This window comes from Streptosporangium sp. NPDC002607 (genome assembly GCF_053592655.1).
In genome coordinates this window covers 57672-115342 of record NZ_JBSFWD010000023.1, presented here as the reverse complement: position 1 = coordinate 115342, position 57671 = coordinate 57672, and the positions used below count along the sequence as shown (strand labels likewise).

The 57671-nt window shown below is 72.9% G+C and carries 39 protein-coding genes (2 of these 39 cut by a window edge); 26 read left to right on the top strand and 13 right to left on the bottom strand.

Annotated features, from left to right (window positions below; genetic code table 11):
• Both ACWD3H_RS25310 and ACWD3H_RS25305 read right to left on the bottom strand, forming a co-directional pair.
• Positions 1-300, bottom strand: the 5' end (the start) of a protein-coding gene (locus tag ACWD3H_RS25310) for a TetR/AcrR family transcriptional regulator (protein ID WP_451956730.1). Its footprint begins 309 nt before the window's first position; the window shows 300 of its 609 coding nt (coding positions 1-300); the start codon lies at positions 298-300; its stop codon lies beyond the left edge, outside the window.
• A gap of 110 nt (positions 301-410) precedes the next feature.
• On the bottom strand, positions 411-1226 hold the full coding sequence (locus ACWD3H_RS25305) for an SAM-dependent methyltransferase (RefSeq protein ID WP_451956729.1): 816 nt from the start codon (positions 1224-1226) through the stop codon (positions 411-413).
• 315 nt (positions 1227-1541) lie between these two features.
• Here ACWD3H_RS25305 and ACWD3H_RS25300 point away from each other — a divergent pair, with 315 nt between their 5' ends.
• Complete coding sequence (locus tag ACWD3H_RS25300) at positions 1542-2366, top strand: helix-turn-helix domain-containing protein (RefSeq protein ID WP_451956728.1); 825 nt, start codon at positions 1542-1544, stop codon at positions 2364-2366.
• Between the two features lie 20 nt (positions 2367-2386).
• On the opposite strand, the gene ACWD3H_RS25295 is transcribed toward ACWD3H_RS25300, so the two are convergent.
• Both ACWD3H_RS25295 and ACWD3H_RS25290 read right to left on the bottom strand, forming a co-directional pair.
• Positions 2387-3394, bottom strand: a complete 1008-nt coding sequence (locus ACWD3H_RS25295) for a zinc-dependent alcohol dehydrogenase family protein (RefSeq protein WP_355559449.1) — start codon at positions 3392-3394, stop codon at positions 2387-2389.
• Between the two features lie 11 nt (positions 3395-3405).
• Positions 3406-4080 carry a pyridoxamine 5'-phosphate oxidase family protein gene (locus ACWD3H_RS25290; protein WP_451956727.1) on the bottom strand — a complete coding sequence of 225 codons (675 nt, stop codon included), beginning with the start codon at positions 4078-4080 and terminating at the stop codon, positions 3406-3408.
• Positions 4081-4375: 295 nt separating this feature from the next.
• Between ACWD3H_RS25290 and ACWD3H_RS25285 the strand changes: the two genes are divergently transcribed.
• The 3 genes from ACWD3H_RS25285 to ACWD3H_RS25275 are packed head-to-tail and all read left to right on the top strand — an operon-like array spanning position 4376 to position 7578.
• Entirely contained in the window at positions 4376-5761 is a 1386-nt protein-coding gene (locus tag ACWD3H_RS25285; protein ID WP_350923791.1) for a cytochrome ubiquinol oxidase subunit I, read from the top strand.
• 21 nt (positions 5762-5782) lie between these two features.
• Positions 5783-6778: a cytochrome d ubiquinol oxidase subunit II gene (cydB, locus tag ACWD3H_RS25280; RefSeq protein WP_451956726.1), complete on the top strand. Its 996-nt coding sequence runs from the start codon at positions 5783-5785 to the stop codon at positions 6776-6778.
• 32 nt (positions 6779-6810) lie between these two features.
• Positions 6811-7578 carry a sugar phosphate isomerase/epimerase family protein gene (locus ACWD3H_RS25275; RefSeq protein WP_451956725.1) on the top strand — a complete coding sequence of 256 codons (768 nt, stop codon included), beginning with the start codon at positions 6811-6813 and terminating at the stop codon, positions 7576-7578.
• A gap of 2 nt (positions 7579-7580) precedes the next feature.
• Here ACWD3H_RS25275 and ACWD3H_RS25270 read toward each other — a convergent pair whose 3' ends face one another.
• The 3 genes from ACWD3H_RS25270 to ACWD3H_RS25260 all read right to left on the bottom strand — a co-directional run bounded on the left by ACWD3H_RS25270 (position 7581) and on the right by ACWD3H_RS25260 (position 9270).
• Positions 7581-8159: an HAD-IA family hydrolase gene (locus tag ACWD3H_RS25270; RefSeq protein ID WP_451956724.1), complete on the bottom strand. Its 579-nt coding sequence runs from the start codon at positions 8157-8159 to the stop codon at positions 7581-7583.
• 127 nt (positions 8160-8286) lie between these two features.
• Positions 8287-8841, bottom strand: coding sequence for a nucleoside/nucleotide kinase family protein (locus tag ACWD3H_RS25265; RefSeq protein ID WP_355559433.1), 555 nt, complete (start codon positions 8839-8841; stop codon positions 8287-8289).
• A 6-nt stretch (positions 8842-8847) separates the two neighbouring features.
• Positions 8848-9270 carry an alpha/beta fold hydrolase gene (locus tag ACWD3H_RS25260; RefSeq protein WP_451956758.1) on the bottom strand — a complete coding sequence of 141 codons (423 nt, stop codon included), beginning with the start codon at positions 9268-9270 and terminating at the stop codon, positions 8848-8850.
• A gap of 383 nt (positions 9271-9653) precedes the next feature.
• On the opposite strand from ACWD3H_RS25260, the gene ACWD3H_RS25255 reads away from it, so the two are divergent.
• The 10 genes from ACWD3H_RS25255 to ACWD3H_RS25210 all read left to right on the top strand — a co-directional run bounded on the left by ACWD3H_RS25255 (position 9654) and on the right by ACWD3H_RS25210 (position 27237).
• Positions 9654-10268 carry an RICIN domain-containing protein gene (locus ACWD3H_RS25255; protein WP_451956723.1) on the top strand — a complete coding sequence of 205 codons (615 nt, stop codon included), beginning with the start codon at positions 9654-9656 and terminating at the stop codon, positions 10266-10268.
• A 154-nt stretch (positions 10269-10422) separates the two neighbouring features.
• Positions 10423-11043 carry a helix-turn-helix domain-containing protein gene (locus ACWD3H_RS25250; RefSeq protein WP_350923805.1) on the top strand — a complete coding sequence of 207 codons (621 nt, stop codon included), beginning with the start codon at positions 10423-10425 and terminating at the stop codon, positions 11041-11043.
• 45 nt (positions 11044-11088) lie between these two features.
• Positions 11089-11799, top strand: a complete 711-nt coding sequence (locus ACWD3H_RS25245; protein ID WP_451956722.1) for an SRPBCC family protein — start codon at positions 11089-11091, stop codon at positions 11797-11799.
• A gap of 265 nt (positions 11800-12064) precedes the next feature.
• Positions 12065-12943, top strand: a complete 879-nt coding sequence (locus ACWD3H_RS25240; RefSeq protein ID WP_451956721.1) for a DUF4132 domain-containing protein — start codon at positions 12065-12067, stop codon at positions 12941-12943.
• Positions 12940-17931, top strand: coding sequence for a DNA-binding protein (locus tag ACWD3H_RS25235; RefSeq protein ID WP_451956720.1), 4992 nt, complete (start codon positions 12940-12942; stop codon positions 17929-17931). Before ACWD3H_RS25240 ends, ACWD3H_RS25235 begins: the two co-directional genes overlap by 4 nt.
• 140 nt (positions 17932-18071) lie before the next feature.
• Complete coding sequence (locus tag ACWD3H_RS25230) at positions 18072-19259, top strand: ATP-binding protein (RefSeq protein ID WP_451956719.1); 1188 nt, start codon at positions 18072-18074, stop codon at positions 19257-19259.
• Positions 19256-22936 carry a DUF5682 family protein gene (locus tag ACWD3H_RS25225; RefSeq protein WP_451956718.1) on the top strand — a complete coding sequence of 1227 codons (3681 nt, stop codon included), beginning with the start codon at positions 19256-19258 and terminating at the stop codon, positions 22934-22936. The genes ACWD3H_RS25230 and ACWD3H_RS25225 overlap by 4 nt, the downstream gene beginning before the upstream one ends.
• Positions 22933-24936 carry a hypothetical protein gene (locus ACWD3H_RS25220; protein WP_451956717.1) on the top strand — a complete coding sequence of 668 codons (2004 nt, stop codon included), beginning with the start codon at positions 22933-22935 and terminating at the stop codon, positions 24934-24936. The genes ACWD3H_RS25225 and ACWD3H_RS25220 overlap by 4 nt, the downstream gene beginning before the upstream one ends.
• A 122-nt stretch (positions 24937-25058) precedes the next feature.
• On the top strand, positions 25059-25487 hold the full coding sequence (locus ACWD3H_RS25215; RefSeq protein WP_350923819.1) for a nitroreductase family deazaflavin-dependent oxidoreductase: 429 nt from the start codon (positions 25059-25061) through the stop codon (positions 25485-25487).
• A gap of 358 nt (positions 25488-25845) precedes the next feature.
• A complete protein-coding gene (locus ACWD3H_RS25210) occupies positions 25846-27237 on the top strand; it encodes a helix-turn-helix domain-containing protein (protein WP_451956716.1) in 1392 nt (463 codons plus the stop codon).
• Positions 27238-27624: 387 nt separating this feature from the next.
• Here ACWD3H_RS25210 and ACWD3H_RS25205 read toward each other — a convergent pair whose 3' ends face one another.
• Together ACWD3H_RS25205 and ACWD3H_RS25200 are read right to left on the bottom strand one after the other, a co-directional pair.
• The gene (locus tag ACWD3H_RS25205; RefSeq protein WP_350923823.1) at positions 27625-28062 is read right to left on the bottom strand and encodes an SRPBCC family protein; all 438 of its coding nucleotides are present in this window, start codon (positions 28060-28062) and stop codon (positions 27625-27627) included.
• Positions 28059-28433 carry an ArsR/SmtB family transcription factor gene (locus tag ACWD3H_RS25200; protein WP_451956715.1) on the bottom strand — a complete coding sequence of 125 codons (375 nt, stop codon included), beginning with the start codon at positions 28431-28433 and terminating at the stop codon, positions 28059-28061. The genes ACWD3H_RS25205 and ACWD3H_RS25200 overlap by 4 nt, the downstream gene beginning before the upstream one ends.
• Before the next feature lie 62 nt (positions 28434-28495).
• Here ACWD3H_RS25200 and ACWD3H_RS25195 point away from each other — a divergent pair, with 62 nt between their 5' ends.
• The 4 genes from ACWD3H_RS25195 to ACWD3H_RS25180 all read left to right on the top strand — a co-directional run bounded on the left by ACWD3H_RS25195 (position 28496) and on the right by ACWD3H_RS25180 (position 34629).
• Positions 28496-28954: a DUF1579 family protein gene (locus ACWD3H_RS25195; protein WP_451956714.1), complete on the top strand. Its 459-nt coding sequence runs from the start codon at positions 28496-28498 to the stop codon at positions 28952-28954.
• A 142-nt stretch (positions 28955-29096) separates the two neighbouring features.
• Complete coding sequence (locus tag ACWD3H_RS25190) at positions 29097-30116, top strand: FecCD family ABC transporter permease (protein ID WP_451956713.1); 1020 nt, start codon at positions 29097-29099, stop codon at positions 30114-30116.
• Between the two features lie 2 nt (positions 30117-30118).
• Positions 30119-31141, top strand: coding sequence for a FecCD family ABC transporter permease (locus tag ACWD3H_RS25185; RefSeq protein WP_451956757.1), 1023 nt, complete (start codon positions 30119-30121; stop codon positions 31139-31141).
• Positions 31142-31227: 86 nt separating this feature from the next.
• Positions 31228-34629, top strand: a complete 3402-nt coding sequence (locus ACWD3H_RS25180) for a non-ribosomal peptide synthetase (RefSeq protein WP_451956712.1) — start codon at positions 31228-31230, stop codon at positions 34627-34629.
• Between the two features lie 26 nt (positions 34630-34655).
• Here ACWD3H_RS25180 and entS read toward each other — a convergent pair whose 3' ends face one another.
• Entirely contained in the window at positions 34656-35897 is a 1242-nt protein-coding gene (gene entS, locus ACWD3H_RS25175; protein ID WP_355559401.1) for an enterobactin transporter EntS, read from the bottom strand.
• Between the two features lie 78 nt (positions 35898-35975).
• Here entS and panD point away from each other — a divergent pair, with 78 nt between their 5' ends.
• Both panD and ACWD3H_RS25165 read left to right on the top strand, forming a co-directional pair.
• On the top strand, positions 35976-36383 hold the full coding sequence (gene panD / locus ACWD3H_RS25170) for an aspartate 1-decarboxylase (RefSeq protein WP_451956711.1): 408 nt from the start codon (positions 35976-35978) through the stop codon (positions 36381-36383).
• A 3-nt stretch (positions 36384-36386) separates the two neighbouring features.
• Entirely contained in the window at positions 36387-37961 is a 1575-nt protein-coding gene (locus ACWD3H_RS25165; protein ID WP_451956710.1) for a (2,3-dihydroxybenzoyl)adenylate synthase, read from the top strand.
• Between the two features lie 105 nt (positions 37962-38066).
• Here ACWD3H_RS25165 and ACWD3H_RS25160 read toward each other — a convergent pair whose 3' ends face one another.
• Positions 38067-39350 carry a salicylate synthase gene (locus ACWD3H_RS25160; RefSeq protein ID WP_451956709.1) on the bottom strand — a complete coding sequence of 428 codons (1284 nt, stop codon included), beginning with the start codon at positions 39348-39350 and terminating at the stop codon, positions 38067-38069.
• A gap of 166 nt (positions 39351-39516) precedes the next feature.
• Between ACWD3H_RS25160 and ACWD3H_RS25155 the strand changes: the two genes are divergently transcribed.
• The 4 genes from ACWD3H_RS25155 (at position 39517) to ACWD3H_RS25140 (ending at position 54534) form a co-directional block, all read left to right on the top strand.
• Positions 39517-51642, top strand: coding sequence for an amino acid adenylation domain-containing protein (locus ACWD3H_RS25155; RefSeq protein ID WP_451956708.1), 12126 nt, complete (start codon positions 39517-39519; stop codon positions 51640-51642).
• 92 nt (positions 51643-51734) lie between these two features.
• Positions 51735-52760, top strand: a complete 1026-nt coding sequence (locus ACWD3H_RS25150; protein WP_451956707.1) for an iron-siderophore ABC transporter substrate-binding protein — start codon at positions 51735-51737, stop codon at positions 52758-52760.
• Between the two features lie 75 nt (positions 52761-52835).
• A complete protein-coding gene (locus ACWD3H_RS25145) occupies positions 52836-54110 on the top strand; it encodes a lysine N(6)-hydroxylase/L-ornithine N(5)-oxygenase family protein (protein ID WP_355561535.1) in 1275 nt (424 codons plus the stop codon).
• Positions 54111-54228: 118 nt separating this feature from the next.
• A complete protein-coding gene (locus ACWD3H_RS25140) occupies positions 54229-54534 on the top strand; it encodes a hypothetical protein (protein ID WP_350923848.1) in 306 nt (101 codons plus the stop codon).
• Between the two features lie 273 nt (positions 54535-54807).
• Here the strand turns inward: ACWD3H_RS25140 and ACWD3H_RS25135 are convergent, their stop codons facing one another.
• Positions 54808-55218 (bottom strand): DUF2000 domain-containing protein, encoded by a 411-nt coding sequence (locus tag ACWD3H_RS25135; RefSeq protein ID WP_350959385.1) that lies wholly within the window; start codon positions 55216-55218, stop codon positions 54808-54810.
• Positions 55219-55284: 66 nt separating this feature from the next.
• On the opposite strand from ACWD3H_RS25135, the gene ACWD3H_RS25130 reads away from it, so the two are divergent.
• Positions 55285-56121 carry an AraC family transcriptional regulator gene (locus ACWD3H_RS25130; RefSeq protein ID WP_451956706.1) on the top strand — a complete coding sequence of 279 codons (837 nt, stop codon included), beginning with the start codon at positions 55285-55287 and terminating at the stop codon, positions 56119-56121.
• 113 nt (positions 56122-56234) lie between these two features.
• Here ACWD3H_RS25130 and ACWD3H_RS25125 read toward each other — a convergent pair whose 3' ends face one another.
• A complete protein-coding gene (locus tag ACWD3H_RS25125) occupies positions 56235-56990 on the bottom strand; it encodes an SDR family NAD(P)-dependent oxidoreductase (protein ID WP_451956705.1) in 756 nt (251 codons plus the stop codon).
• A gap of 373 nt (positions 56991-57363) precedes the next feature.
• Between ACWD3H_RS25125 and ACWD3H_RS25120 the strand changes: the two genes are divergently transcribed.
• Positions 57364-57671 carry the start of an alkaline phosphatase PhoX gene (locus ACWD3H_RS25120; RefSeq protein WP_355561523.1) on the top strand. 847 nt of this gene lie beyond the right edge of the window, so the window shows 308 of its 1155 coding nt (coding positions 1-308); it begins with the start codon at positions 57364-57366; its stop codon lies beyond the right edge, outside the window.

The window sequence follows — 57671 nt, the reverse complement described above, 5'->3', positions numbered from 1 at the left end:
GAAGGCCACGGGGTCGGAGACCGGCCCGGCCAGGTCCGTCAGGTTGTCCAGCAGCGTCTCAAGGATCCCGTTCCGGGGGCCCGCCGCGCGCAGCCGCCGGCGGACGTACTCGGTGTCGCCCTGGTGAAGGCCCAGCAGCAGCGCGCGCTTGGAACCGAAGCGCTGCACCAGGGTGGCGGGCGAGAGCCCCGCCTCCTTGGCGACGGCCGCCAGGGTGAGCCTGGCGGGACCGACCCGGCTGACGACCTCCGTGACCGCGGCGAAGATCGCCTCGTCGCTGACGGTTCGCGGGCGTGGCATGGATCGATGCTAGCAACGGGGGTGGGCCGGCGATCACCTCCGCCCGGAGCCGGACGCCGTTCCAGGCTCCGGGGGGAGCCGGGAGCGGCGCCTGGCCCACGGCATCCGGCCTACGGCTTGCGGCCGACGGCGCCGTACTGGGCGATCCGGGTGGGCTCGCCGCCGACGCCGGCCAGCTCGGGACGCCAGAGCGAGCACGAGACCAGGCCGGGTTCGAGCAGTTCCAGGCTGTCGAGGAAGGCGGCGATCTCCTGGCCGTTGCGGGCGACGATCGGGGGCTTGGCGTGCTCGTTCCAGAAACGCATCGCCTCGACGTTGCCCTCGCCGCCGAGTTCCAGGGTCGGGTGGGTGAGCACCAGATGGCTACCGGAGGGCACGGCGTCCATGAGCCGGCGCACCACCGACCGGGCCTCCGCGGTGTCGAGGACGAAGTTCAGGATGCCCAGGAGCATGACCGCCACCGGACGGCCGAAATCCAGTGTCTTCGCCGCGGCCCGCAGTATCGTCTCGGGGTCGCGGGCGTCGGCGTCGACGTAGTCGGTGGCGCCCTCCGGCGTGCCGGACAGCAGCGCGCGGGCGTGTACGAGTACGAGGGGGTCGTTGTCGACGTACACGACGCGCGCCCGCGGGTTCACCCGCTGCGCCACCTGGTGGGTGTTGTCCACGGTGGGCAGCCCGGTGCCGATGTCGAGGAACTGCCGGATCCCCACCTCGCCGGTCAGATGGCGGACCACCCGCCCCAGGAACGCCCGGTCGGCGCGGGCCACATGGACGATGTTCGGGAACATCGCGAAAACACGGTCACCGACCTCACGGTCGGCGGAATAGTGGTCCTTGCCGCCCAGCCAGTAGTTCCAGACCCTGGCGTTGTGGGCGACATGCGGGTTGAGCTCGTTGGATCCGGAGGGGGGTCGCTCGCCGTCCACGCGTTCTCCTTGGGGTCGGATCGGGGCCGGGCCGGTTTCCGGCAGCCGTAAGGACCCGGCGTGCGCTCCGGCCGGCTGACTCGCCGGATCGCCGAGGCTGCCACGATCTTGCCATTACGTGTGGAGATGGTACGAATTTCTCGCGGAGAGTCTTCGTCCCGCTGCGAAAAGCAACCTCGGCGTGAAAGTCTTGAAGAGTCACGGATCAAGCGGCTGCGATTCAGAGGAGCAGATTTGCGCATTGTTCGGGCGGTAAGTGCGCAAACCGATGGTCACAGCCCGGATCACCGGCAGGCCGGACCCACCGTGGTGCGCATGCTGGTGGGCGCGCAGCTGCGGCGGCTGCGCGAGGCCGGTCACATCACACGTGAGGAGGCCGGGGAGGCGATCCGCGGGTCGCACTCCAAGATCAGTCGCCTGGAGCTGGGGCGGACCGGTTTCAAGCAGCGCGACGTGGCCGATCTCCTCACCCTCTACGGGGTCGTCGACGACGACGAACGCGCCCCGCTGCTCGCCCTGGCCGCGGAGGCCAACAGGCCCGGCTGGTGGCAGGCCTACAGTGATGTGGTTCCCGCCTGGTTCGACGCCTATCTCGGGCTGGAGCAGGCCGCGTCCCTCATCCGTGCCTACGACGTCCAGTCCGTCCCGGAGCTGTTGCAGACCGAGGACTACGCCCGTGCTCTCATCCGGTCCGCCTGCGCCGATGCCTCCACGTCCGAGATCGAGCGCCGCGTCGCCCTGCGCATGGAACGCCGGCGACTCCTGTGGCGTCCAGAGCCCCCCACGCTCTGGGCGATCGTCGACGAGGCGGCGCTGCGCCGCCCCGTCGGAGGCCCCGAGGTGCTGCGCGCCCAGCTCAGGCACCTCATGGAGATCGTCGAGCTCGGCCATGTCACGTTCCAGGTCATGCCTTTCAGCGTCGGAGCCGCCGCCGCGGTGACCGGCCCCGCCACCATCCTGCGCTTCCCCGAGGGGCAACTGCCCGATGTGGTCTACCTCGAACAGCTCACCGGCGCCCTCTACCTGGACAAGGCCGCCGACGTCGAGCGTTACTGGCACATCTTGAACCGCCTGGGCATCGAGGCCGAGCAGCCGGCCGCGACGACGGCCATCCTGCACCGCGTCCTCAGGGAGGTCTGAGCTCCTTTGGCCGGAACCGGTCAGGGGGAGGAGATCGTCAGGACGGCGGCGCCCTCGACCCGGTCGGCGGCCAGGTCGGCCAGGGCCCGGTCGGCCTCGGCCAGGGGGTAGGGCACCGTGGTCACCTGGGGCGGGTGGGCCATGGCGAGTTCCAGGTAGGCCCGGCCGTCGGCCCGGGTGTTGGCGGTGACGCTGCGCAGGGTGCGCTCCTGGAACAGGTGGCGCTGGTAGGTCAGAGGCGGGATGTCGCTGAGATGGATGCCCGCCACCGCGAGGGTGCCGCCCCGGTCCAGCGCGGCCAGCGCGACCGGTACCAGCTCGCCCACCGGGGCGAACAGGATCGCCGAGTCCAGCGGCTCGGGCGGGGCGTCCGCGGCGTCGCCCGCCGAGGCCGCGCCCAGCGTCATGGCCAGTTCCCTGGCTCTGGCCGAGCGGGTCAGCACGTGCACCGTCGCGCCCTGGGCGATGGCGATCTGCGCGGTCAGATGCGCCGAGGCGCCGAAGCCGTAGATGCCCAGGCGCCCGCCGGGAGGAAGGTCACTGCGGAGCAGCGCGCGGTAGCCGATGATCCCGGCGCACAGCAGCGGTGCCAGCTTCTCCGCCGGCGCCTCCGGCGGCAGCGGGTAGGCGAAGTCCTCGGGAACGGTCAGGTATTCGGCGTAGCCGCCGTCGGCGTCCCAGCCGGTGTAGGTCGAGCGGGGACAGAGGTTCTCCGAGCCCCGCAGGCAGTAGCGGCAGTGACCGCAGGCCGAGCGGAGCCAGGCCGCGCCCACCCGGGTGCCCGGCGACAGCCGCCCGGCGCCGGGACCGGCGGCCACCACCCGGCCCACGGCCTCGTGGCCGGGTGTGGTCCTCGGACGGCGTGGCCGCAGGTCGCCCTCGGCGAGATGCAGGTCGGTCCGGCAGACCGCGCAGACCTCGACGCGGACCAGCACCTCACCGGGCCCGGGGGAGGGGACCGGGACGCGGACCCGACGCAGGGGACGCGAGAGGATCGGCCCCGGGTGGGTGACGACCCAGGCGTCCATCTCCGCGGGGATCACAGGCCGCGCCGGATGCGCCGGCCGCTGACCTCGGCGGCGGTGATCTTCACGTACAGCTCCCGTTCGCCTCCCGCCCACGGCCGGACGCCCAGCGCCGCCAGGGTGGCCCGGTCCTCCTCGGAGGAGACGTGCTGGATCCCGCCGCGCACCAGCACGCTCCAGCCCTCGTGGCAGGCGTCGTCGATCCGGTCGACCTCGAAGGCGACCTTGCACTCGACCCCCTGGACCCCGGTGCGCAGGGGGCCGTCGAGCGGGCCGCCGAAGGCGGTGCGGAAGATCACCGAGTCACCGAGCAGGGCGTAGTCGACCGGAAGGATCACCGGCCCGTCGGCCTCCTCGAAGGCGATCCTGCCCACCCCTCCGGGGGTGATGAGCCGCAGGCACTCGTCCCGGTCGAGCTTCTCCAGTACGGGGTGACCCGTTGCCCGGCCGTGGCCGGGCGGCAGGTCGGTGTACTTGCCGAGCAGCTCCTCGGGCCTGGTGTCCAGGGCGGTGGCCACGCGGTTCACGGTGCCGGTGTTCGGTGAGGCCACGGACTCCTCCAGGTAGGCGAGATAACCGGGATCGATTCCGGCCCGCCTCGCCAACTCCTCCCGGCTGAGGCCGAGATCCTCGCGTCGTCTGGCGATCCGGCGGCCAAGGTCGCCCGGCGCCGATCTGCGTCCGGTCATGGGTTTCTCCCACTGCGAAGATCGATGTCGCTGCGAGTCCGGGGCTCCTCCGGCTCCGCGTCCCCCGATCGGCATCACCTGAGGCCTCCCCCGCAGCCACACACCCCTAACCCGCCGCCTCACCTGCGGAAACCTCGCCGCCGTCCGTGATCTTCCACAGCGAGGGCCGTAAGTCCCGGATACCGGGACGAGGGGGCGGGACCAAGGTCCTTCCGATCAGGGCCCGGCGGCCCTACGTGGCAAACACCCCTAATCGGAATCCTTGCGGAGATATCACTCGTGAGACGGAGCATTGATGGACGTCTTGGATCTGTCGCGCTGGCAGTTCGGGATTACGACGGTCTACCACTTCCTGTTCGTGCCGCTGACGATCGGTCTGTCGGTACTCGTCGCGGGATTCCAGACCGCCTGGCACCGTACGGGCAATCCCACCTACCTGCGGATGACGAAGTTCTGGGGCCGCCTGTTTCTGATCAACTTTGCGATGGGGGTGGTCACCGGCATCGTGCAGGAGTTCCAGTTCGGGATGAACTGGAGTGACTACTCCCGCTTCGTCGGTGACGTGTTCGGCGCGCCGCTGGCGATGGAGGGACTGATGGCCTTCTTCCTGGAGTCCACCTTCCTCGGACTGTGGATCTTCGGTTGGGAGAGACTGTCGCCCAGGGTCCACCTGGCCACGATCTGGATCGCCGCGATCGGCACCAACCTGTCGGCCTACTTCATCCTCGCCGCCAACTCCTGGATGCAGCACCCGGTCGGCTACCGCCTCAACCCGCAGACCGGCCGCGCGGAGCTCACCGACATCTGGGCGGTGCTCACCAACTCCACCACCCTGGTCACCTTCCCGCACGTGCTGTTCGGCGCGTTCATCGCCGCCGGGACGTTCGTCGCCGGGGTGAGCGCCTGGCAGTTGCTCAGAAAGAGGCATGTGGAGCTCTTCCGCACCTCGGCGCGGGTGGCCATGGCCGTTACCCTGGTCGCCTCGGTCGGGGTGGCCGCCTCCGGGCACTGGCAGGCGCAGATCATGACCGAGCAGCAGCCGATGAAGATGGCCGCCGCCGAGGCGCTGTGGGAGGACGAGACCTCCGCCGGCTTCTCGCTGTTCGCCGTCGGCGATGTCGAAAACGGTCGAAACCACATCAACCTGCAGATCCCCTACGGGCTCAGCCTGCTGTCCACCAACACGCTGGACGGCCGGGTGGAGGGCATCAACGACATCCAGGCCCGCTACGAGGCCATCTACGGCCCCGGTGACTACCGGCCGGTGGTCGGTCTCGCCTACTGGTCCTTCCGGCTGATGATCGGCTTCGGCGTGCTGGCCGCGCTGCTGGCCCTGGCCGGGCTCTGGCTCACCCGGCGCCGCAGACTCCCCGCCGGGCCGTGGTTCCACCGGATCGCCATCGCCGGGATCGCGCTGCCCTTCCTGGCCAACTCGCTGGGATGGATCTTCACCGAGATGGGCCGCCAGCCCTGGACCGTCTTCGGGCTGATGCGTACCGCGGCCGCCGTCTCACCGGGCGTCGACGTCACCGAGGTCGCGATCACCCTGGTCGGCTTCACCCTTCTCTACGCGGTGCTCGCGGCGATCGAAGTCCGGCTGCTCCTCAAGTTCATCCGCCTCGGCCCCGAGGACGAGACCGAGAAGCCGTCCGAAGACACCACCCCCGCGCTCTCCTACTGAGGCACCCACCAAGGAACCCCCATGGAACTCACCACCGTCTGGTTCGTGCTCATCGCCGTGCTGTGGACCGGCTACTTCGTCCTGGAGGGATTCGACTTCGGCGTCGGCATCCTGCTGCCGCTGCTGGGCAGGGACGAGGCCGACCGCAGGACCGTCCTGGCCACCATCGGGCCGGTCTGGGACGGCAACGAGGTCTGGCTGCTGGTCGCCGGAGGCGCCACGTTCGCCGCCTTCCCCGAGTGGTACGCGACCCTGTTCAGCGGGTTCTACCTGCCGCTGTTCCTCATCCTCGTCGCGCTCATCCTGCGCGGCGTGGCCATCGAGTACCGCAACAAGAGCGAAAGCTCCCGAGGCTGGGACCGCACGCTGTTCATCGGATCGCTGCTCCCCGCCTTCCTGTGGGGCGTGGCCTTCGCCAACATCGTCCGGGGCGTCCCGCTGGACGCCGACCACGAGTACACCGGGACGCTGCTCACCCTGCTCAACCCGTACGCGCTGCTGGGTGGCCTGGCCACGCTCTCGCTGTTCGTGCTGCACGGCGCGCTCTTCCTGACCCTGCGCACCGACGGCGACCTGCGCACCCGCTCGGCCGTCATGGCGAAGAGGCTCGCCGTGGTCACGCTGGTCGTGGGCGGAGCCTTCCTGACCGCCACCCAGCTCATCGGGGGCAGGCCCGCCACCTGGGCGAGCGCCGCGCTGGCCGCCGCCGGGATCGCGGGTGCGCTGCTCGCCACCCTGCGCGGCCGCGACGGCTGGGCCTTCACCGCCAACGCGGTGGCCGTCATCGCCATCACGGTCACCCTCTTCGGTAACCTCTGGCCCGACGTGATGCCCGCGCTGGACCCGGCCAACAGCCTGAACGTCGACAACGCCGCCTCCAGCCCGTACACGCTCACGGTGATGACGTGGGTCGCCGTCGTCTTCACCCCGCTGGTCCTCGCCTACCAGGGCTGGACCTACTGGGTCTTCCGCCGCCGTCTGACCCGCACCGACCACGGAGGCGCCCACGCGGCCTAGCGTCTACGATGAACGTTTTCCAAGGGGGCTCGATGCGGTTGGCGTTCAGCACGCTCGGCATGCCGGGGCAGGGCCTCGCGCGGGCCGTCGAGACGGCCGTGGCGTACGGGTGCGCCGGGCTCGAACTCCGCCTCCACCCCGATACCGGGGTCCACGCCGGGCTCTCCCCGGCGCGGCGGGCGGAGGTCCGCGCGGCCGTCGGGGCGGCCCGGCTGGAGATCTCCGCCCTCGCGGGATATGTCGGGATCGCCGTGACCGGCCCGGACGAGCCCGTGGTACGGGAACTTCGCGAGGACCTGGTCCTCGCCACGGACCTGGGCGCTCCCGCCGTGCGGGTCTTTCCCGGCGGGCAGGACCTCGAGGCGGGGGCGCGGCGGCTGCGCGCGGTCGCGGACCTGTGCGCCGAGTCCGGGGTACGGGTGCTGGTGGAGACCCACGACGCCATGCCGACCGGTGCCGCGGTCGGGCGGCTGCTGGACGCCGCGGGCGTGCCCGAGACCGCGGGCGCGCTGTGGGACGTGCTGCACCCGTGGCGCCACGGCGAGGCGCCCGCCGACACCCTGGCGGCGCTGGGCGATCACCTCGCGTACGTGCAGATCAAGGACGCGGTCTCGGCGACCGACACCACTCCGGTGCCGATGTGGGCGGGCGGGGTTCCCCTCGACGGGTGCGGCGATCTGCTGCGCGGCTTCGGTGGCTGGGTCTGCCTGGAATGGGAACGCACCTGGTACCCGCAGGTGGCGCCGGTGGAGGAGATCCTTCCCGGCGCCCGCGAGTGGGTGGCGCGCTTCTCGGCCTGACCTCAGCCTCGGTGCCACGAGGACGGTCGCGCCGGATGGAGGACGGCGTTGATACCGAGCGCCGCCGCGGCGCGGACGTTGACCGCCCGGTCGTCGAGAAAGGTGACGTCACCGGGGGCGGCGTCGAGCCGGCGCAGGACCTGCTCGAAGACGGCGGCATCCGGCTTGGCCAGGGCCAGCCGGCAGCTGTAGAAGCGATGGGTGAACGCCGCGGACCACGGCGCGTCGTCGATGGCCGCCGCCAGCGACTCGGGGGCGTTGGACAGCAGGGCGAGCCGGTGGCGCCCGGCGAACCCCTCGATCGCGCGCAGGGTCTCGGGGTTGAGGTGGGACCAGCTCGCGGTGTCGGCCGCGTCGAGCCTGGCCACGAGGGGATCGCCGTCGTCGAGCGTCCGGCCGAGGACCTCGCTCCAGTACGCGTGGGGGGCCTGGCCGAGGTCGTAGGCGTCGCGGTGGCGCCAGTAGCGGTCACCGAAGGTCGCGAGATCCTGGTCGGCGAGCTCCGCCATGACCGCTATCTCGCCGGCGGGTTGTGGCATGGAGATGACCTCGCCGTAGTCAAGCAGCATCCATGTGGTCACGGGCTCTCCTCGTTGTGGGCCGGCACCGGCGTGCCCGGCGCCTCTCCAGACTGCCCGGCGCGCCGGGGTGGAGAGGCACTTCCGGATCGGAAGTCTCAGATTTCCTGGGCGGTCGCGGTTCGGCGCCTCAGCCGGTGACGATCGTCAGGTCGGCGCGGGCACGGACGTCGTCGCGGATGTGGAAACTCTCCTCCTGGGCCGCCCAGCGCTCCCAGTGCGGGGCGTAGAGATCGCCGTCGCGCCCCAGCGCGCGGTCCTTGCGTACCTCGTCGGCCGCCTCCAGCCAGAGCAGGCCGCTCAGGTACGGCGCGGCGGCCAGCGCGCCGGAGCCGGTGCCGTCGACGACCAGGGTCCCGGCGGCCGGAACCTCGTGCCACTCGGCGTACGCGCCGTCCGCCCAGTCGTAGCGTCGCCATCGTGCGGGCCGGTCCAGGCTCAGCGGCAGCAGGATCCACTCGACCAGCGCGTCGACCCCGCTCAGCAGGCCGTCCCACCCCGGGTAGAGGTCGTCCATCCGTATGACGGGAGCGGCCGGCTCCGCGGCCACGGCGGTGGCGAGGGTGGACTTCCCCGACCCCGACCGCCCCTCGACGGCCAGGACACGGGTGCGCCCCGCCCTGGCGGGGCGGGCGCGCAGCCAGGCGGAGATCCGCGGCGCGTGGCCGTTCACGGCCGGCGTCATCGCGCGTCACCCCGGCCCGGCCGTCCGGCGGGCCGATGAAGCGCGCCAAGGAACTCCGCCAGCGCGGAGGTCGTCTCCACCGGCCGCTCCAGTGGTGGTAGGTGACCCGTCCGGGGCAGGTCCAGCCGGCGTGCCCCCGCGATGCCGTCGGCCAGCAGGCCGGACACGGCCTGGATCTGCGGCACGTCCGCGAGTCCGTTGACCACCAGCGTGGGCACCCCGATCTCGCCCAGCCGCCCCTTCGCCGGTGGATCGAGCTGCCGTTCGGCGGAGGGCGGGCCGCTCCACCCCGAGCGCGTCGAGCACCGCCAGCAGGTCCTCGTGGTGCGCGAACCCATCGGCCGCGTCGCCGGACTCGCCGTACCCGCGCCAGTCGTAGCGGATCACCCGGTGGCGCGCCGACAGCGCCAGGAACCGGTGCTCCCACATCCGCCGGTCGGCTATTCCCGCGCGCGCGAACAGCACCGCGGGACCGGAGCCCGCCTCGTCGTACGCGAGTTCCACGCCGTCTCGTCGAATCGTCGCCACCCCGGCAACCTACCGAGCGGACGCCGCCCCCGGAGCGCGTGTTCGCCATCGACGAAGCGCCGCAGGGGCCCGCGCGACGGCCGAGCCATCCGCCGGGTTCGGGCGGGCAGGCTCGCCCGAGGCGGTGTCAACCGCGGGAAAGGCCCGTGGACGGCGTCCCGCGTGGCGGGTGGCTCCGGCCGGCGACGACCGCCTATGGTGGCGTTGCCCAGGTCAAATGATCATTCAGTGGTCAGGGGCGTTCTCCCCTCGCGGTCGAAAGGTTCGAGATCGAGGAGGGCCTCATGTCCCGCAGACATACCGTGACCAGGGTGTGCGCCTGGGCGATCACACTTCTCGCCTCCGCGGCGCTGCCCGCCGTCGGAGGCGGGCCCGGGGCGGCATCCGGCGCCCGCGCCGCGGCGAATGCCGAGAGGCCTCCGCTCCCGGTGAGCGCCGCGGCCGCCAACACCCTGATGCTGACGAACGTGCAGACGGGGAAGTGTCTGACCATCGCGGGCGGGGTGAGCACCGACAACAACGTGACGGCGTTGCAGTACGACTGCGACGCGCACCCCTCGCGTCGCTGGAGGTTGATCGATGTGACCGGTACGGGGCAGTACCAGGTCAGGAATGTGCAGACGGGGAAGTGTCTGACCATCGCCGGTGGGGTGAGCACCGACAACAACGTGACGGCGTTGCAGTACGACTGCGACGCGCACCCCTCGCGTCGCTGGAGGTTGGCCGATGTGACCGGTACGGGGCAGTACCAGGTCAGGAATGTGCAGACGGGGAAGTGTCTGACCATCGCCGGTGGGGTGAGCACCGACAACAACGTGACGGCGTTGCAGTACGACTGCGACGCCCACCCCTCGCGCCGCTGGACGCTGAGGCTGGCAGGTCCCGTACGGGAGGGCTGAACGTGCTCCCGTCCCGGCTCGGGTGACTCGTGTGAGAGGGCTCGCGGGAGTCGCCCCGGCCGCTCGCGGGCGAGTGCCCGGATGGTCCTTTCGCAGGGGCCGGTCGGCCGTGCTGAAATTGACAGATTAATTTGTCTAATGGTTTCATCGGGGCATGTCCGCGACCGAGATGACGCTCATGGACGAGCCCGACCGCCTGCGCGTGGCGCTCACCCCGATCCGCCGCCGGCTCCTCGACCGCCTGCGCGAGCCCGCCTCGGCGGTCCAGCTCGCGGCCGAGTTCGACCTGCCGCGCCAGCGGGTCGGCTATCACATCAAGGTGCTGGAGGAAGCCGGGCTGGTCGAGTTGGTGGAGGAGCGTCCGCGGCGCGGCTTCGTCGAGCGCGTCATGCGCGTCACCGCCAACGCCTTCCTCGTCGACCCCGGCGTGCTCGCCCCGGCCACCGAGGTCGCCGAGACCGCCGAGTTCGACGAGGGGTTCCGCCGCGTCGCCGACAGGTACGCCGCCGAGCATCTCGTCGAGGTGGCCGCAGGCACCGTGCGCGAGGTCACCCGCATGGCGGCCGCCGCCGACCGGCAGGGCGTCCGGCTGCTGACGTTCACCGTCGAGGCGCGGGTGCGCTTCGCCGAGCCCGGCGACGTGCACGACTTCACCGACATGCTCGCCGAGGCCGTCTCCCAGGTCGCCGCCCGCTTCGACGCCCCCGGAGGGCGGCCCTACCGTCTCGTCGTCGGCGGGCACCCGGCCCCCGGCCCGAGAGGAACCGGCGGCTGATCCTCTCGCCGTGACCAAGGTTCGTTCCCCCGCTGGAGGTATTCGATGACAGAGAAGCCGTTCTTCGTCGAGGTCACCATCGCCGCTCCGGTCGAGGACGTTTGGGACGCGCTGCGCGATCCCGAGCGGATCCGGCGCTGGCATGGCTGGCACTTCGACGGCCTCGACAAGGAGATCGAGGTCATCTACCACCAGGATGTCGTCGAGTCGGCGGCCGAGCACCGGCTGGAGGTCCAGGGCGGTGACCTGTTCGAGCTGACCGACCTCGGCGGCCGGACGCGCCTGCGGATCACCCGGGCCCCGCGCGGTGGCGACCCGGACTGGGACGCCTACTACGACGACGTCACCGAGGGCTGGATCACCTTCGCCCACCAGCTCGCCTTCGCCCTGGAGCGGCACCCGGGCGCCGACCGGCGCACCGTCTTCCTCTCCGGCGCGGCGGCCACGCCGGTGCTTGAGGCCGCCGGTCTCGCAGCCGTGGCCGAGCTGCCCCCCGCGAGCCCGTACGAGCTGTCGGGGCCCACCGGCGAGACGCTGCGCGGTGAGGTCCGGTTCCGCTCGGCCAACCAGGTCGGTCTCACCGTCGAGGGCTGGGGCGACGGCCTGCTGGTCGCGGCCCAGAGCCCGCCCTCGCACGTCAACCCGGGCGGCGCCGCGACGATGGTGCTCACCGCCTACGGCCTCGACGACGCGGCGTTCGCCGATCTGGAGTCTCGCTGGAGCGCCTGGTGGGGGCGGAACTTCCGGCCGCTCTAGCGGGTGAATCCCCCGGTGGCGCACAGACCGTGGTCGTGGCGCGGCCCCTCGCCTCCGGGGCGAATGAGCGGTACCCGGCCCGGACCCCGCCTGCCCGGCCGTCTTCGGCATGGGCCGTCCGGCGCCGGAGCCGTTCTGGCCCGGACCATGCCCGCCGGGTTACGGGTTTGTCGGTCAGGGGCGTTAGCGTTCCGCGCATCACGGTCGCGGGTGCGGAGATCCCCGCGAACGTCGGCAATCCGTGCGTGGTGAGAGGCGGGATCCCTTGGGCTGGCTGGCGGCGGGCGACGGATATGAGGTCGCTCTTGTGGAGGGCCGGGTGGCGGCGAGGGCCACCTCCGGCCGTGCGGCGGGACGGCGGCTGAAGTCGCTGCCCAAACAGGTGCGCGAGCATCCCGAGGTCGAGCGGCTGCGCCGCCTGGCCGAGTGGCTCGACCGGCACGAGGCCGCCTGCGTGGCGCGGGTGGACGCCTGGATGGTGTCATCCCTGCCCGTTCCCACCGAGCTGGTGGTCCGGGTGTGGCCGGACGAGGCGTGGCGGTCGGTGCTGCGCGACCTGGTGGTGGTCGGCGACGACGGGGTGGGTTTCCTGCGGGACGTCACGGACTCCGGCGAGCTGCGGATCGTGAACCTGGACGGCGAGACCGTCCGGCTGTCCCCGGAGACGGTGACCCTGCCGCATCCGGTGCTGCTGCCGGACCTGGAGGAGCTGAGGGAGTTCGCCGCGGAGCTGGGCGTGACCCAGCGCGTCGAGCAGATCCACCGGGCGACCTGGGGCAGGCCGGTCGATCCCGCGGAGCCGGGAAAGCCCGGGGAGAAGGCCGCGGAGGTGAAGGAGTTCGCCGGGGGAAGGTTCGCCTCCCGGTTCGGCCTCGCCGCCCGCGCGACCTCGCTCGGCTACCGCGTTTCCGGTGGCTACGCCACCTGTGTGGTGCGCGACGCGGGGCGGAGCGCCGAGGCCGCCGTCTGGATCGGGGAGCCCTACTGGGACGGCGAGACCGAGACGGGCAACCTGACCTGGCACGACCGGGAGGGCAGACGGCTGCCGTCACGGGAGGTCGGCCCGGTGGCCTGGTCGGAGGGAATGCGCATGGCCGCGGCGCTGTACGCCGGCCGCGACGTCGAGAAGGGAACGAACGCGTGAGCCGTACCACGTCGTCGCCGGGCACCCCGGCGATTCAGCCGTCCGGGGAGCCGGAGCGGGCCGAAGTCACGGGCGCGGCCATGGCCCGGGAGTTGCTGGAGGCCGGGGCGGTCCTGCCGTCCGGCACGAGCGGGGGCGGCGAGCGGGCGGTGCCGCTGACCGCGCGCGCCTACCGGCACCCCGGGCTGGCGGACCGGGTGGTGGTGCGCCTGGTCGCCGAGGAACTGGGCGCCGCGGAGGATGCCGCGGCCCGCTTCCTCGGGCTGGAGCCGGACGGCGAGCCGGTCGTCGTCGGGGTGGGCCTGCGGCGCTCGCTCGGATTCCCCGAGTGGGTGCTCGTGCATCACCCACGGGACGGCCACCACGCGCTCGCCCTGGTGCCGGAGCTGGACCGCGCGGGCAGGCAGGCGAAGTCCAAGCCGAAGGCCGCCCTCGACGCCTACCAGCGGCTCGCCACACAGCTGGCCGGGGCCGTCCCGCACTTCCTGCCGACGTTCCTCGAACAGGCGGGCCGGGTGTTCCTCTCGGTGGAGAACACCGCCTATGCGGCGCAGTTGTTCACCCAGGCGCGCAGGGCCGAGACCGAGCACGGCCTGCCCGTCGACGAGGACCGCCTCGACGCGGTGTTCCTGGAGTTCGCGCTCGCGGGAGCCCTGCCGGTCAAGGCCCTGTCGGCGTACGCGAAGGAGCTGGCGGGCCGGGTGCCGGCCGACGAGGCCCTGCGCAGGGTCCACCGGCTGTGCGTGCGCCGCACGGCGGGCGGACTGTCGCCGTCCGCGCAGATGGCCACCGAGCTACGCCGCCTGGCCAGGGCCGCCGGGCGCGACGCGGACACCGAGGAGCAGGCGTACCTGGCGGACCTGCTCGGCCTGTCCGCCACCTCCGGGGCGCCGACGGGCTGGTGGAAGACGCATCGCCCCGCCCTGGTGGCCCTCGCCCGGAGGGAGCCCGCGATCCGCGGGACGCTGCTGAACATGATGCCCGCCAACGGCGACGACGAGATGCCCGCCCTCTGGCTGGAGGTGCTGGAGGCGTCGGGCGCCGCCGAGGGTCTGGTGGGAGGCGAGGAGGTGCCCGAGCCCGAGCGTCCCGCCGACGGCACGGCGGGCTGGCTCGATCGTTTCCTGGGGGTCTGGAATCCCGGCTGGCGGTCCGGGGCGCGGCTGCCGGGCCTTTACGCGCTGGTCGAGCGCGTGGCGGTACGGCTGCGCGCCGACCTCGCCGCGACGGGCGGGGCCGTCCGGTTCAAACCCGACCCCGACCTGCTCGACCTGCTGCTGTCGCTGGAGGTCCCGGCCGCCGATCCCGGTGACGACGCGCTCCTGTCGCTGGAGTCCTGGGCCCGCGAGGAGGAGGGACGCGACCTGCTCGCGCTGGCCGCGGATCCCCGGTTCAGGCCCGCGTTCCACCGCGCGGCCGACAGGTTCCACGACGACACCGACGGACAGCGGGCGGTGCGCCGCCTGACGGCATCGCCCGGCGGCCGGACGATGCTGGCCGACTGGGTGGGCGGGGTCGCCCGGCGCTCGGTCGCCGCCGGCCTGCCGCAGCTGCCCGAAGCGTTCAGGCGGCTGACCTGGCTGTCCGGTGAGACGCTGGCCCTCGCGGGGGAGGAGGTCGCCGAGGCGGCCCGCGCCGACCTCGCCGCCGAGCTCGCCAGGACGCTGCGCGGTGGGCTCCTCGACGAGCTGGGCTGGCCCGCCTGGGACGAGGCGGTCGCCGCCCTCGTCGATCCGAACAACCTGAACCGGATCGAGGTCGCCGACGCCTGGCCGAACCTGATCGTCTCGGGTCCCTCCCAGGCCAGGGTGATCGGCCCGGAAGGGACCGTGCTCACCCACGACCTGCGCCCCGCCCCGGACGGCACCTGGGGAGATCCCGGCTTCCACCACGTCGACGGCGAGTTCCTCGTCTACTGGCACACCTACGGCGCGGGCGACGAACTGCGCGGATACTGGCACTCCTCGGCGGGCACGATCCTGACGCTGGAGGGGACGGACAACAGGTGGATGCTGGGCACCGACACGGTCACCCTGCCGCTGCCCGGCGGCGGGAGGGCCACGGGCGCCGGTGTGCTGTACCCGGGTGACACCGCGGTGCCCCGCAGGCGCCGGCTGATCGGGGACGGGACCTCGTTCTGGACATGGGACGGCGACGTCGAGCACTGGCGCGAGCACGACCCGTCCGGCATGGCGGACGGCAGGCTGAGCATGCCCGGGTTCCTCGCCGACGCGCTGCGCTCGGCACCGGCGGGCAGCACCTTCCACGGAGGCTGGGTGCTGCCCTTCGAAGGAGAGGCGACCCCGGCCGGCGTCCCGGTGGGCGGCCTGCTCGGCTGGCGGATGGTCCGGCTGCCCGACGGGTCGCTACGCGGTGAGGACCTGGCCGGTCGCGCCGTCACCCTGCGCGGCGGCCAGGACGGCCCCGGGCAACCGTCGCGCGCGGTGACCTTCCCCGGCGACGACCGGCCGCGTGCCCTCGTCGAGGACTACCGCGAGATCAAGCTGGTCGACCCTGAGGGCGCCGTCGTCACGACGGCCTTCACGGAGAGGGAGCCCGGGCCCTTCGCGGAGGGCACCGTGCTGCTGCCGCCCCCGCGTTACTGGCACCTCATGCGGGCCCGTGACCCGGAGGGCTCACTGGCCCTGCGCGGGATCGACAGGGAGACGGCGGCGGCCCTGCTGAAGGCCGCGACTTCCCTCGACTCCGCGCGGCTCGCGGACTCCGCCCAGCCGGGGCAGGCGCCGCCGCCCGTGCGCTCCGCGCGGGAGGAACTGCGCGAGCTGGTCCGCACACTGCTGCCGCGGCTCACCCACGACGCACTGGTCTCCGGGGTCGCCGGAGTGGTGGCGTTCGCCGCCGCCCAGCAGGCGACCCTGGACGCGGCGTCGGCCAGGCTCGCCGGTGCCCTCGCGGGCGAGCAGGCGGAGCAGGAGCCGGACGGCCCCGATGACCAATCGCTCATCGAGGCGCTCAACGGCCTCGGTGTATCGGGCAGCTTCTGGTCGCGGCGCGTGCCGTCTCGCGGGGTCCTCCGGCAACTCCGGACGATCGGCCAGGAGAAGCAGGACCCCTCAGGCCCGATCGTCCGCCTCCATCTGGACGGCCCGGCGCTCGCGCAGTCCCTGCTGAGCTGGGAGCCGCTGCTCGACCGTTCGGCCGCGATCGCCTACCGGGCGGCGTCGGCGTTCGAACCCGAGCAGGCGGAGGCGCTGCGGAGGCTGCTCTTCGAGCTCGACGAGCTCGGACTGGCCTCCGCGGCCGAGCCCGCCTCGTGGCGCCGCCTCGTGGCGCACCTGGAGCACGGCTGGCTCGACGGTGCCCGGGACAAGTGGTCCGACAGCTACTGGCGCGGGGTGCTCCCGCTGGGGAAAGGCGCCTTCATCGCCTTCCTGGAGGCCGTCCCGGAGGACGACGGCTGCGGTTTCACGGCACTCTTCCACGACCCTGCCGGTCGCTTCGACGTCCCCCGCCCCTACACCGTGCGCTCCCTGGGCCCGGTCGGCGAGGTCAGGCACGCGGGCTGGCTCGGGGAGTTCCTCGGGGAGCTCGCCGGACGCGGTCCCGTGCCCTGGCGGCCGGAGGGTGCCGAGGAGTTCGCACGGCTCACCGGGGTCACCGCGACGACGGCCCGGCTGGTCGTGGCAGGGCTGCCGTACGTGGACACCTACCAGCGCAACTTCCTGCCCTCCGACGTGCGGACCGCGCTCGGCCTGAAGGCGGCGGAGGCCGCCGTCGCCAAGGACGAGCTGCACCGGCTGGACGACGACGTCCGGCGCGAGGTCGTCGCCGCGCTGCTGCCCGCGAACCCGGCCGCGCTGTGGACCGACGGCCCGGACGTGGCCGCCGCCGCACGGGTGTGGAACGGCAGGGTGGGACGGCGCGCCGCCGTCCCGGAGTGGCTCCTCGGGGAGGCGACCCGCGCGGTGCGCACCGGATGGGAGCCCGGCCGGGCACTGCCCGCCCTGCTCGAACCGGCCTTGGCACCGGAGCTCAGCACGGACCTGCGCTGGCGGGTGAAGGGCGACCGTGTCTCCCCGGTCGACGGCGCCGGCACCGGGTTCACCGAGTCCACGCTGGTCTCCACGGTCGCGCTGGCCGCGTGGCTGGCCCACCGGCTGCCCTCGGGCGATGCCGTGCGGGCCGCACTGCCCGCGGCGCTGGCCGCGGTCTCCGACCGGCTGGCGAACCCCGAGCTCCTGCTCGACCTGGGCCGCTACGTCGACCTCCCCGGATTCAGGAAGGTCGCCGGAGCCCCCACCGAGGTCGCCGAGGGCTGGGAACGCTACGGCGCGGTGATCATGGCCACCCATGACGACCAGCCCGCACCAGGCCTGCGCATCGCCCTGCTCGACGCGTCGGGGAGCGATCCCTACCTGCCCGCCCTGCGGGCCCTGACCGGTGACCAGGGGCAGCCGTTCCCGGTCGAGACGGCACTGCGCACCGCCCGCGACCCGCGTTTCGAAGCGCTCCTCGCCGATCCCGGAGACCCCGGGGCGGGGGAGCGCGCGGCCGACGGCACCTGGTGGCCGCAGGATCCCTCCCGTTCGGTGCCCGCGCTGCTCTCCGAGGCCGCGGAGCGGTACGGGCTGGGCCAGGACGCCGCCACGCTCTACCTGGCGCTGCTCGCGATGCCGGACCCCACGGACAAGAACGTCACCCGGTGGACCGGATGGAAGCCCGCGCGGTTCAAGGCGGCCCGCGCCGAGCTGGCCGCCACCGACCTGGTGGTCGAGGCCGGCCGCGCCCGAGCCGGTCGCTCGCTCTTCCTGCCGGGAGCCTGGACGGACCTCAAGGCTCCGAACCTCCCGCTCGAACAGTGGAAGCTCCCCATGTTCGACCTGCTCGGCGCGGAGGGCGCGCCGCTCGGCGTGGCCGTTCCCATCGAACCCGCCGCCGATCTCTACGCCAGGGCATGGCAGCGGGTCCGCGACGGCGACATCCCCCGATTCGAGGAGCTCCGCGTGCGGCGCGGCAGGCGCCGCTGAGGAGGGGCGGGCTCCGCCCCCCGCGACCCGCTCACCAGGAACCACCAGTTCTCAACGGCCCGGTCGGCCGGACCGCGCACGGGCCCGCCCCGCGTGTTCCGGCCGGCCGGGCAGTACGACAGACAGAAGGATCTCTCTCGATGACCATGACCGAACAGACGGTCCCCCCGGCGCCTTCCGACCGGCAGACGCTGCCGGCCGAGGAACGGCACGCCGCCGAGCTCGCCTTCCTCGCCGCCCACGACGACGGCCCCCGGCCCCCCGGCTGGTCGCTGACCCCGCGCGCGGTCGTCACGTTCGTCTGCGGCAGCGAGGGACAGACCCTCGAACTGCCCGGATCCCGGCAGGCGAGCGTGGGCGAAGGCCCCGATTCGCCCACCCGGCTCGTCATCGCTCCCAAGTTCGTCGGCGAGCGCTCCCTGGTGGAACGCTGCGTGGTGACCCTCGCCGGTGAGCGCGGCCTGCTGCTGGTCGGCGAGCCCGGCACCGCCAAGTCGATGCTCTCCGAGCTTCTCGCGGCCGCCGTCTGCGGCACGAGCGCGCTCACCGTGCAGGGCACCGCGGGCACCACCGAGGACGCCTTCCGCTACGGCTGGAACTACGCCCTGCTCCTGGCCCAGGGGCCCAGCCGCCAGGCGCTGGTCGACTCCCCGGTGCTGTCCGCCATGCGATCCGGGCGGGTCGCCCGGATCGAGGAGATCACCCGCTGCCTGCCGGAGGTGCAGGACGCCCTGGTGTCGATCCTGTCCGACCGTCGCCTCAGCGTGCCCGAACTCGCCGGCACGCCCGACGCGCTGACGCCGGCGGCCCCGGGCTTCACCGTGATCGCCACGGCCAACCTGCGCGACCGGGGGGTCTCGGAGATGTCGGCGGCGCTCAAGCGCCGGTTCAACTTCGAGACGGTCGCCCCCATCGCCGACCCCGCCGCCGAGGCTGCCCTGGTGCGCGGACAGGCCACCGCCGTGGTGCGACGGGCCGGCGCGGCCTTCGGCGTCGACGACGCCGTGCTGGACGCCCTGGTCACCGTCTTCCGGGACCTGCGCTCCGGCCGCTCGGCCGAGGGCTGGGACGTGGAACGGCCGGGAACCGTGATGTCCACCGCCGAGGCGGTGCAGGTGGCGGCCTCCCTCGGGGTGGCGGCGGCCTACCTCCCCGGTGGGGACGTCCTCGACCTGGTGCCCGGCCACCTGCTCGGCGTGGTCCGCAAGGACGACCCGGCCGACCACGCGCGGCTGCTCGGCTACTGGGACGGCCCGGTGCGACGCCGCGCCGAGGACGGTTCCGCGATGTGGCGCCGCCTCTGGGACCTGCGGGAGAACCTGCGTTGACCGGCGATCGGCAGACGAGCGCGCATGCCCGGGGAACGACAGGTCAGGGCTCCGAGGTCTCGGACCCGGCCCCACGGAAGGGCGGCGCCGGGGGGCCGGCCGGTCCCCACCCCCGGGAGGCGGTCGACGCGCTGGCCGGGGCCGCGCGGCCCTACCTGCTCGGCGTGCGCCACCACAGCCCCGCGCTGGCGACGGCGGTTCCGGCGCTGCTCGACGCCGCCGGAGCGGAGGTGGTCTGCGTCGAGTTGCCCGCCGACTTCCAGCCGTGGCTGGTCCACCTGGCGGATCCGGCCACCCTCGCGCCGGTCGCCCTCGCCGGGACGGGTGGCGACGGGCGGCTCGGGTTCTACCCGTTCGCCGACTTCTCGCCGGAGCTGGCCGCCATCCGCTGGGCGCGCGAACACGGGGCCGAGGTGCTCTGCTGCGACCTTCCGCTCTCCGACCCCGGCTGGTCGGAGAGCGGCCGGGCTCGGCCGGACGCCCGGCCGAGCTCGGCGGAGGTGCCACCGGTCAGGGCCTTCGCCGATGCCCTCACCGCCTCGGCCACGGGCAGGGAGGGGGACGACATGTGGGACCGCGCCGTCGAGGTGCTCGCCCCCGGGTGCCCGCCCGAGGCGGTACGCCGAGCGGCGCTGGGCGTCGGCTGGGCGCTGCGGCAGGACGCGGAGGCCTCGGGCGGAGTGTCGGCCGGTGACCTGGTCCGCGAGGCGCACATGCGCGGAGTGCTCGCGAGGGCAGTCGCCGGCGGCCGGCGGGTCGCCGCCGTGATCGGCGCTTTCCACGCCCCCGCCCTGGTCGCTCCCGATCAGGTGGTCCATGGGGGCGACACCGGCGCCCCCGGCACGCCGGCGGCCAAGGACGCCTCGCCCGCCACATCACTCGTCCCGTACGCCTTCGACCTGCTCGACTTCAGATCCGGCTACCCGGCGGGCATCCGTGACCCGCGCTGGCAGCAGGCGGTCCTCGCCGCGTGCGGCGATCCCGGGAAGATCAGGGACGCCGCCGCCCGTACGATCACCGAGCTCTGCCGCGAGCTGCGCGCCGCCGGGCACACGGCGGGCACCGGCGAGGCCGTGGAGACGCTCCGGCTGGCCTGCGACCTGGCCCGGTTGCGCGGCCTGCCCGCGCCGGGGCGCGGCGAGCTGCTGGAGGCGGTGACGACGGTGCTCGGCCAGGGCGAACCCCTCGGGCGAGGCCGGGCGCTCGCCCACGCCCTCGAGACGGTCCTGGTCGGCACCGAGCGCGGCAGGATCGCGCCGGGCACGCCCCGGTCCGGGCTCGGCCCCGCGGTCGAGGCCGAAGTGGCGGAGCTGCGGCTGCCCCACCCCGGTGATCCAGGTCCCCGCGAGGTCCGCCTCGACCCGCTCCGCTCTGACCTGGACCGCCGCCGTGAGATCCTGCTGCAACGCCTGCTGGTGTGCGGAACCGGATACGGCCGGCCGACCGAGGTGGCGGGCACGGGTGACGCGACGGCACTCACCACCCGCTGGTCGCTCTCCTGGACCCCCTCGGTCGCCGCGCTGCTGGACCTGGCGGGCATCCGGGGTGTCACCGCGGCTCTGGCCGCCGCGGGGACGCTGCGCGAGACCTTCCGCGCGGAGTCCGCCGAGGGCGGCCCCACCTGCGCGGCGATTCTCACCGGACTGCGGGCCGCGGCCGCCTGCGATCTGCGGGACCTGGTCGCGGACCGCATCGAGGACGCCGCCGCCGTGCTCCCCGCCACCGCGGGGCTGCCCGACCTGCTCGAGGCCCTCGACCTGCTGGAGGCGCTGCGCCGCGAGCACCTTCCAGGAACCACGCCGGAGAGCCGGGAGCGGGCCGCGGGGCTGTTCGGCACCCTGCTGGAGGCCGCCGTACGGTCCCTGCCAGGTCTGGCCGGCAGTGACCGGCCCGAGGACGCGATCGCCCTGACGGCGCTCGCCACCCGCTCCGCCGAGCACCGGCTCGGCCTGCGTCTCGACGACGCGCTGGGCACGCTCGCGCGCACCGGCTCACCGCTCGTCCAGGGGGCCGCGCTCGCCGCCCGGGTCCTGCTCGACCTGGACGCGCCCGGCACCCTCGGGGCCCGAATCGCGGGATGGGTCGACGGCGCCACGGGCCCGGAGGGGCGCCATCGCCTGTCCCGCGCGCTCGCCGGCCTGCTGGTCGCCGCGGGCCCGCTCCTGCAGTCGGCCGCCGAGGCCCTCGACCCGCTGCTCGACCGTGTCGACGGCCTCGGCGACCAGGGCTTCCTGGATCGCCTTCCCGCACTGCGCGGTGGTTTCGACACGCTCACCCCGGCGGCACGGGACCGGTTGCTGCGAGTCGTGACCGACCGTCTCGGCGACCGGCTCGACCTGGCACTGAGCGCCCCGCCCGAGAGCCTGGCCCTTTGGACCGCAGCGGACGTCGCCGGGCTGGCCGCGCTGAACGCCCTGCGACTCCGCGTGCCCGGTCTCTCCCCTCCGCCGGCCGAGGCGATCACGGTCGCCGGGGAGCCGGCCTCCCCGGCCGTGCCCGCGGGAAGGACGGAGCCGGTGCTCCCGGCCGTACCCGCGGCGGGCGGGGAGGCCGCCTCGCGGCGACTCGCTCCGGCCGACCGGTGGCGGCTGCTCCTCGGCAGGGAGACCGGGCGACTGCCCGCCGACGCCAGGCGTTACGCGGACGCCCTGGACGAGCTGTACGGGATGGGGAGGGGAGAGGGAGCGGCCGACTTCGGGCCCGGCGGCGACGGTGGCGGGCAGGGCGTGTCCTTCCCGTCCGCGCGCGAGTGGGCAGTGGAACTCGACGCCCTGTTCGGAACCGAGGTGCGGGAGGAGGTGCTGGCCCGTGCGGCCGACGGCGGGCGGACCGACGTACTGTCCGAGCTCGACCCCGACACGGTACGCCCGTCGATCGAGCTGCTGACCTCTGTCCTGTCCCTGGCGGGCGGGCTGCCCGAGCAGCGGCTGGCCCGGCTCCGTCCGCTGGTCCGCCGCCTGGTCGCCGAGCTGGCCAGGGAGCTGGCCACCCGGATGCGCCCGGCGCTCGCCGGCCTGGCGACGCCACGTCCCACCCGCCGTCCCGGCGGCCGGCTCAACCTGCCCGCCACGCTCCGGGCCAACCTGGCGCACACCCGCAGGACCGGCGACGGCAGGGTTCTCGTCGTCCCGGAGCGGCCGGTCTTCAGCACGCGGGTACGCAACGAGGCCGACTGGCGGCTGGTCTTCGTGGTCGACGTCTCGGGCTCGATGGAGGCCTCGGTGGTCTGGTCCGCGCTGACCGCGGCCGTGCTGGGAGGCGTTCCCACCCTCTCCACCCATTTTCTGGCCTTCTCCACCCAGGTGATCGACCTGACCGACCGGGTCGCCGATCCGCTGTCCCTGCTGCTTGACGTGCGGGTCGGCGGCGGTACCCACATCGCCGCCGGACTCGCCCACGCGCGCTCCCTGGTCACCGTGCCGAGTCGCACGCTCGTCGTGGTGGTCAGCGACTTCGAGGAGGGCTACCCGCTCGGAGGGCTTCTCGGCGAGGTCCGCTCCCTCGTCTCCTCCGGCGTGCACCTGCTGGGCTGCGCCGCCCTGGACGACACCGGGGCCCCGCGCTACTCGGTGCCCGTCGCGCGTCAGCTCGTCGCGGCCGGGATGCCCGTCGCCGCACTCAGCCCGCTCGCCCTCGCCCGCTGGGTGGGCGACCGCCTTCGAGGAGAGACCCGTTGAACCTGCCAGCCTCCGCCTCCCCGGCCGGGCAACTGCCACCGGTGGAGCCGCATGTGGTCGCCTCGGCGGTAGAGGACCTCACGCCCAGGCTGCGGAAGAAGCTCGACGCGGCGATCGAGCGCTGCGCCGGGCTCGCCGCCACCGCCTCAGGGCAGGTCGTCTCCATCAGCTGGGGCGAGGACGCGGTGGTCACCCTCACTCCGGGCCCTTCGGGGACGATCACCGACCCCGGCGCGGCCCGGTGCGGCTGCCTGCTCGCGCCCCGCTGCCTGCACCGCGCCGCCGTACTGAGCGCCTGCCCGGTCGCGGAGGCCGGCCTACCCGAGACCTCCGAGCCGGTCGCCGACGCATCACCCGGTTCGGACGCGGACCCGGGCGCGACCCCCGCCCTGGCTACCGGCCGGAAAACGACCCAGGAAACTGCACAGAACACGACCGGGAGAGCCACCACGGAGGCCGGTCCCGGGTCCAGGCAGGTGGCCGCCGCGGCCGGGTTGTGGGACGCCGCCGCCGCGGTGCTCGTAGGCGGGGTGCCCGGTGCCGGGGCGGTACCCCAGGCGGAGCTGCTCCGCGCCGCCCACACCGCCAGGCTGGCGGGCCTGCACAGGGCCGAGGCCGCTGCCCTGCGCGTCGTGCGCGGCCTGCGTGCCGCTCGCGCACGCCATGACGGCCACCGCCTGGCCGACCTGGTCTCCGCGCTCAGGGAACTCCTGCTGACCGCGGGCAGGCTCGCCGCGGCCGACCCCGATCCAGCCCTGGTGGGAACCGCGCGCCGCGCCTACCGGCAGGGCGAGGCACTGAAGGTGTACGGGGTCTGCCGGGAACCGGTGATCAGCGTCACCGGCTACGGAGGGGTGGTCACCCACCTCGTCGCCGAGGACGGCCGCTGGTTCTCCGTCGCCGACGTCAGGCCCGGAGGATCGGCGCGTGCCCGCGGTGCCGCCACTGCCACGGTCGCGCTCGGCGCCGCGGCTCTCGACCACGCACGGCTGGCCAGAGGGGGACTGCTGATCTCCGGCGCGACGATCTCACCCGAGGGCCGTCTCGGCGCGGGTCGCGGCGTGCGGGCCAACCCCGTCGCGGGTCTGTCCTGGTCGGCCTCGCCGCTGGCGGCCCTGTTCGCCAGGCCGCTCGCCGAGACCGCCGGCGTGACATTCTCCGGGGACCCCTGGGGCGATCCGCAGGAGGGTGGGGGAGCGGGGCAGCCGGTCGGATGTGACCTGGTGATCGTCGGCGCCGAGGGAGACCGGGTGCTCGCCCGCGAGCTGCCGCCCTGTGCGGAGCCGGGGGACGGAGCGGATGCGTTCCCCGTGTCCGCCGGACGTTCCGGCGCCGACGGCTCCCTCCGGGGACCGCTGGTCCGGCTCGCGCCGGCTGACTCCCATCCCGATCTGGCCCATGTCGCCAACCTGCGGCAGCTCGCGTCCAGGCCGGGGCTGAGGGTACGGGTGATCGGCAGGTTGGACCCCGACAGGGCCGCCACCCTGCGCCCGCTCGCGATCGGGCCGGTTCCCGGAGCCGGTCCGACGTTGCGCCTGCCCGCCGAGTGGATGGACCGCGCCGATCTCGGATACGACCGCCTGCGAGGTTCCCACCTCCCGTCTCGCGAGGACTGCCGGCTCCGGGAGGAGGCGGCCGAGGCCGGTACGGACCCGGTGGCGGCCGCACCCCTGTGGCGGGCGCGCCGCCTGGTGGAGCTGGCCGTCTCCGGCGGGCGGCGGGCGGTCGCGGAGTCCGCGCGGGGTGATTCCCTCGCCCAGCGGGCCGCGCTCCGCCGCGCGGGCTTCGAGACCGCCGCCGACCTCGTCGACGCGCTCACCGCGGAGGCCGACCGCCGCACCCGCGACGTGTTCGGCCGCCTGGCCGACTCCGGCGGCGACCGGTACGCCTGGACGTGGCTCGCCGCCGCCGTCCATCTCACGGCCACGGAACGGGCACTGGTCCGGGCGTCCTGGCACGACGGCCGCGCCCGATGTGCTCCCGGAGAGCGGGCCGGATGACACCCGTATCGGGATCCGTGACGCTTCCCGGTGTTCGGCCGCCCCCGGGCGACCGCCCTCGCGGGTGCGGGCAGGAAGGACCGGATCAAGAAATGTCGCCGGTGGCCGATAGCGTGCGCGGCATGAGCGATGAGATCACCGACTCCCCCACCGGTTGGGTCGCCAAGCACGCCCGCAGGTACGTCGAGTCGAACGGCGCGGAGGGCCACCTCTATCACGGCCGGCCGACACTGCTGCTGACGACGGTCGGCCGCAGGTCCGGGGTGCGCCGGCGCACCCCGCTGATCTACGGCCGTGACGGTGACGCCTACGTGGTCGTCGCCTCCAACGGAGGGGCCACCGGCCACCCGCTGTGGTACCACAACCTGCTGGTCCTGCCCCAGGTCGAGGTGCAGGTGGAAGCCGAGACGTTCACGGCACTCGCGCGGACCGCGACCGCCGAGGAGAAGCCCGCGCTGTGGCGGCAGATGGTCGGCATCCACGCCGAGTACGCCGGCTACCAGCGCAAGACCGACCGCGACATCCCGGTGGTGATCCTCACACCTGCCTGAGGTCCCAGGCCAGTCACCCGGTCATGACCGTGACACCGGGGCGGACCGGGAGTTCCCGTCGTCCCGGCTGGCCGCCCTCACCGAGGTGGCACCGGAAAGCGGACGGGAACGGTCATGACCGCTCACCTGTACCGGGGATCTCGCGACGGGGTCAGAGACGGGCCGCGACCGTCGTGGTCGCGCGCACGGCTGCGATCTCATGGCGGGGCCGGGCGAGGTCGTGAGCTGTTCGTGATCTCATTTGGACCGCGACAATGCTGGCCACAAAGGGCAGTACGATCTACTGTAATTGACAATAAACCGTGCGTAAGGAGTGGGGCGTGGATCTCATCGTGCCGCCGGCGGAACGGGTGTGCTGATGGCCAGTCAAGCAAGCATCGGTGACCGCATCCGCAGATTGCGGTTGAGCAAGCACATGTCCCAGGCGCAGCTGGCCGGGCCAGACCTGTCTGACAGTTATGTTTCGCTCATCGAGTCAGGGAAGCGGAATCCCACTCCGAACGTCACGCGCCTGCTCGCCGAGCGGCTCGGCTGCGGCATCGAGTTCCTGCTCCACGGGATCGAGCCGCACCAGCGCGTCGACACCGGGCTCGCCCTGCGCCACGCCGAGCTGGAGTTGTGTCACGGGGATCCGGCCGTGGCGGCCGATCGTTTCGCGGAAACGGTCAGGGCCGCGGGCGACGACAACGCCGCTCTCGCCGCGCAGGCGAGGTTCGGCCAGGCTCGTGCGCTGGAGGCCCAGGGGTACACGGCGCAGGCGGTCGAGGCCTATGAGCGGCTTCGCCGCGAGGCCGCGGCGCATCCCGAGCGCCTTGCCGACCTGCCGGTCGTCGTGGCGCTCTGCCGCTGCTACCACCGAGCCGGTGACGCGCTACGCGCCCGGGATCTCGGGCTGAACGCTCTGGCACAGGCCGTTCGGCTCGGGCTCGACCAGGGCGCCCTGGCTCTCGACCTCGCCGTGGTGCTCGCCGAGACGGAGATCGACCTGGCATATGCCGAGCGCGTGCTGTCGGCGTCCGGCATGCCCGAGGCCGTCGACCGCGGTCCGGAGGTTCTCGGCCTGTGGCAGGCCAGCGCGGCCGCGGCGGAGAAGGACTCCGCGCTGGCCCTGCGGCTCGCGGAGGACGCCATCGCCGCCGGCCGGTCCACCCAGATGGCCTCCGACTACGCCCGGAGCGCGATGTGCTGGGCGTGGATCACCGCCGCGAGCCCCGAGGACGCCGGCCTTGACCGGGCGGGCGAGTTCGCCGCCTCCGCGGCCGAGGTCCTCACGCGCCTGTCACCCGGGGCGGTCGAACACGCCCGGAGCCTGATCGTGCTCTCCCGCGTGCGGCTGCGCGCCGGCGACGTGGACGCCGCCGCCGACCTGTCGGACCGGGCTCTCGGCCTGCTCGTCGGTGTGCGCGGGGCGGTGCCGGCCATGGCGTACGTGGTCCTGGCCGAGCTCGCCTTGGCACGCTCCAAAGACGGCGGCCCGGCGCTGGTGGAGGCGCAGGAGGCACTCGCCGATCCGGCCACCACGTCGGCCTCCCTCATCGACAGGCAGTCGGCCAGGCTCTGGCGCGAGATCGGCGACCTCTGGGGGCGGGCCGGATCACCGGAGAGGCAGACGAACGCCTATCGCCGGGCGCTCGAAACCGTGGGGGTCTGCTTGCGGATGGAGACGCCACCCGGCTCGACGTGGCGTGAGGTGGTGACTCCCGCGATTCCGGCGCACCTCGGCGCTTCGCGCGGGGCGGCGGCCGGCTGATCGCCCGCGGGGCCGGATCTCTCCCCGCTCGTCGCGTCGAGCGGGGACGGAGCCGGTCGTGACGGGCCCGTTCCGGCCCTCGGTGTCGGGAGTCGCCACACCGGGTGGGGCGGCCGGGTCGCTGCCAGAGCACCTCCGGCAAGCAGGGTGGCGAACACGAAGGCGCCGGCAAGACTCTGCGGAGGGCATACCGGGCCGGCCAGGATCGGCTGTGGCGGCGGCGCGTCTTCCCGTGGATGAGACGGCGGTGTATCAACCGACCACCACGCGCCCTCGTACTCGTCGGTGTGCTGCGCGACGTACCCGAGGCTGAGCGGCACATCGCCGTTGACGGTGAGCCCCGCCGCGCGAAGACAAGCCTCGGCGTGGTGGTGCGCATTGCGATGGTCAGCAGTACTGGCGTTCCGCCGTTTCGCCGAGACGGTGGAGTAGGTGCGTCCAGCCGTGGCCGGTCTCGTGTTCGAGCAGGGGTGGCAGGCCGCTGTGTCGTAGGGTGAGCTCGGTGCCGCCGCCATCCCGGACGAGGGTGATTTCGACGCGGGAGCTGCCGGGCGGGATGTCGGGCACTCCGGGAGCGGCTTTCCATCCGAAGGTGAAGACGATCCGTTCGTAGGGCACGAGTTCGACGAACTGACCGCACATCACCGGGCGCGGGCCTTCCTGCATGTACACGCGCAAGGCGCCGCCGGAGCGGGCGTCCAGTTCTGCCGCACCCCACCATTGGGCCAAGCGGGCCGGATCGGTGAAGAACGGCCAGATCGTCTCGGGCCGGGCCTGGATGCGCAACGTCTGCTCGATCGTCCTGCTCTCCCTGGCGCTCATCATGATCCCTTCACGTCGTCCTCACCGGTGCGCACGCGTTCCTCTCGCTCGGCCGCGTCCTTGAGTCGGCCAAGCGGGGCCGACCACATCGTCTCCAGGAACGTCGCCGCCTCGGCGAGCCCTTCGGGGCGTAGCCGATAGAAACGCCGGTTACCGGCGCGACGGATGTCGAGGAGCCCGGCTGTGACCAGGATCCGCAGGTGCTGGGAGACCGCCGGGCGGCTGATATCGGAAAAATGCCGGGCGATGTCGCCCGCCGATACTTCGCGGTCGCGTACCAGCATGAGGATCGTGCGACGGGTCGGGTCGGCGACCGCTCGCAACGCCTCGTCCACCATCCACCGCCTTCCCTCAGGTCCGCTTGCGGCATCCACCGGAGCTATTGTAAGTATTTAAGCAATATCTTACATACTTTTCGGATCAGGGGAAACACGTCATGACTGACAAGAATCGAGTCTCGACGTCAGAGAACGAGCGCCTGAACGCGCTGGTCGGCCGGTGGCGTTCACAGGGGCGGACGGTCGCCACTCCGGTCGAACCCGCGATCCAGATCGCCGGATTCGACACATACGAGTGGCTGAGGGGTGGGTTCTTCCTCATCCACCGTGTGGACGTGCGCATCAACGATGACAAGGTCGAAGTCATCGAAATGATAGGCCCCTACGATCCGGCGACCCGGACCTATCCCATGCGCTCCTTCGACAACCAGGGCAACTTCGTCACGATGCGGGCGAGCGTGAACGACGACGGCGTCTGGACGTTCACCGGCGAAACAGAACGGGCCACACTGGTGATCGCTGAAGATCGCAACACCATGACGGCCAGGTGGGAACGCGTCGACAATGGCTCGGATTGGCGGCACTGGATGGACATGACCTTCGCAAAGGTCTCCTGACCTCGGCCGCCTTCTCGGGTCGCCGCCAAGCTCCGGGCAAGTGGCAAGGGGGCGCCGCGGCAATCGGCTCGCGGCGTAGGCCGAAGAGCAGGCTCGGGGCCGTACGTCGCCATTATTGTTAGGTTAGGCTAACTTAATCTCTGTGGCTCCCCCCGCGAAGAGCGCGTATATCCGGAGACGGCTGACCGGCCTGTGTCTGCTCGGTGGCCTGTTGCTGCTCACCGTGCTGGCAGGCATCGCGATCGGCGCCAAGCAGATCCCGCTGGACCAGGTCCTTTCGGGCATGTTCGCTCCCGACGGCTCGGAGAACGCGCTGATCATCCAGGAGCTGCGGCTGCCGCGCACGCTGCTGGGGGTGGCCGTGGGGGCGGCGCTCGGCCTGGCGGGCGCGCTGATGCAGGCGCTGACCCGTAACCCCCTGGCCGAACCCGGTCTGCTCGGCGTCAACGGCGGCGCGGCGATGGCGGTCGTGACGGTGGTCGGCCTGTTCCGGGTGGACGAGGTCCTCGTCTACGTGTGGGCGGCGTTCCTCGGGGCCGCCGGGGCCGCGCTGCTGGTCTACGTGATCGGGTCGCGCGGCCGTTCCGGCGCCACCCCCGCGCGGCTGGTCCTGGCGGGAGCCGGGATCAACGCGGTGTTCAGCTCGCTGACGGCGGGAGTGATGCTGCTCAGCCCGCGTGGTTTCAACGGCTTCCGGTTCTGGCAGGTGGGCTCGCTGTCCGGACGCGACCTCGGTGTCTTCGCGCAGATCGGCCCGTTCCTGCTGGCGGGGACGGTGCTGGCGCTCTGCCTGGCGCGCCCGCTCAACGCGCTGGCGCTGGGGGAGGACACGGGACAGGCACTGGGCGTACGCGCGGGCCGGACCCGCGCGCTGGGGGCGCTGGCGGTCGTGGTGCTGTGCGGCGCCGCCACGGCGGCGGTGGGGCCGATCGCCTTCGTCGGGCTGGCGGTGCCCTTCGTGGCCCGGGCGCTGGTCGGCCCGGACCAGCGCTGGGTGCTGCCGTACTCGCTGCTGCTGGCGCCGGTGCTGCTGCTCGGCGCGGACATCGTCGGTCGCGTGGTCGCGGCGCCCGGCGAGCTGGAGACGGGCATCGTCACCGCGTTCCTGGGCGCCCCCCTGCTGGCACTGATGGTCCGTCGCGGAAGGGTTCCCCAGCTGTGAGCATGAATCGTGTCCTGCGCGTCGGGAGCATGTCCGTGCGGTGGCGGCCGCGGGCCGTCGCCGTGTGTGCCGTGCTGGCGGGCGTCGCGCTGGGGGCGGCGGTGCTCGTGGTCGGCAGTGGAGACTTCCCCGTCTCCGTCACCGAGGTGGTGGAGGCGCTGGCCGGGCGGGGAGAGCGCGCGACGGAGTTCATCGTGCTCACGTTGCGCCTGCCCAGGGCCGTCACCGGCCTGCTCGCCGGGGCGGCCCTGGGCCTGAGCGGTGCGATCTTCCAGAGCATCACGCGCAACCCGCTGGGCAGTCCCGACCTCATCGGGTTCACCACGGGTTCGGCCACCGGCGCGCTGCTGCAGATCCTGGTCGTCGGCGGCGGCACCGCCGCCATCGCGGCCAGCTCCGTCCTCGGTGCGGTGCTGACCGCGCTCGCCGTCTACCTGGTCGCCTACCGCGGCGGGGTGCACGGCTACCGGCTGGTACTGGTCGGGGTCGCCGCAGCCGCGATGCTGGAGTCGTTCAACGCCTACCTCGTCACCCGGGCCGAACTGCGCGAGGCGTACGAGGCGGCGTTCTGGCTCACCGGCAGCCTGACCGGCAGGGGCTGGCCGCACGCGTGGCCGCTGGCCCTGGCCATGGCCGTGCTCGTTCCGGTCACGATGGCGTTCGGGCACCGGCTGCGGATGGGGGAGCTCGGAGACGACGCGGCCCAGGCGCTCGGTGTGCCGGTCCAGCGGACGCGGGCCGCGCTGGTGGTGACGGGCGTGGGGCTGGTGGCGGTGGCGACCGCGGCGGTGGGACCGGTCCCGTTCGTCGCGCTGGCCGCACCGCAGCTGGTGCGGAGGCTCACCCATCGGCCCGGCACGCAGCTCGTGCCGGCCGCGCTGATGGGCGCGGCGCTGCTCGTCCTCAGTGACCTGGCGACGCTGCACCTGCCGGTCACGCCGCCGGTCGGTGTGGTCACCGGTGTGCTGGGCGGCGTCTACCTGATCTGGCTGCTGTCGACCGAGGGGATGCGGGGGCGGGCGTGAGCGGGTCGCACGGTTGGCCGGAGGCGAGCGTTGACGCCCGAACATCCTTAAATTAGGTTAGCCTTACCTAACTTAGGGAGAGCTCTGTGCTGACCAGGGAAGAACTGCACGATTCGCTGACAGAACTGCTCGGAGAGCCGGTGGAGGCGGACGACAATCTCATCGAACTGGGCATGGATTCGATCCAGCTGATGGGATTGACCGGCCGCCTGCGCCGCCTCGGCGTCGAGATCGGTTTCGCCGAACTCGCGCGGCGGCCCACGCTGGCCGAGTGGTGGGAGCTACTCGCCGAACGCGGTGCCCTCACCCCGGTTCCGAGTTCAGGCCAGGACCGCGTTCCCGATCCCGAGCGGGAGGCCACGGAGCCGGGCGAGTCGTTCCCTCTCGCGCTCATGCAGCACGCCTACTGGATCGGCCGCGACTCAGGCCAGTCACTCGGCTCCGTCGCCGCACACCTCTACGTGGAGCTCGACGGCCGCGAGATCGACCCCGGCCGCCTTGAGAGGGCGGTCCTGGCACTCGTCGAGCGGCATCCGATGCTGCGGGTCGCCGTCTGCGACGACGGCACCCAGCGCGTCCTGCCGGAGCGGCCGGGACCCGCGGTCACGGTGCACGACCTGCGCGCCGCGCCGGATCCCGAACAGGAGCTGGAACGGCTGCGCGCCCAGATGTCCACCCAACGGCTTCCCATCGAGACGGGCCGGGTCTTCGACGCGCGGCTGAGCCTGCTGCCCTCCGGGGCCGCGCGGCTGCACCTGGACGTCGACATGGTCGCCGCCGACGCGATGAGCTACCGCACGCTGCTGGCCGACCTCGCCGCGCTGTACGAGGGCGAGAACCTGCCGCCGATCGACTACAGCTACGCGCGCTATCTCGCCGCCGACCCCCGCGCGAAGGCCCGCGACCGGGACCGCAGGTGGTGGGGCGAGCGGCTCGGCGAGCTGTCCGGGCCGCCAGAGCTGCCGATCGTGCCGCGCCCGGGGGAGAAGGTCGTGCGCAAACACCACTGGTTGCCCCCCGAGGGCCGGCAGCGGCTGATCGCCCGCGCGCACCGCGAGGGGGTCACGCCGGCGATGGCGCTCGCCGCGGTCTTCGCCGAGGTGATGGGGGCCTGGTCGGCGACCCCGCGCTTCCTGCTGAACCTGCCGCTCTTCCACCGTGAGCCCATCCACCCCGACGTGGACGCCCTGGTCGGCGACTTCACCGGCTCCATCCTGCTGGAGGCGGACCTGTCGCGGGAACTGCCGTTCGTCGAGCGCGCCCGCGAGCTGCAGGCGCTGCTGCACACGGCCGGTGAGCACAGCGACTACTCCGGGGTGGAGGTGCTGAGAGACCTGTCGCGGGCGCGGGGTGAGCAGGTGCTGGCCCCGATCGTCTACACCAGCGCTCTCAACCTCGGCGAGCTGTTCGGGGAGCGGGCGCGGCGCAGCTTCGGCGAGCCGGAATGGATCATCTCTCAGGGGCCGCAGGTGCTGCTGGACGCCCAGGTCACCGAGGTCTCCGATGGCCTGCTGCTGAACTGGGACGTGCGCGATCCGGCTTTCCCCGACGGCGTCGCCGACGCGATGTTCGCCGCCTACACGGGCGCGATCACCCGCCTGGGCGCGCCGGGCGCCGACTGGAGCGAGCCGCTGGGGATCGGTGCCCCGCCGGACCAGCTGCGCCGGCGGCACGAGCTCAACGCCCAGCCGCCGCCACCCGCGCGGACGCTGCACGAGGGGTTCTTCGCGCGGGCCCGGCGTACTCCGGACCTGGCGGCGCTGCACTGGGGCACCGACGGCACGCTCACCTACGGCGAGCTGGCCGACCGCGCCCTGCGCGTCGCCGCCCACCTCGCCGAGCGGGGGGTGCGGCCCGGCGACCGCGTCTCGGTCGAACTGCCCAAGGGACCCGACCAGGCCGTCGCGGTGCTCGGCACGCTGGCCGCCGGTGCCGCGTACGTACCCGTCGGGTCCGGACAGCCCGCCGCCCGCCGGGAGAGGATCCTGAAGGCGGCGGGGGTCGTGGTCTCGCTCACCTCGGCCGTGACGCACCCCGCGCCGCTGGAAGGACCGGTTCCCGTTCCTCCCGGGCAGGTCGGCTACGTGCTGTTCACCTCGGGCTCCACCGGGGAGCCCAAGGGGGTGGAGGTCTCGCACCTGGCCGCGATGAACACGATCGGGGACCTGGTCGAGCGGTTCTCGCTCGGTGAGGCGGACGTCTCGCTCGCGGTGTCGGCCCTCGACTTCGACCTGTCGGTGTTCGACCTGTTCGCGCCCTGGTCCAGCGGTGGCGCCGTGGTGATCCCGGAAGAGGACGAGCGGCGCGACGCCACCCGCTGGGCCGAGCTGGTCGAGCGGTGGTCGGTGACCGTGCTGAACTGCGTGCCCTCGGTGCTGGAGATGCTGCTGCGGATCGGCCCCGTACCGAGCCTGCGGCTGGTCCTGCTCGGCGGCGACTGGGTCGGCACCCACCTGCCCGCGCTGCTGCGTGACCGTTCGCCGAGGTGCCGGTTCGTCGCGCTCGGCGGTACGACGGAGACGGCCATCCACTCGACGGTGCTGGAGGTCGACGGCGAGGTGCCCGCAGACTGGACGGCGGTCCCCTACGGCGTGCCGTTGCGGGGAGTGGCCTGCCGGGTCGTGGACGAGATCGGGCGCGACCGCCCCGACTGGGTGCGGGGCGAGCTGTGGATCGGCGGCGCCGGCGTCGCGGACGGCTACACCGGCGACGCCGAGCGCACCGCCGACCGTTTCGTCGTGCACGAGGGCACCCGCTGGTACCGGACCGGGGACATGGCCAGATACCGGCCGGACGGCACGCTGGAGTTCCTCGGGCGGCGCGACCACCAGGTGAAGGTGCGCGGGTTCCGGATCGAGCTCGGCGAGGTCGAGACCGCGCTGGAGGGCCACCCCCGGGTACGCAGGGCCGTCGGCCTGCTCGCCGGCTCACGGCTGGCCGCCGCGGTCGTGCTCGCGGAGGAGCCCGAAATGGAGACCGGAACGCCGGAGCTGCTCGCCCACGTACGGGAGCTGCTGCCCTCGCACATGGTCCCGGACCTGCTGGTGCCCCTGGCCGCGCTGCCGCTCACGGCCAACAACAAGGTGGACCGCAAGGCGCTCGCCGCCCTGGTCGCCGCCGAGGCGGGGGAGACGGGCACGCCGTACACCGCCCCGGCCACGGCGCTGGAGCGGGTGCTCGCCCGGGTGGTCGGCCAGGTGCTCGGCGTGCCGCGGGTCGGCGCGCACGACGACATCTTCGCGCTCGGTGGCGACTCGGTGCTGGCCACCACCATCATCGCGCGGCTGCGCGAGGCGCTCGACGCCTCGTCCCTGCCGCTGAGGGCGCTGTTCACCGAGCGGACCGTCTCGCGTGTCGCCCGCCGGTTCGCCGAGGTGGAGGAGACCTCCGGCAGGCTGGAGGCGGTCGCGGAGATCTGGCTCATGGTGGAGGGCATGTCCGAGGACGAGCTCGCCGAGCGCCTGGGCACGGGCGGCGGAGGCGACTGACCGGTCGTCACCGCGGGGTGGCGCGGCTAGGCGTCCTGAGGTTCGCTCTCCAGGGTCGCACCGCGCAGGCCGGTGAGCGTGAGGGCCAGGGCCAGCGCCAGCGCGGCGCTGGCCGCTCCGTACACGACGATCGCGGTACCGGGGGCCAGGTAACGGCCGAGCGCGCCCGCGCCGAGCGCGCCGACGGCCTCGCCGCCGGTCTCCTGGGCGGCCCACAGGGCGTTCACCCGGCCGAGGTAGCCGTCGGGGGTGTGCGCCTGGATGAGGCCGTAGCGGATGATCTCCTCGATGGACGCGACGAAGCCGTACCCGAAGAGGATCGCGACGGCGAGCGCGGGATGCCCGGCCAGTCCGAGGCAGGCCAGGAGCACGAAGCCGCAGACCGAGGCGGCGAGCAGCGCCCTGCCCGGTGCGCGCGAGTGCACGACCCACCCGCTGGTGAGCGAGCCGAGCACCGCGCCGCAGGCCGGCGCGGTGTAGAGCAGGCCGATAGTGGCCGGGCCACCGCCCAGCTGCAGGGTCGCGAACGCGGGCATGAGCACCGGGATGCCGCCCGCCACCATGAACAGCAGGCCGAGCAGCATGAGCGAGCCGACGACGCGGTGGGTGGCCACGAACCGCAGTCCGGAGCCGATCGCCCTCAACGGGTTCTCGGTGACCACGACGGCCGGTCTCAGGGCGGGGAGCCTCGTCAGCAGGCCGAGGGTGACCAGGGTGCCGAAGGCTGCGGCCGCGTAGTTCCAGCCGACGCCGAACGCCGAGATGGTCAGGCCGCCGAGAGCGGGAGAGATCATCGAGCCGAGCCGTACGGTCAGCGCGTTGAGCGCGCCCGCCGCGACGAGTTTGTCCGGGGTGACCAGGGCGGGGGTCGCGGCCAGCAGCGCGGTGACGCTGACACCGGTCGCCAGCCCGTCCCAGGCCGCGAGCAGGTAGATCGCGGCCAGCGAGGGGGAGGGCAGGAAGGCGTTCAGTGCCAGCAGTGCGAAGCCCAGACCGGCCGCGCCGCGCGCCAGGAGCATCAACCGGCGCCGGTCCTGCCGGTCGGCCAGCACCCCGCCCCACAGGAACCCGGCGAGTAGGGCGAACCCCTCGGCGGAGGAGACGGCGCCGACGTGTACCGTCGATCCGGTCATCGCATAGACCTGTACGGGCACCGCGACCAGGAGCATGCCGATGCCGAAGACCGACACGGTGCGTGCGATGAACACGTCGCGGAAGGCCCTGCTGGTTCTCAGCGGGCTGATGTCCATGGCCAGACGACGCAACATCTTCGGGGTTCTCCTCGACAGGCAGAATCAGTAAGGTGAGGCTAACCTTAGTTGACCTTAAGGAAAGAGGACAGAGCAGTGCAGCGGGTCCTGATGAATGGAAAAATCCACCGCGCCACCGTGACCCAGGCGGACCTGCACTACGTGGGTTCCCTGACGATCGACGCCGAGCTGATGGCCGCCGCCGACATCGTCGAGGGTGAGCAGGTCCACGTCGTCGACATCGACAACGGCGCCCGTCTCGTCACCTACGCGATCACCGGTGAGGCCGGCACCGGGATCATCGGCGTCAACGGCGCGGCCGCCCACCTGGTCCACCCGGGGCACCTGGTCATCATCATCTCGTACGGCAACTTCGACGCCGCGGAGGCGAAGGCGCACCGGCCCAGTGTCGTCCACGTGGACGGCGCCAACCGTGTCGTCGCGCTCGGCTCCGATCCGGCCGAGCCGGTCGCCGGCGCGGCGGCCCAGATCGCGGGGCGGTGACCGGTGGAGGGGTTCACCTCGTGGCCCGAGGAGTTCGCGGCGCGCTACCAGGCCGAGGGCTACTGGGGCGACCGGCTGCTCGGCGACGTGCTGAGCGGGGGCGAGAAGGAGCGGACCGCGCTCGTGGCCGGGGAGGAGCGGCTGACCTACGCGGAGCTGGATCGCCGCGCCGAACGCACCGCCGCCGGCTTCGCGCGGCTGGGCATCCGGCAGGGTGACCGCGTCGTGGTGCAGCTGCCCAACACCGCCTCCTTCGTCGTCGTCTTCCTCGCCCTGGTCAGGATCGGCGCCGCCCCGGTGCTGGCCCTGCCCGCGCACCGGGGGAGCGAGATCGGCTACCTGTGCGAGCTGAGCGAGGCCAGGGCGTACGTCATCCCCGACACTCACGGCGGGTTCGACTACCGCGACCTGGCCCGCTCGCTGGCGGTGGAACATGTCGTGGTGGACGGGGACGCCCAGGAGTTCCGCGCGCTGGCCGACCTCGGCACCGGCGCGGGGGCGGACGTGTCCTACGAGCGGCCCGACCCCGCAGACGTGGGGGTGTTCCTGCTCTCCGGTGGCACCACCGGGCTTCCGAAGCTCATCCCGCGCACTCACCGCGACTACGTCTACAACCTGGAGGCCAGCGCCGAGGTCTGCGGCTTCACCCGGGAGACCGTCTACCTCGTGGTGCTCCCGGTCGCGCACAACTTCGCGCTCGCCTGCCCGGGCATCCTCGGGGTGTTCGCCAAGGGCGGCACGGTCGTGCTGGCGCCCTCCGGGGCGCCCGACGAGGCGTTCCCCCTCATCGAGCGCGAGAGGGCGACGGTGTGCGCGGTGGTGCCGCCCATCGCGCTGCTCTGGCTGGAGGCGGCGTCCTGGTCGAAGGAGAACCTGTCGTCGCTGGAGCTGCTGCAGGTGGGCGGCGCCAAGTTCGCGGCCGAGCGGGCCGCGCAGGTCCCCGGCGTGCTGGGCTGTGCGGTGCAGCAGGTGCTGGGGATGGCCGAGGGACTGCTCAACTTCACCCGCCTGGACGATCCCCGGGAGCTGGTCGACACCACGCAGGGCAGGCCGCTGTCGCCGGCCGACGAGATCCTGGTGGTCGACTCCGACGACGTGGAGGTCGCCCCCGGCGAGGTCGGCGAGCTGCTCACCCGCGGTCCCTACACCCTGCGCGGCTACTACCGCGCGCCCGAGCACAACGCGCGCTCCTTCACCCCCGACGGTTTCTACCGGAGCGGAGACCTGGTGCGGATACTCCCCTCCGGCCATCTCGTCGTGGAGGGCAGGGTCAAGGACCAGATCAACCGGGGCGGTGACAAGATCTCGGCCGAGGAACTGGAGAACCACCTGCTGGCCCATCCCGCGGTGCACGACGCCGCCGTGGTCGGTGCGCCGGATCCGGTGATGGGGGAGCGCACCTGCGCCTTCCTGATCGTGCGGGACCAGGCGCCGACGCTGCGGGAGATCAAGCGGTTCCTGAAGGAACGCGGCGTGGCGGGATACAAGTGGCCCGATCGTGTCGAGCTGGTCGACGCCTTCCCCCGCACCCCGGTCGGCAAGGTCAGCAAGAAGGAGCTCGCCGCCGGCCTGCGCTGAGCGCCCGCACGCACGAGCCGCCCGGTCCCCCGGGCGGCTCGTGCGTGCGGCGCTCCTGTTTTCACGACCTGAGGAAAGCACCCTCACCCGCGCGAGGGCGGGCGCTCATGCGCGCGCGACCACGTACGGGGCGATGCTGGAGAGCTTCTCGCAGGTCTCCTCGTACTCGCGCTCGGGCGTCGAAGCGGACACGATGCCGGCGCCGGCCCGCAGCCATGCCCGGCCGTTCTCGGCGTAGAGGGCACGCAGCACCAGGGCGGCGTCCATCGACCCGTCCCGCGAGACGGTCAGGACGGCACCGGAGTAGAGCTCGCGGCGCTCCTCCAGCCGGGTGATCGCGTCGATCGCCTCCGGCTTGGGGATGCCGGAGGCGGTCACGCCGGGAAACAGCGCGTCGAGCGCGTCCCAGCAGGTGCGGCCGGGGGCCAGTTCGCCGCTGACACTGGAGCCCAGATGCTGCACGCTGCCGCGCTCCTTCACCGCCATGAAGCCGGTGACCCGGACCGTGTCGGGCGCGCACACCCGATACAGCTCCTGCTGCGAGGTGCGCACCGAGACCGCGTGCTCGAAGATCTCCTTGGGGTCGCTCTCCAGCTCGTGGCGGGTCAGTGAGTCCGTGCTCTCCCCCCGGCCGAAGGCTCGCGTGCCGGCCAGTGGCTGGGTCGTGACCGTGCCGTGCCCGTCGACACTCGCCAGCACCTCGGGGCTGAACCCGGTGGCCTGGAAGCCGTCCAGGTCGAGGAGGAACGAGCGGGCCGGGGTGTTGGCGGCACGGCCGCACACGTACGTCGCGACGACGTCGACGGGGAACGGGATCGGCAGCCGGCGGGAGACGATGACCTTCTGGTAGAGCCCGGCGGCGATCTCGGAGATCGCCTGGGCGACCCGCGACCGGTAGTGGTCGCCGTCGGAGCGCACGTCGACCGGCGACGGTGCCGCGATCCGGGACGCGCCGGGGGCGGACAGCAGCTTGGCGACCCGCTCGGCCTCGCCGGCGTCGGCGCTCACCACCAGCGCGCGTCCCGCCTCGATGCGCACCTCGGTGCGAGGCACGATCAGATGGGCGAGCCGGCCCGCCGGGTCGCTCGCGGCGAACTCGAACGCGATCCAGCCGTAGGCGTTCCAGGCCGGCCAGGGGGCCGCGCCGAACACCGCCTCCAGTGCCGCGGCCGGCCGGCCCGACCAGGCCTCGTCCACGGAAGGCCCGTCCAGCCAGCGGCTGCGCACGACTCCGGGTTCGAGGATCACCTCGCCGGACACCCCGCCCGCGAAGGTCCACAGGCCCGGTCTTTCGTACACGGTGTAGTCGTCGAACAGCCCTGAGCCGGCCAGACGGGCGACCAGGTGCAGCGGATCGACCGGGCTGTCGACGACCACCTCCGTGCGCATCTCATCTGTACTGATGCCAAACGACACAAGATCCACCCCTCTGAGGGACCGGAAAATCCGATCAATTTAGGTAAGGCTAACCTTGTGCCGATTTAATAGGCAAGGCTAACCTAACCTTCAGGCGGGGCGGCTGTCCGGCCCCGGACCCACAAAGAAAGAGTTGAGCGTGCGGGAACAGCAGGACGTCGCACGGCGGCGCGAACTGATGCGGCGGATGATGGCCGAGGCGGGGCTCAGCCCCGGCAGGGACCGGATCGTCCCACGCCGGTCCGGCGACCCCGCACCGCTGTCCTACGCGCAGCAGAGCATGTGGCTGCACCATCGGACGTTTCCCACCAGCCCGGCCTACAACGTCTGCCTGCTGGTGCACATGTCGGGTGAGCTCGACCCGGAGGCGCTGCGCGAGGCGCTGCGCGCCCTCATCCGCCGCCACGCGGTGCTGCGCACCGTCTACGACGACCATGACGAGAACGGGCCGGTGCAGCACGTCCTCGCCGACGACTCCCTCGACCTTCCGGTGCGCGACTGCGCCGACGCCGAGGCGCGCGCCGGGCGACTCGCGGCGCTCCCCTTCGACCTGCGCGTCGAGAGGCCGATCCGGCTGGAACTGCTCCGGCTCGGCGCGCGGAGGTACGCCCTCGTCCTGGTCGTGCACCACATCGCCTGGGACGGCATGACCTGGGGTTCGCTCTCACGCGACCTGTCGGCGATGTACCGGGCCGCCGTCCTGGGGGAGCCCGACGGTCTTCCCACGCTGACCGTCCAGTATCCGGACTTCGCCGCCTGGGAACAGGGCCGCCCGCCCTCTCCAGAGGAGATGGACTACTGGCGGCGGCGCCTCGACCCGCCGCCCGCGCCCCTCGACCTGCCCGCCGACCGCCCGCGGGGCGCGACCGTCTCCGAGCTGGGCGGGCGCCGGGCCCGCCGTTTCGACGACGCGGTCACCGAGGGGATGCGGAAGCTGGCCGCCGCTGAGAACGTCACCCCGTACATGGTGATGCTCGCCGCCCACGCGGTGCTGCTGCACCGCTACACCGGCGCCACCGACATCGCGATCGGCTCGGCGGTCATGAACCGCGAGCACACCGAGATCGAGCGGCTGGCCGGCAACTTCGGCAACACCCTCGTGCTCCGCACCGACCTGTCCGGCGCGCCCACCTTCCGCGAGGTCCTGCACCGGGTCCGTGACACCTGCACCGAGGGGTTCGCCCACCGGACGCTGCCGTACGACACGATCGTCCAGGAGCTGCGGCCCGCCCGGCAGCGCGGCAGGTCACCGTTCTTCGACACCATGCTGCTCTTCCTCACCCAGGAGATCGGCGACCTGGACCTGCCGGGCGTCACCACGAGCTGGACGCACATCCACAACGGCACCACCCACTTCGACCTGTCGCTTGAGGCATTCGTCAGGCCACAGGGCATGACCGTCGAGGCCACCTTCCGGCGCGAGCTGTTCGACGACGAGCGCGTCGACGCGCTCCTGGTCCACCTGGAGACGCTGCTTGAGAGCGCGCTGAGCCATCCGGACCTGCGGATCGCCGACCTGGAGCTGCTCGGCGCGGACGAGCTGGCCCTGCTGGCGGAGTGGAACGACACCGCGTGTCCCGTCCAGGACACGACGGTGACCTCCCTGTTCGAGGAGCAGGTCGCACGCACCCCGGACGCGGTCGCCGTCGAAGGTGGGGTCGGCGGTGGGGTCGACGGTGGGGTCGACGGTGAGTCGGGCACGCTCACCTACGCGGAGCTGGACCGGCGGGCCTCGGGCCTCGCCCGGCTGCTGCGCGAGCGTGGCGCGGGACCTGACCGGGTCGTCGCGCTGGCCCTGCCCCGTACCCCGGACCTGGTGGTCGCGCTGCTGGCCGTGCTGAAGTCCGGTGCCGCCTACCTGCCGCTGGACACCGACCACCCGGCCGACCGGCTGGCCTACATGATCCAGGACGCGGGCCCGCTCTGCGTGATCGCGACTCCGGAGACCGCCGCCCTCCTCCCGGAGGGAACCGCCGTGCTGACACCGTCCGGGTCGCTGCCCGAGCCGGAGCCGTCACACCCGGCCCGAGGCGGCGACCTGGCGTACGTCATCTACACCTCGGGCTCGACCGGCCGCCCCAAGGGGGTGGCCATCCCGCACTCCGCGCTCACCGCATTCCTGCTCACGATGCGGGAGCGCCTGGCCCTGGGCGCCGCCGACCGGCTCGTCGCGGTGACCACGATCGCCTTCGACATCGCGGCGCTGGAGCTGTACATACCGCTGATCAGCGGCGCGACCGTCGTGCTGGCCGGACGCGCGACCGTGCGCGACCCCGCGGCGCTGGGCGGCCTGCTCGCCGGGGCGACCATCGTCCAGGGCACCCCGTCGCTGCTGGGCTCGCTGGAGCCGGCCGCCCTCGCCGGGCTGCGGGTGCTCGTCGGCGGCGAGGCCCTGCCGGCCGCGCTCGCCGGGACCCTGCACTCGGTGGCGGCGTCGGCGGTCAACGTGTACGGACCGACCGAGGCGACGGTCTGGGCGACCTCCGCCGACCTGCCGGCGACGGGGATCGGCCGCCCGTTCCCCAACACCCGCGCGTACGTCCTGGATCCCGCGCTGCGCCCGGCGCCGGTCGGCGTCCCCGGGGAGCTCTATCTCGCGGGCGAGCAGCTGGCCCGCGGCTACGCCGGCCGCCCGGGGCTGACCGCGGAACGCTTCGTCGCCGACCCCTTCGGCCCGCCGGGCGAGCGCATGTACCGCACCGGGGACCTGGCCCGCTGGAGCCGCGACGGGTCGCTGGAGTACCTGGGGCGCGGCGACGACCAGGTGAAGATCCGCGGATTCCGGATCGAGCCCGACGAGGTGCAGGCCGTGCTCGCCGCCCACCCCGGTGTCGCGCGGGCCGCCGTCGTGGTCCGCGAGGACAGCCCGGGCGAGCGGAGACTCGTCGCCTACGTCGTGCCGCGCCCCGGCTTCCGGGAGGCGGACCTGCGGGCCGCCGCGGCCAGAGTGCTGCCCGAATACATGCTGCCCGGTGCGGTGGTCACCCTTGAGGAACTGCCGCGGACCGTCAACGGCAAGCTCGACCGGGCCGCGCTGCCCGCACCCGGGGTCCAGGTGTCGAGCCGGGGGCCGCGCGACGACCGCGAGGCGGCGCTCTGCGCGGTCTTCGCCGAGACGCTCGGCCTGGACACGCTGGGGATCGAGGTGGGAATCGACGACGACTTCTTCGCGCTGGGCGGCCACTCCCTGCTGGCCACCCGCCTCGCCGGCCGGGTGCGCGCCACGCTCGACGCCGAGCTCACCATCGCCGACGTCTTCGAGGCGCCCACCGTCGCCACGCTGGCGCCCAGGCTGGTGCGGGGCACCCGGCCGAGGGTGCGCGACGTGACCAGACCCGAGGTCGTCCCCGCCTCGGCGGCCCAGCGCGGCTTCTGGTTCGAGGAGCGGCTGCGCGGCCCCTCGGCCGCCGACGCGCTCCCGCTCGGCCTGCGCCTGCGCGGCCCGGTCGACGTCGACGCGCTGCGCGCCGCGTTCGGCGACGTCGTGGCACGGCACGAGGCGCTGCGCACCCTGCTGGTGGAGGGCCCCGACGGGTTGCCGGTCCAGCGTGTCCTGCAGGCCGGCGGGGTCGCGTTCGACGTGGTGGACGCACGCGGCTGGACCGAGGAGCGGCTGCGCGCCGCCGAGGCGCGGGCCGCCTCGCACGTCTTCGACCTCGGTGCCGACCTGCCGATCCGGGCGACCCTGCTGCGTGTCTCCGCCGAGGAGTCCGTCCTGGTCGTGCTCCAGCACCACGCCGCCGCCGACGAGTGGTCGTTCACGCCGCTGCTCGCCGACCTGTCTCGCGCCTACACCGCCCGCGGCGCGGGCACCGCGCCGGACTGGGCCCCGCTGCCCGTGCAGTACGCCGACTACGCCGTCTGGCAGAGCCGGACCGCCGAGTTCGCCGACCAGCTCGCCTTCTGGGAGCGGACGCTCCATGAGCCGCCCGAGGAGAGCACGCCGCCGGCCGACCGGCCCCGGCCCGCCGAGGCGAGCCACCGGGGCGGGCTGGCCTCGTTCGAGCTGCCGCTGGCCGGTGCGCGCAGGCTGGCCCTGGAGACCGGAACCAGCGTGTTCATGGTCCTGCACGCCGCCGTGGCCGCGCTCCTGCACCGGGCGGGCGCGGGCGACGACGTGGCGCTCGGCTCGCCCATCGCGGGCCGGGCGGACGCGGACCTCGCGGACCTGGTCGGGGTGTTCGTCAACCTCGTCGTGCTCCGCACCGACCTGTCGGGCGACCCGACCTTCACCGAACTGCTTGAGCGGGTCCGGCACACCGACCTGGCCGCGTTCTCCAACTCCGACGTGCCGTTCGAGCAGGTCGTGGAGCGGCTCGCGCCGGAGCGCTCGCTCGCCCGCAGCCCTCTGTTCCAGGTGATGATCGTCCACCAGCGGCTGGAGGACGTGCGGCTGCGGCTGCCCGGCGTGCACGCCGAGCCGTTCCTGCCCGAGACCGGTGGCGTCAAGTTCGACCTGGACATCTACTTCGCCGAGGGCGAGGAGCGGATCGAGGGGTTCGTCGCCTACGCCACCGACCTCTTCGACGCCGGGACCGTCACCGGCCTGCTAACCGACCTCGGCGAACTGCTCGATCGGGTCACCGAGGACCCGGCGCGGCGCCTGTCGTCGCTCGGCGCCCCGGTCACCAGGCCCGACACCGTCCGCGAGTTCCCCCCGCTCACCGTCGCCGAGCGGATCGAGGCACAGGTGGCGCGCACCCCGCACGCCACGGCCGTCGTCTGCGGCGACACCGCGCTCGGCTACGCCGAACTGGACGAGCGGGCCGAGGCCCTCGCCGACCGGCTCGCCGCCGCGGGAGCGGGCCCCGAGAAGATCGTCGCGATCGCGCTGCCCCGCTCGGCCGAGTTCGTCGTGGCGCTGCTCGCCGTGCTCAAGACCGGTGCGGCCTACCTGCCCATCGACACGACCTATCCCCGCTCCCGGATCGAGATGATGCTCGGAGTCGCCCGGCCCCTGCTGGTGGTCGGCGCCGACGAGCCGCCCCTGGACGCGCCGCCCCGCGCCCGGCCCCGGCCCCACCCCGACCACCCCGCGTACGTGATCTTCACCTCGGGGTCCACCGGGACGCCCAAGGCCGTCGTCGGGACCCAGCGGGCACTGGCCAACCGGCTCGCCTGGGGCGCCGATCTCGCCGCGGTCGGCGTGCGGGTGGCCAAGAGCTCCCCGGCCTTCATCGACGGCAGCACCGAACTGCTCGGCGGCCTCATCGCCGGTGACACCGTCGTCGTCGCGGACGACGAGACCGCCACCGACGCGCTCGCCCTGGCCGAGTTGATCCGCGGCCACGGGGTGAACCTGGTGACCGTCGTGCCGAGCCTGCTGGCCGCGCTCCTGGAGACCGGGGAGCTCGGCTCCGTGACCACGTGGGTGAGCAGCGGCGAGGCCCTGCCCGCCGCCCTGGCCGAGCGGGTCCCCGCCCGGCTGGTCAACCTGTACGGCTGCTCGGAGGCGGCCGGGGACAGCCTGATCGCCGAGGGCGGTGGCGGGCTGGCCCCGATCGCCAACACCGTCGCGTACGTGCTGGACGCCGGGCTCCGCGAGATGCCGGTCGGCGAGCTCTACCTGGCCGGAGACGGCCTGGCGCGCGGATATCTCGGTGACCCGGCCCGCACCGCCGAGAGGTTCGTGGCCAACCCCTTCGGCCCGCCGGGCTCGCGGCTCTACCGCACCGGCGACCGGGTGCGCCGCCGCCGCGACGGCACCCTGGACTTCCTGGGCAGGGCCGACGACCAGATCAAGATCCGTGGCTTCCGCGTCGAACCCGGTGAGGTCGAGGCGGTGCTCGCCGCCCGGCCCGGCGTACGGCAGGCGGCCGTGGCGGCCCGCTCGGGTCCGCGCCTGGTCGGCTACGTCGTGGGTGAGACCGGCCTCGACCTCGACGCGCTGCACGCCGGGCTCGGCGAGATCCTGCCGGACTACCTGGTCCCCTCCGTGCTCGTCGGCCTCGACCGGCTACCGCTCACTCCCAACGGCAAGCTGGATCGGCGGGCGCTGCCCGAGCCCGCGGCCCGCGAGGGCAGGGCGCCGCGGACCGACGCCGAGCGCGGCCTCGCCGGGCTCGTCGCCGAGACCCTCGGGCGGGACGGCGTCAACGCCGACGACGACTTCTTCCGCACCGGCGGCGACAGCATCAGCGCGGCCCTGCTCGTGGGACGCGCCCGCCGCGCGGGTCTCTCCTTCACGGTCCGCGACGTCTTCCGGTCGCGTACCGTCGAGGCCCTGGCCCGGATCGCGGTGGCCCTGCCCGGTGACGTGCCCGGTGATGTGCCCGCCGACGCCGCACGGGCTCACCCCGAGGGCGTGACGGCCGGCACCGCACCCCCGCTCGGCGCCCCCGGCGGGACCGTGACGGCACCCTCGGGCGGGTCGTCCGAGTCGCGGGCCGAGCTGCCGCTCTCGCCGCTGCAGGAAGGACTGCTGTTCCACCTGATGCTGGCCGGTGAGGACCGCGACGTCTACGTCCAGCAGGCCGTGGTGACCCTGTCAGGGCCCGTCGACCCCGGCCGCCTTGCCGGGGCCGCGCGCCAGGTGCTGCTGAAGTTCCCCAACCTGCGGGCCGGGTTCCGCACCGACGGCGGCCGGGCCGTGCAGTTCGTCCCGGAGCGGTTCGAGGTCGACTGGACCTATGCCGAGACCGGCGAGGCGGAGGCGCTGGAGGCGTTCGTCGAGGCACAGCGCGCCCGGCCGTTCGTCCCCGACTCCCCGCCGCTGATCCGCTTCGCGCTGGCCAGGGTGGGCGAGGACGACTTCCGGCTGGTGCTCACCTCCGAGCTGATCCTGCTGGACGGCTGGTCGGGTGGCCTGCTGGTCACCTCGCTGCTGGAGTTCTACACCGACGCCGACGCCGAGCGGGACCGCCCCGTGGTCGGTTTCCACGCCTACCTCGACTGGGTGAACGGGCAGGACCGGCAGGCCGCGATCAAGTCCTGGGGCCGCGCTCTGGACGGGCTCGACGAGCCGACTCTGCTCAGGCCCGAGTCGGCCGACCGCCCCGCCGACCTCGCCGGTGCCGGGGAGGTCCACCGCGCGCTGCCCGAGGGCCTCACCGCCCGGCTCGGTGCCCTCGCCCGAGAGTCCGGGCTCACCCTCGCCGCCCTGTACGAGAGTGCCTGGGGACTGCTGCTGGCGGGCCTCACCGGCCGTGACGACGTGGTCTTCGGCGTCTCGGTGTCCGGTCGCCACCCCGACGTCGACGGCGTCGAGTCCGTCGTCGGGCTGCTGTTCAACACGGTCCCCGTCCGGGTGCGGGCCGGCGCGGCGGACCCGCTGCGCGCCGTGCTGGAACGGACGCAGACCTTCCAGTCGGAGCTGTTCGACCACTCCTACGTCGCGCTCGCCGACGTGCAGCGGGTGACGGGCCTCGGGACCCTCTTCGACACCCTCTTCGTGTTCCAGAACTTCCCCGGCATGCCCACCGACCGCGGCTTCGGCCCCGGAGGCGACGTGCGGGTGCTCGGCCGCCAGGTCCGCGACGCGACCCACTACCCGATCACCATGGTCGTCGAGCCCGGTGCGGGCCTGCGCGTCATGTACCGGGGCGACGCCTTCACCGAGGCCGAGACCGAACGGCTCACCGACCGGTACGTGCGGGTCCTGGAGACGCTCGCCGCCGCGCCCGAGACCCCCTGCCACCGGCTAGACCTGCTCCTGCCCGAAGAGCACGACCGGCTGCGCCGGGACTGGGCCGAGGCCGAACGGCCCGTGCCCGACCTCACCATCGCCGAGCTGCTCGCCGAGCAGGCCGAGCGCACCCCGCACGAGCTCGCCCTGGTCTCCCAGCCCGGCGTGCGGCTCACCTACGCCGAGCTGGACGCCGCCGTCAACCGCCTGGCCAGGCTGCTCAGGGCGCACGGAGCGGGCCCCGAGCGGGTGGTCGCCCTGGCACTGCCCCGGTCGGCGGAGATGGTCGTCGCGCTGTTCGCGGTGCTCAAGACGGGCGCCGCCTACCTGCCCCTGGAGCTGGACTACCCGGCCGAGCGGCTCGACTTCATGCTGACCGACGCCGCCCCGGTCTGCCTGGTCTCGCACCGCGACATCGCCGCCGGACTGACCTGCCCGGGTGACTCGATCCTGCTCGACGACCCGGCCGTACGGGCGAGGCTGGCCACGCTGCCCGGCACCGGGCTGACCGGGGAGGAACTGCCCGATTTCGGCCGGGCCGTGCCGGGCCGGCTGGACCATCCGGCGTACGTGATCTACACCTCCGGCTCCACCGGGCGCCCCAAGGGTGTGGTCACCCCCTATCGGGGTCTGACCAACATGCAGTTCAACCACCGGGCCAACATCTTCGACCCGGTGGTGGCCTCGGCCGGGCGCCGGCTGCGGATCGCGCACACCGTGTCGTTCTCCTTCGACATGTCGTGGGAGGAACTGCTCTGGCTCATCGAGGGCCACGAGGTGCACGTCTGCGACGAGGAGCTGCGGCGCGACGCCGAGGCGCTCACCGAATACCTGCGGCGTCACCGGATCGACGTGATCAACGTGACGCCGACCTACGCGCAGCAGCTCCTGGAGGAGGGGCTGCTGGAAGGGGAGCACCGCCCGCCGCTCGTGCTGCTGGGCGGCGAGGCCGTCCCCGTGGCGGTCTGGGACCGGCTCGCGCAGGCCGAGGGGGTGCTCGGCTACAACCTCTACGGCCCGACCGAGTACACGATCAACACGCTGGGCGGCGGCACCGAGGACAGCGCCACGCCCACGGTCGGCAGGCCGATCTGGAACACCCGCGGCTACGTGCTCGACGGCTGGCTGCGGCCGGTACCGTCGGGCGCGCCGGGAGAGCTCTACATCGCGGGCGCGGGCCTGGCCCGAGGCTACCTCGACCGGCCTGGCCTGACCGCCGAACGGTTCGTGGCCGATCCCTTCGGCGGCGGCCGGATGTACCGGACCGGCGACCTCGTACGGGTGCGCCAGGACGGCAACATCGACTTCCTGGGCCGTACCGACGAGCAGGTGAAGATCCGCGGCTACCGGGTCGAGCTTGAGGAGGTCGAGAGCGTGCTGGCGGCCGAGCCCGGCGTCGGGCAGGCGGCCGTCATCGCGGTGGGCACCGACGTGCCCGGTGTCAAGCGCCTCATCGGCTACGTGGTGCCCGACGGCGCCGCGCGGCCCGACGCCGAGCGCGAGCACCTGGCGGAGTGGCGGCAGATCTACGACGCCGAGTACACCGAGATCGGCACGGCGGTCCACACCGAGGACTTCGCGGGCTGGGACAGCAGCTACGACGGGCTGCCCATCCCGCTGGAGCACATGCGCGAGTGGCGCGACACCACGGTGGCCCGCATCCAGGACCTCAACCCCCGGCGGGTCCTGGAGATCGGCGTCGGCACCGGCCTGCTGCTGTCGCGGCTCGCCCCCGGTTGCGAGGAGTACTGGGGTACCGACTTCGCGGCCCCCGTCATCGCCAAGCTCCAGGCGGACCTCGGCCCCGACTCGCCGGTACGCCTGAGCTGCCGGCCCGCTCACGACACCGCGGGGTTGCCCGCCGGTCACTTCGACACGGTGGTCGTCAACTCCGTGGTCCAGTACTTCCCGGGTGCCGGATACCTCGCCGACGTGATCGCCGCCGCGATGGACCTGCTCGCCCCCGGTGGTGCGCTGTTCATCGGCGACGTGCGCGACCTGCGGTCGGTGCGCTGCCTGCACGCGGCGATCCAGCTCGGCAGGGAGGGCGGCGCCGGCGGCGCCGACATCGGTGCGGCGGCGATCGACCGGGCGGTGCGGATGGAGAAGGAACTCCTCCTCGACCCCGCGTTCTTCGCCGCCCTCGACCTGGCCGCGCGGGTGGAGGTCCGTACCAAGCGCGGCGTCCACCACAACGAGCTCAGCAGGCACCGCTACGACGTGACACTCTGGAAGTCACCCGCCGAGCCACCCGCCGTGCCCCCCACCGAGGCCTCCGTCGTGGACTGGGCGGGCCTCGACGACCTGGCCACCCGGCTGTCCGGCGGTCTTCCCGGGCCGCTCAGGGTGCGTGCCATCCCCGATCCCAGGCTCTCCGCCGAGCTCGCCGCGCTACGCGCGATCGAGGGCGGGGCCTTCGCGGGGGAGGCGCGCGAGCTGCTGCGGGCATCCCCGCGGGGCGTCGAACCCGAACTGCTGTACGCGCTCGACCCAGGCGTGGTGACCACCCCCTCGGCCGAGATCGGTCACTACGACGCGGTCTTCGGCGGCGGGGCCGCCTTCCTGCCGGCCGATCCGGAGCGCAGGCCCGCGTCGTACGCGAACAACCCGGCGGCGGCCCGCGACCACGGGGCGCTCGCCGCCCGGGTGCGCGAGGGGCTCAGGCGGCGGCTGCCCGGCTACATGGTGCCGAGCGCGGTCATGACGCTGGACGCGCTCCCGCTGACCGTCAACGGCAAGCTGGACCGGCGGGCGCTGCCCGCCCCCGACCGGCAGGGGCCGCGCGGTAGTGGCCGCGCCGCCAGGACCGCCGTGGAACAGCTGCTGTGCACGCTCTTCGGCGAGGTGCTCGACGTCGCCGGCGTCGGGATCGACGACAACTTCTTCGAGCTGGGCGGGCACTCGCTGCTGGCGACCCGGCTGGTCGGCAGGGTCCGCGCGGTGCTCCGCGCCGAGCTCGCGATCCGGGACCTGTTCGAGGCGCCGAACGTCGCCGAGCTCGCCACCCGGTTGCACGACAGGGCCGGTGTCGCGCTCAGGCCCCCGCTGACTCCCCGGCGGCGTCCCGAACGCATCCCGCTGTCGTACGCGCAGCGCCGGCTCTGGCTGCTCGACCAGATCCTGCGCGAGGACGAGGGGCCCCGCGAGGCGTACCACCTGCCGCTGGCCGTGCACCTGAGCGGCGAGATCGACGTGGCCGCGCTGGAGGCCGCGCTCGGCGACGTGACGGCCAGGCACGAGAGCCTGCGGACCGTCTTCGCCGAGCACGAGGGCGTGCCATACCAGCGGGTCCTGCCGCCGGAGTCGGCACGCCCCGCCCTGGAGATCACGACCTGCTCGCCGGAGGAGGTGATCGCGCGCCCGTTCGACCTGGCCACCCAGATCCCGCTGCGGGTCGCGCTCATCCCGGAGGGGGAGAACGAGCACCTACTGCTCGCGGTCTTTCACCACATCGCGTTCGACGAGTGGTCCTTCGGGCCGTTCGCCAGGGACGTGGCGCGGGCCTACGCCGCGCGGCTGGACGGAGCGGCGCCCGTGGGGGAGCCTCCTGCGGTGCAGTACGCCGACTACACGCTCTGGCAGCGTGAGCTGCTCGGCGATCCGGTCGACCCGGGCAGCCCGCACGCCCGCCAGCTCGCCTACTGGGCGAAGGCGCTGTCGGGCATGCCGGCGGAGATCCCGCTGCCGGTGGACCGGCCCAGGCCGGCCACCGTCGGCCAGCGCGGCGCGACCGTGACCAGGCAACTGCCCCAGGCGCTGGTCGAGCGGCTCCGCGGGCTCGCGCGCGGGACCCAGGGGAGCATGTTCATGGTCTGCCAGAGCGCGGTCGCCGCGCTGCTGCACCGCGCGGGCGCGGGGGATGACATCCCGCTGGGCAGTCCCGTCGCGGGCCGCACCGACGAGGCGGCCGGTGACCTGGTCGGCTTCTTCGTCAACACGCTCGTGCTCCGCGCCGACGCCTCGGGCGACCCCTCCTTCGCCGAACTGCTCGCTCGCGTCCGCGACACCGACCTGGCCGGTCTGGCCAACCAGGACCTGCCGTTCGAGGCGCTCGTCGAGGCGCTGCGGCCACCCCGGGTGCCCGGCCGCAACCCGCTCTTCCAGGTGATGGTCGGCTACGAGAACCAGGCCATGGGCGAGGTGCGCTTCCCCGGGCTGCGGCAGCGGGAGGCGCTCTTCAGCCCGCCCGCGGCCAAGTTCGACCTGGACTTCATCTTCAGGGAGCGGGCCGAGGAGCTCCATCTCGTCGTCGACTACTCGGCCGACCTGTTCGAACCGGCCACGATCGACACGATGCTCCGCGCGCTCCTCGACGTGCTGGAGACCGTCGCGGACGACCCGGAGACGCGGCTGAGCGACCTGCCGGTGGCACTCGAGGCCCGTACGGTCACCCAGGCCGGCGCCGGGCACGCCGTCCGGCGCGACGACGACCGCGAGGCGCTGCTGTGCCGGGCGTTCGCCGAGGTCCTGGAGGTGGACGCGGTCGGGCCGCACGACAACTTCTTCGAACTGGGCGGTCACTCGCTGCTCGCCATGGAACTGGTGCGCCGGATCCGCAGGGAGCCGGGCTGCGCCGGAATGAAGATCGCGACGCTCATGACCGCCCAGACCGTCGCCGAACTCGTGAACCGGCTGGAATAAGGCGCTTCACACGGCCTTCAAAGATTGCTAAGTTAGGTTAGCCTTACCTAATCTTTAGAGCCCTTGCCGGCTCTGGAAGGACACCCATACCCATGCGCGACACGATGCGCCGCCTGGCCGCGACAGGAACGCTGCTGCTGGGCCTCGGCCTGGTGGGCGCGTGCGCCGGTGACGGCGGCGAACAGCCCGCCGCGAGCGCCCCCGCGACCCAGGCCGCCTCCGGATTCCCGGTCACCATCACGCACAAGCTCGGCACCACCACGATCGAATCCGCCCCCCAGCGCATCGTCGCCCTCGGCGAGATCGACCAGGACACCCTGCTCGCCCTGGGTGTGCAGCCGATCGCCATGGCCGAACTGACCGGCATCCAGGCCGACGGGCTCGCCCCCTGGACCGCGCCCAGGATCTCCGGGGCCAAGCCGACGCTGCTGAAGGCCGGTGAGTCGGGTTTCTCACTGGAGCAGATCGCCGCGCTCAAGCCCGACCTGATCCTCGCGGGCGGCGACTACTACATCGACAAGGAGTACGCCAACCTCTCCCAGCTCGCGCCGACCACCGCCTACGAGACCGGCCCCGCCGAGGACTCCTGGCAGACGGTGGCCCGCCAGGTCGCCAAGGCGGTCGGCAAGGCCGACGAGGGCGAGAAGCTCGTCACCGACGTCGAAGCGAGAATCGACTCGGTCAAGACCACCTATCCCGAGCTGGCCGGCAAGAAATTCGCGCTGACCAGCGTCTTCCCCTCGGGGAACATCGGCGTGCTGAAGTCCGACACCGACATCAGCGTCCAGCTCTTCGAGCAGTTCGGGCTGGTGCTGCCCGAGGAGATCAGGACGCTTCCCGGCGACGGCTTCGCGGCCGAGCTGAGCATGGAGAAGGTCAAGGTCCTCGACGTCGACCTGCTGCTCAGCCACTACAACGACGACGCCGCCACGCAGAAGAAGATCGAGGCCAACAAGCTCTTCGCCGGCCTCGACGTGGTCAGGCGGGGTTCCTACGTGCCACTGGACCTCACCGCGTTCTGGCCGCTGCGCACGCCGACGCCGCTGGCGGTCCCCCACGTGATCGACCAGGTCGTGCCACGGGTAGCCGAGGCGGCCAAGGCCGTCGGCGCGTCCTGACACACCCCGCCCACCCCTTCCCCTCCCGCCGCCTCGGTGGCGGGGGACCATCTCCTCAATATGTGAGAGGCGAACATGTCGAGCCCGGTCTATGACGTCGTGGGCATCGGTTTCGGTCCTTCCAACCTCGCGCTCGCGGTGGCACTGGAAGAGGAGCACGGCTCCGGCGTGAACGCGGTCTTCTTCGAGAGGCAACCCAGGTTCGGCTGGCACCGCAACATGCTCATCGAGGGCGCCACGATGCAGGTGCACTTCCTCAAGGACCTGGTCACCCTGCGCAACCCCGCAAGCCCCTACTCCTTTCTGTCCTACCTCCAGGACAGGGGGAGGCTGGTCGACTTCATCAACCACAAGACCATGTTTCCCACCCGGCTGGAGTTCCACGACTACCTGGAATGGGTCGCCGCCTCCTTCGCCGGCCTGGTGCGCTACGACTCCGAGGTCGTCGCGGTGCGTCCGTACGACGACGACACCCTCGAGGTCGTCGTGGAGCGCGGTGACGAGCTGCACACCTGCCTGACGCGCAACCTCGTGATCGCGGCCGGGCTGGAACCCGTGCTGCCCGACGGTGTGCGGCAGGGTGAGCGGATCTGGCACACCGAGGAACTGCTGGCCCGGCTCGAATCCCTCGGCGAGCGCGTCCCGGGACGGTTCGTCGTGGTCGGCGCCGGGCAGAGCGCGGCCGAGGCCGCCGAGCACCTGCACCGCACCTACCCGTCCGCGGAGGTCTGCGCCGTCTTCACCAGGTACGGTTACTCGCCGGCCGACGACAGCCCCTTCGCCAACCGCATCTTCGACCCGCAGGCCGTCGACCACTTCTTCTCCGCCCCAGAGGAAGTGAAGCGCATGCTGCTCGCCTACTCCAGAAACACCAACTACTCGGTGGTGGACCTCGACCTCATCGACGAGCTCTACCGGCGTTCCTACGCGGAGAAGGTCGCCGGCGTCGAGCGGCTGCGCATGCTGAACGTCTCCCGTCTGCTCGGCGTGGACGACGACGGCGACAGCGCCCGGGTCAGGATGTGCTTCCTGCCCACGGGCGAGGTGAGCACGATCGAGGCCGACGCGGTCGTCTGCGCGACCGGCTACCGCGAGCGCGACCCGCGAGACCTGCTCGGCGAGGCGGGCGAGCACTGCCTCACGGGTGAGACGGGCGAGCTGCTGGTGGAGCGCGACTACCGGGTCGCCACCGCCCCCGGCCGGACCTGGGGCGTCTACCTCCAGGGGGCCACCGAGGACACCCACGGGATCGCCTCCTCGCTGCTGTCCATGACGGCCGTCCGCACCGGAGAGATCGTGCGCTCCATCGCCCGGCGCTCGGCGGGGGTCCCCCAGGGGGCCGAGCCGTAACCGGCGTTCCGGAAGGTGGCGCCGAACGTCCCGACACGGAGCGATCAGCTACGTGACTCCATGTGTTCACTTGATTACCTTTGGTGTTGTCGTGTTCCGTAGGTAACCGAGGAGGATCATGAACACCTTCATCCGCAGTGCCCGCATCGGCCTGGCAGGGGCGGTTCTGGCCGGTGCCGGCCTGCTCGGCGTACTTCCCGCGACCGGCGCCCACGCCGCGTCGTCCCAGGCCGCACCGGCGGTCGTCTGCTCGCACACGACCGCGGCCGGCTGGATCTGCTACCTGCGGTACTGCGACCGTTACTACTGCTACTACGACTGCTATCCAACCCTGACCGCGCGCAGCAAGGGAGAAAAGCCCTCCGACACCATCCGGGTTCCCAAGCCCGAGGGGACACCTCCCGCCCAGATCACCAAGCCCTGACCGGCGGAGCCGTGACACCGTGGACCGGGTGCGCGCGGTCGTGCCGTCCACACTGGGAAAAGCGCACCGCGGGGGTTCCCGCGGTGCGCCGGGTAGCCGCCCGGACAGCCATCCGGCGCGGCCGTCCGGGTAGCTCCGGCCGGCCTCCACCGTCGACGGGACCGGGCTGAGCTCTTCTCGTCCCGGGGCTCGCTCCAGGACAAGCCGGACGCAAGAGGCTTCCAAGTCGACGGGGATATCCCTTTAGCCATTCGGGCGATGGGAACGTCCGGTTCAGGGGTGAAGGGCGAGCCCCTTGAGCACCTTGTCGACCCCGTTGCGCGGCCCGTGCACCGCGAGCCCGACCAGGCGGAGCTCATCGGAGGGCACGGCGCGCACCGCGGCCCGGTTGTCCTCGTCGTTGTCGGTCTTGAACAGCTCCTCCGTGTACAGGGCCACCTCCAGCCCGCGTGCCAGCGCGCGGGCGTGTGCCGCGGCGAGGCCGGGGCCGTCCGCGGCGTAGACCAGGACGGGCTGGCGGAACATCGCCAGGTAGTGGTTGCCGGACCCGTCGGCGTACGGCTCACCCATCACCTCGGGCCCGCCACCGGCCACGCCGCTCGCCAGGAACGCGGTGACGTTGAGCTTCTGCCAGACGGCGAGGTCCGCGCGCACCACAATGCCGATCTTCGTGTCGAAACGCATGTCCCGCAGCATCGTCGGACCCGCCTCGCCGGGTCTTGAACGCTCGTGCGGCACCAGAATGGATTCATGCCGGGTGAGTGGTCGCGCTACTGGCGCTCGCCCCTGCCGGGGCTGGAGGCGATGCACGCCCACTTCGAGCGGCACACCTACCACCGGCACAGCCACGAGACCTACTCCTTCGGGATCACCGACGACGGCCGGCAGGCGTTCACCTGCCGGGGATCGGGCCACACGAGCACGGCGGGGATGGTGCTGGCGTTCAACCCGGACGACCCGCACGACGGCCGGGCGGCCGACGAGCTCGGTTTCACCTACCGGATCGTGCACATCGGCCCCGAGCTCGTCTCCGGTGCGCTGGCCGGGTTCGCGGGCCGCGCGGCCGGGCTGCCGCTGTTCGCCGAGCCGATCGTCCACGACCCGGTGCTCGCCGGAGGGCTGGGCCGCCTGCACGCCGCACTCCTCGGCGGAGCCCCCGCCCTGGTCGCCGACGAGCTGCTGGACGCGGTCATCCCCGCCCTGGTCCACCGCGCGGCCCTCAGCGGTCCCGCCGCGAGGGGTCCGCGGTTCCGGGCGGGGAGCCGGGGCGCGGCGGGCGTCGCCGGGCGCGTGGCGGAACTGCTCGAGGACGACTACCGGACCGACCACACCGCCGACTCCCTGGCCGCCGTGTCCGGATCCAGCAGGTTCACCGTCTACCGGGCCTTCCAGGCGGTGTACGGGATGGCGCCGAGCGAGTACCAGCGACAGGTCCGCCTGCGCGTGGCTCGCGGGCTGCTGTCGCGGGGCACGCCGGTCGCGGCCGTCGCCGCGGAGACCGGTTTCGCCGACCAGAGCCACCTGACCCGCTGGTTCGTCCGCTGGTACGGCATCACTCCGGGGGTCTACCGCCGTGCCGCCCGCTGACGGTGAATCGCCGGCCCGCCCGGACCATGGCTCGCCAGGATTCCTCCGGCGGGCTTCGCCTGGTGACCTGGACGGTCAGCGGCCGCCATCCCGGCGAAGGTCTCCGGCCACGGCTAGTCGATCAGTGAGCCGCAGCTGATGTTGGCGGTGGCGGCGGTCATGGCGCGAGCGCGGTCGGAGGCGACGAAGGCCGCCACGTTGCCCACGTCGTCGAGCGTCGCGGCCCGTCCGAGCATCGTCATCTTCTCGATTCCCTCGACGACCGCCTCGCGCCCCTCGAAGCCCTCGGGGAGGGTCTCGGGCACGCCGCCGGTGCGCAGGGTCACGACGCGCACGCCGTGCGGTCCGAGCTCGGAGGCCAGCTGCCTCCGCATGGATTCGATCGCTTCGAACGCGACCTGGATACCTCCCAGGTAGTGGTCGCGCAGCGGGTGGCCCGAGCCGCCGAACGCCAGGATCACCCCCGAGCCCTGCCGCCTCATGTGGCGGGCGGCGGCCCGCGAGGTCAGGAACATCGTCCTCACCGCGGTCACGACCGGTCGTTCGTAGTCCTCCAGCGACATGTCGGCCATCGGGGTGCCCTGCACATCGCCGTGCGAGATCAGGTTGAAGGACACGTCTATGCTTCCGGCCTCCGCCGCCACGGCGTCGGCGTGCTCGTCGACCATCTTCGCGTCCAGCGCGTCGACCTCGGCCGTCCGCGCCACCCCGCCGGCGGCGCGGATCTCCTCGGCGACCTTCTCCAGCCTCGCCAGGGTGCGCCCGGCGAGGAAGACGGTCGCCCCCTCACGGGCGAAGGCGCGGGCGACCGCACCGCCGATGCCCCCGCCCCCGCCGTAGATCACGGCGTTCTTGCCCTCCAGCAACATCTCGTACCTCCTGTTTGGTGGTTCTCCCGCCCGGATGTCGAGCGCCGGAGCGGCCCTTCGCCCACTTGCCGGAACCGATGCGCCCGGCGAACGAGCCGGAGGCCCGGCCGACCCGTCCCGGATCCCGCGCGTCCCTCAAGGACAAAATAATCTTGTACATAAAATTTTATTTTGTCAATGGCCGGGCGACCTCTGGCACCCGATCGGACGTGGCGCGGCGGACCGGGGAACGTAGCCCCCCGTTTCCCTGATCAAACGGCATATGCCGGTCATGTGCCGTTAACCACATTCACGGGTGGCCGTTCGCCGGTGCTCCTATCGTCGAGATCACTTGGAAAGTGGTTCTGCTGATCCTCGCCCTGGAGGTTCGTCGATGGAACGCCGCACATTCCTTCGCGCCTCGGTGCTCGGCACGAGCACCCTGGCCCTCACCGGAAGCCTCTGGCAGGACGCCCTCGCGGCCCCGGCTCAGAACGCCGCAGGTCCCTACGGCCCCCTGCTGGCCGCCGACGCCAACGGCATCCAACTCCCCGCCGGATTCACCAGCCGGGTGATCGCCCGATCCGGCCAGGTGGTCCCCGGCACCTCCCACACCTGGCACAGCGCCCCCGACGGTGGTGCCTGCTTCGCCGACGGCAGCGGCTGGATCTACGTGTCCAACTCGGAGATCAATCCCGGCGG

Coding starts and splice junctions, on each gene's coding strand:
- ACWD3H_RS25300 (WP_451956728.1), top strand. CDS start 1,542: ATGCTGGTGGGCGCGCAGCTGCGGCGGCTGCGCGAGGCCGGTCACATC.
- ACWD3H_RS25295 (WP_355559449.1), bottom strand. CDS start 3,394: ATGGACGCCTGGGTCGTCACCCACCCGGGGCCGATCCTCTCGCGTCCC.
- ACWD3H_RS25290 (WP_451956727.1), bottom strand. CDS start 4,080: ATGACCGGACGCAGATCGGCGCCGGGCGACCTTGGCCGCCGGATCGCC.
- ACWD3H_RS25285 (WP_350923791.1), top strand. CDS start 4,376: ATGGACGTCTTGGATCTGTCGCGCTGGCAGTTCGGGATTACGACGGTC.
- cydB (WP_451956726.1), top strand. CDS start 5,783: ATGGAACTCACCACCGTCTGGTTCGTGCTCATCGCCGTGCTGTGGACC.
- ACWD3H_RS25275 (WP_451956725.1), top strand. CDS start 6,811: ATGCGGTTGGCGTTCAGCACGCTCGGCATGCCGGGGCAGGGCCTCGCG.
- ACWD3H_RS25265 (WP_355559433.1), bottom strand. CDS start 8,841: ATGACGCCGGCCGTGAACGGCCACGCGCCGCGGATCTCCGCCTGGCTG.
- ACWD3H_RS25260 (WP_451956758.1), bottom strand. CDS start 9,270: ATGTGGGAGCACCGGTTCCTGGCGCTGTCGGCGCGCCACCGGGTGATC.
- ACWD3H_RS25255 (WP_451956723.1), top strand. CDS start 9,654: ATGTCCCGCAGACATACCGTGACCAGGGTGTGCGCCTGGGCGATCACA.
- ACWD3H_RS25250 (WP_350923805.1), top strand. CDS start 10,423: ATGTCCGCGACCGAGATGACGCTCATGGACGAGCCCGACCGCCTGCGC.
- ACWD3H_RS25245 (WP_451956722.1), top strand. CDS start 11,089: ATGACAGAGAAGCCGTTCTTCGTCGAGGTCACCATCGCCGCTCCGGTC.
- ACWD3H_RS25230 (WP_451956719.1), top strand. CDS start 18,072: ATGACCATGACCGAACAGACGGTCCCCCCGGCGCCTTCCGACCGGCAG.
- ACWD3H_RS25215 (WP_350923819.1), top strand. CDS start 25,059: ATGAGCGATGAGATCACCGACTCCCCCACCGGTTGGGTCGCCAAGCAC.
- ACWD3H_RS25210 (WP_451956716.1), top strand. CDS start 25,846: ATGGCCAGTCAAGCAAGCATCGGTGACCGCATCCGCAGATTGCGGTTG.
- ACWD3H_RS25205 (WP_350923823.1), bottom strand. CDS start 28,062: ATGATGAGCGCCAGGGAGAGCAGGACGATCGAGCAGACGTTGCGCATC.
- ACWD3H_RS25195 (WP_451956714.1), top strand. CDS start 28,496: ATGACTGACAAGAATCGAGTCTCGACGTCAGAGAACGAGCGCCTGAAC.
- ACWD3H_RS25185 (WP_451956757.1), top strand. CDS start 30,119: ATGAATCGTGTCCTGCGCGTCGGGAGCATGTCCGTGCGGTGGCGGCCG.
- entS (WP_355559401.1), bottom strand. CDS start 35,897: ATGTTGCGTCGTCTGGCCATGGACATCAGCCCGCTGAGAACCAGCAGG.
- ACWD3H_RS25160 (WP_451956709.1), bottom strand. CDS start 39,350: ATGCGCACGGAGGTGGTCGTCGACAGCCCGGTCGATCCGCTGCACCTG.
- ACWD3H_RS25150 (WP_451956707.1), top strand. CDS start 51,735: ATGCGCGACACGATGCGCCGCCTGGCCGCGACAGGAACGCTGCTGCTG.
- ACWD3H_RS25145 (WP_355561535.1), top strand. CDS start 52,836: ATGTCGAGCCCGGTCTATGACGTCGTGGGCATCGGTTTCGGTCCTTCC.
- ACWD3H_RS25140 (WP_350923848.1), top strand. CDS start 54,229: ATGAACACCTTCATCCGCAGTGCCCGCATCGGCCTGGCAGGGGCGGTT.
- ACWD3H_RS25135 (WP_350959385.1), bottom strand. CDS start 55,218: ATGCGTTTCGACACGAAGATCGGCATTGTGGTGCGCGCGGACCTCGCC.
- ACWD3H_RS25130 (WP_451956706.1), top strand. CDS start 55,285: ATGCCGGGTGAGTGGTCGCGCTACTGGCGCTCGCCCCTGCCGGGGCTG.
- ACWD3H_RS25125 (WP_451956705.1), bottom strand. CDS start 56,990: ATGTTGCTGGAGGGCAAGAACGCCGTGATCTACGGCGGGGGCGGGGGC.